Source organism: Archangium sp., assembly GCF_057119385.1.
In genome coordinates this window covers 1-57,671 of record NZ_DBNGVP010000117.1, presented here as the reverse complement: position 1 = coordinate 57,671, position 57,671 = coordinate 1, and the positions used below count along the sequence as shown (strand labels likewise).

Annotated in this window: 43 protein-coding genes (1 of these 43 running past the window's edge); 23 read left to right on the top strand and 20 right to left on the bottom strand. The window is 69.9% G+C overall.

Features of this window, described 5'->3' with window-relative positions; genetic code table 11:
• The 6 genes in view from AC16DP_RS28280 to AC16DP_RS28255 are tightly spaced (at most 1 nt apart) and all read right to left on the bottom strand, a layout consistent with a single transcriptional unit that may run on beyond the window.
• Window positions 1-786, bottom strand: partial view of an ABC transporter ATP-binding protein gene (locus AC16DP_RS28280; protein WP_329728282.1) — the 5' portion only. It extends 210 nt beyond the left edge of the window; 786 of the gene's 996 nt are visible here — the first part of the coding sequence; the start codon lies at window positions 784-786; its stop codon lies off the left edge, out of view.
• Window positions 783-2,543, bottom strand: a complete 1,761-nt coding sequence (locus tag AC16DP_RS28275) for a dipeptide/oligopeptide/nickel ABC transporter permease/ATP-binding protein (RefSeq protein WP_329728281.1) — start codon at window positions 2,541-2,543, stop codon at window positions 783-785. Before AC16DP_RS28275 ends, AC16DP_RS28280 begins: the two co-directional genes overlap by 4 nt.
• Entirely contained in the window at window positions 2,536-3,516 is a 981-nt protein-coding gene (locus tag AC16DP_RS28270; RefSeq protein WP_329728280.1) for an ABC transporter permease, read from the bottom strand. Before AC16DP_RS28270 ends, AC16DP_RS28275 begins: the two co-directional genes overlap by 8 nt.
• 1 nt (window position 3,517) lies before the next feature.
• Window positions 3,518-5,173 (bottom strand): ABC transporter substrate-binding protein, encoded by a 1,656-nt coding sequence (locus AC16DP_RS28265; RefSeq protein ID WP_329728279.1) that lies wholly within the window; start codon window positions 5,171-5,173, stop codon window positions 3,518-3,520.
• The gene (locus AC16DP_RS28260; protein ID WP_329728278.1) at window positions 5,170-6,021 is read right to left on the bottom strand and encodes a glycoside hydrolase family 16 protein; all 852 of its coding nucleotides are present in this window, start codon (window positions 6,019-6,021) and stop codon (window positions 5,170-5,172) included. The genes AC16DP_RS28265 and AC16DP_RS28260 overlap by 4 nt, the downstream gene beginning before the upstream one ends.
• Complete coding sequence (locus tag AC16DP_RS28255; RefSeq protein ID WP_329728277.1) at window positions 6,018-7,250, bottom strand: ROK family transcriptional regulator; 1,233 nt, start codon at window positions 7,248-7,250, stop codon at window positions 6,018-6,020. Before AC16DP_RS28255 ends, AC16DP_RS28260 begins: the two co-directional genes overlap by 4 nt.
• Window positions 7,251-7,997: 747 nt before the next feature.
• On the opposite strand from AC16DP_RS28255, the gene AC16DP_RS28250 reads away from it, so the two are divergent.
• The 3 genes from AC16DP_RS28250 (at window position 7,998) to AC16DP_RS28240 (ending at window position 11,893) form a co-directional block, all read left to right on the top strand.
• Window positions 7,998-10,235 carry a di-heme oxidoreductase family protein gene (locus AC16DP_RS28250; RefSeq protein WP_329728276.1) on the top strand — a complete coding sequence of 746 codons (2,238 nt, stop codon included), beginning with the start codon at window positions 7,998-8,000 and terminating at the stop codon, window positions 10,233-10,235.
• A gap of 85 nt (window positions 10,236-10,320) precedes the next feature.
• Window positions 10,321-11,628: a cytochrome P450 gene (locus tag AC16DP_RS28245; RefSeq protein WP_329728275.1), complete on the top strand. Its 1,308-nt coding sequence runs from the start codon at window positions 10,321-10,323 to the stop codon at window positions 11,626-11,628.
• Window positions 11,629-11,701: 73 nt separating this feature from the next.
• Window positions 11,702-11,893, top strand: coding sequence for a hypothetical protein (locus tag AC16DP_RS28240; RefSeq protein ID WP_329728274.1), 192 nt, complete (start codon window positions 11,702-11,704; stop codon window positions 11,891-11,893).
• 16 nt (window positions 11,894-11,909) lie between these two features.
• Here AC16DP_RS28240 and AC16DP_RS28235 read toward each other — a convergent pair whose 3' ends face one another.
• Window positions 11,910-13,634 (bottom strand): ELWxxDGT repeat protein, encoded by a 1,725-nt coding sequence (locus tag AC16DP_RS28235; RefSeq protein WP_329728273.1) that lies wholly within the window; start codon window positions 13,632-13,634, stop codon window positions 11,910-11,912.
• A gap of 257 nt (window positions 13,635-13,891) precedes the next feature.
• Between AC16DP_RS28235 and AC16DP_RS28230 the strand changes: the two genes are divergently transcribed.
• Entirely contained in the window at window positions 13,892-15,268 is a 1,377-nt protein-coding gene (locus AC16DP_RS28230) for a glycosyltransferase family 39 protein (RefSeq protein ID WP_329728272.1), read from the top strand.
• A gap of 48 nt (window positions 15,269-15,316) precedes the next feature.
• On the opposite strand, the gene AC16DP_RS28225 is transcribed toward AC16DP_RS28230, so the two are convergent.
• The gene (locus AC16DP_RS28225; RefSeq protein WP_329728271.1) at window positions 15,317-16,573 is read right to left on the bottom strand and encodes a peptidase C39 family protein; all 1,257 of its coding nucleotides are present in this window, start codon (window positions 16,571-16,573) and stop codon (window positions 15,317-15,319) included.
• Window positions 16,574-16,613: 40 nt separating this feature from the next.
• Window positions 16,614-18,023, bottom strand: coding sequence for a M20/M25/M40 family metallo-hydrolase (locus AC16DP_RS28220; RefSeq protein WP_329728270.1), 1,410 nt, complete (start codon window positions 18,021-18,023; stop codon window positions 16,614-16,616).
• A gap of 46 nt (window positions 18,024-18,069) precedes the next feature.
• Here AC16DP_RS28220 and AC16DP_RS28215 point away from each other — a divergent pair, with 46 nt between their 5' ends.
• Together AC16DP_RS28215 and AC16DP_RS28210 are read left to right on the top strand one after the other, a co-directional pair.
• Window positions 18,070-19,095: a dipeptide epimerase gene (locus AC16DP_RS28215; RefSeq protein ID WP_329728269.1), complete on the top strand. Its 1,026-nt coding sequence runs from the start codon at window positions 18,070-18,072 to the stop codon at window positions 19,093-19,095.
• A complete protein-coding gene (locus AC16DP_RS28210) occupies window positions 19,092-20,294 on the top strand; it encodes a DUF819 family protein (RefSeq protein ID WP_329728268.1) in 1,203 nt (400 codons plus the stop codon). Before AC16DP_RS28215 ends, AC16DP_RS28210 begins: the two co-directional genes overlap by 4 nt.
• A 42-nt stretch (window positions 20,295-20,336) precedes the next feature.
• On the opposite strand, the gene AC16DP_RS28205 is transcribed toward AC16DP_RS28210, so the two are convergent.
• The 5 genes from AC16DP_RS28205 to AC16DP_RS28185 all read right to left on the bottom strand — a co-directional run bounded on the left by AC16DP_RS28205 (window position 20,337) and on the right by AC16DP_RS28185 (window position 24,845).
• Window positions 20,337-21,062: a hypothetical protein gene (locus tag AC16DP_RS28205; protein WP_329728267.1), complete on the bottom strand. Its 726-nt coding sequence runs from the start codon at window positions 21,060-21,062 to the stop codon at window positions 20,337-20,339.
• Window positions 21,059-22,327, bottom strand: coding sequence for an AAA family ATPase (locus AC16DP_RS28200; protein WP_329728266.1), 1,269 nt, complete (start codon window positions 22,325-22,327; stop codon window positions 21,059-21,061). The genes AC16DP_RS28205 and AC16DP_RS28200 overlap by 4 nt, the downstream gene beginning before the upstream one ends.
• Window positions 22,328-22,474: 147 nt before the next feature.
• Complete coding sequence (locus tag AC16DP_RS28195) at window positions 22,475-23,455, bottom strand: hypothetical protein (protein WP_329728265.1); 981 nt, start codon at window positions 23,453-23,455, stop codon at window positions 22,475-22,477.
• Between the two features lie 3 nt (window positions 23,456-23,458).
• A complete protein-coding gene (locus AC16DP_RS28190; RefSeq protein WP_329728264.1) occupies window positions 23,459-23,869 on the bottom strand; it encodes a hypothetical protein in 411 nt (136 codons plus the stop codon).
• A 34-nt stretch (window positions 23,870-23,903) separates the two neighbouring features.
• Window positions 23,904-24,845: a hypothetical protein gene (locus AC16DP_RS28185; protein WP_329728263.1), complete on the bottom strand. Its 942-nt coding sequence runs from the start codon at window positions 24,843-24,845 to the stop codon at window positions 23,904-23,906.
• A 106-nt stretch (window positions 24,846-24,951) separates the two neighbouring features.
• Here AC16DP_RS28185 and AC16DP_RS28180 point away from each other — a divergent pair, with 106 nt between their 5' ends.
• A complete protein-coding gene (locus tag AC16DP_RS28180; RefSeq protein WP_329728262.1) occupies window positions 24,952-26,166 on the top strand; it encodes a glycosyltransferase family 4 protein in 1,215 nt (404 codons plus the stop codon).
• On the opposite strand, the gene AC16DP_RS28175 is transcribed toward AC16DP_RS28180, so the two are convergent.
• On the bottom strand, window positions 26,097-27,287 hold the full coding sequence (locus tag AC16DP_RS28175) for a glycosyltransferase (protein ID WP_329728261.1): 1,191 nt from the start codon (window positions 27,285-27,287) through the stop codon (window positions 26,097-26,099). The two genes, AC16DP_RS28180 and AC16DP_RS28175, sit on opposite strands and share 70 nt — an antisense overlap.
• A 19-nt stretch (window positions 27,288-27,306) precedes the next feature.
• Window positions 27,307-28,671 (bottom strand): alanine/glycine:cation symporter family protein, encoded by a 1,365-nt coding sequence (locus AC16DP_RS28170; protein ID WP_329728260.1) that lies wholly within the window; start codon window positions 28,669-28,671, stop codon window positions 27,307-27,309.
• A gap of 62 nt (window positions 28,672-28,733) precedes the next feature.
• Between AC16DP_RS28170 and AC16DP_RS28165 the strand changes: the two genes are divergently transcribed.
• Genes AC16DP_RS28165 through AC16DP_RS28155 form a run of 3 tightly spaced genes read left to right on the top strand, consistent with a single transcriptional unit; the run spans window position 28,734 to window position 34,156 of the window.
• On the top strand, window positions 28,734-30,020 hold the full coding sequence (locus AC16DP_RS28165) for a M14 family metallopeptidase (protein WP_329728259.1): 1,287 nt from the start codon (window positions 28,734-28,736) through the stop codon (window positions 30,018-30,020).
• A 60-nt stretch (window positions 30,021-30,080) separates the two neighbouring features.
• Window positions 30,081-33,362, top strand: a complete 3,282-nt coding sequence (locus AC16DP_RS28160; RefSeq protein WP_329728258.1) for a TonB-dependent receptor — start codon at window positions 30,081-30,083, stop codon at window positions 33,360-33,362.
• Between the two features lie 23 nt (window positions 33,363-33,385).
• Window positions 33,386-34,156 (top strand): hypothetical protein, encoded by a 771-nt coding sequence (locus AC16DP_RS28155; RefSeq protein WP_329728257.1) that lies wholly within the window; start codon window positions 33,386-33,388, stop codon window positions 34,154-34,156.
• 60 nt (window positions 34,157-34,216) lie between these two features.
• On the opposite strand, the gene AC16DP_RS28150 is transcribed toward AC16DP_RS28155, so the two are convergent.
• Window positions 34,217-35,626, bottom strand: coding sequence for a hypothetical protein (locus AC16DP_RS28150; RefSeq protein WP_329728256.1), 1,410 nt, complete (start codon window positions 35,624-35,626; stop codon window positions 34,217-34,219).
• A gap of 76 nt (window positions 35,627-35,702) precedes the next feature.
• Between AC16DP_RS28150 and AC16DP_RS28145 the strand changes: the two genes are divergently transcribed.
• From AC16DP_RS28145 to AC16DP_RS28125, 5 genes are all read left to right on the top strand, one after another.
• Window positions 35,703-38,021: a Tex family protein gene (locus AC16DP_RS28145; protein ID WP_329728255.1), complete on the top strand. Its 2,319-nt coding sequence runs from the start codon at window positions 35,703-35,705 to the stop codon at window positions 38,019-38,021.
• Between the two features lie 77 nt (window positions 38,022-38,098).
• Window positions 38,099-39,274, top strand: a complete 1,176-nt coding sequence (locus tag AC16DP_RS28140) for an ABC transporter substrate-binding protein (RefSeq protein WP_329728254.1) — start codon at window positions 38,099-38,101, stop codon at window positions 39,272-39,274.
• Window positions 39,275-39,286: 12 nt separating this feature from the next.
• A complete protein-coding gene (locus AC16DP_RS28135) occupies window positions 39,287-41,428 on the top strand; it encodes a sensor histidine kinase (protein WP_329728253.1) in 2,142 nt (713 codons plus the stop codon).
• Between the two features lie 8 nt (window positions 41,429-41,436).
• Window positions 41,437-43,041 carry a response regulator gene (locus tag AC16DP_RS28130; RefSeq protein WP_329728252.1) on the top strand — a complete coding sequence of 535 codons (1,605 nt, stop codon included), beginning with the start codon at window positions 41,437-41,439 and terminating at the stop codon, window positions 43,039-43,041.
• Between the two features lie 9 nt (window positions 43,042-43,050).
• Entirely contained in the window at window positions 43,051-44,055 is a 1,005-nt protein-coding gene (locus AC16DP_RS28125) for an aldo/keto reductase family protein (protein ID WP_329728251.1), read from the top strand.
• Window positions 44,056-44,181: 126 nt separating this feature from the next.
• Here AC16DP_RS28125 and AC16DP_RS28120 read toward each other — a convergent pair whose 3' ends face one another.
• Together AC16DP_RS28120 and AC16DP_RS28115 are read right to left on the bottom strand one after the other, a co-directional pair.
• Window positions 44,182-45,312, bottom strand: a complete 1,131-nt coding sequence (locus tag AC16DP_RS28120) for a hypothetical protein (RefSeq protein WP_329728250.1) — start codon at window positions 45,310-45,312, stop codon at window positions 44,182-44,184.
• A complete protein-coding gene (locus AC16DP_RS28115) occupies window positions 45,309-47,138 on the bottom strand; it encodes an HSP90 family protein (protein ID WP_329728249.1) in 1,830 nt (609 codons plus the stop codon). The genes AC16DP_RS28120 and AC16DP_RS28115 overlap by 4 nt, the downstream gene beginning before the upstream one ends.
• Before the next feature lie 187 nt (window positions 47,139-47,325).
• On the opposite strand from AC16DP_RS28115, the gene AC16DP_RS28110 reads away from it, so the two are divergent.
• The 4 genes from AC16DP_RS28110 to AC16DP_RS28095 all read left to right on the top strand — a co-directional run bounded on the left by AC16DP_RS28110 (window position 47,326) and on the right by AC16DP_RS28095 (window position 51,946).
• The gene (locus AC16DP_RS28110; RefSeq protein ID WP_329728248.1) at window positions 47,326-48,168 is read left to right on the top strand and encodes a metal-dependent hydrolase; all 843 of its coding nucleotides are present in this window, start codon (window positions 47,326-47,328) and stop codon (window positions 48,166-48,168) included.
• Between the two features lie 111 nt (window positions 48,169-48,279).
• Entirely contained in the window at window positions 48,280-49,683 is a 1,404-nt protein-coding gene (locus AC16DP_RS28105; RefSeq protein ID WP_329728247.1) for a hypothetical protein, read from the top strand.
• An 87-nt stretch (window positions 49,684-49,770) separates the two neighbouring features.
• Window positions 49,771-51,153, top strand: coding sequence for a SitA5 family polymorphic toxin (sitA5, locus tag AC16DP_RS28100; RefSeq protein ID WP_329728246.1), 1,383 nt, complete (start codon window positions 49,771-49,773; stop codon window positions 51,151-51,153).
• A gap of 1 nt (window position 51,154) precedes the next feature.
• The gene (locus tag AC16DP_RS28095; protein WP_329728245.1) at window positions 51,155-51,946 is read left to right on the top strand and encodes a ribonuclease E inhibitor RraB; all 792 of its coding nucleotides are present in this window, start codon (window positions 51,155-51,157) and stop codon (window positions 51,944-51,946) included.
• A gap of 9 nt (window positions 51,947-51,955) precedes the next feature.
• Here AC16DP_RS28095 and AC16DP_RS28090 read toward each other — a convergent pair whose 3' ends face one another.
• A complete protein-coding gene (locus tag AC16DP_RS28090; RefSeq protein WP_329728244.1) occupies window positions 51,956-53,551 on the bottom strand; it encodes a HEAT repeat domain-containing protein in 1,596 nt (531 codons plus the stop codon).
• Between the two features lie 180 nt (window positions 53,552-53,731).
• Between AC16DP_RS28090 and AC16DP_RS28085 the strand changes: the two genes are divergently transcribed.
• From AC16DP_RS28085 to AC16DP_RS28070, 4 genes are all read left to right on the top strand, one after another.
• Entirely contained in the window at window positions 53,732-54,247 is a 516-nt protein-coding gene (locus AC16DP_RS28085) for a signal protein (RefSeq protein WP_329728243.1), read from the top strand.
• Window positions 54,248-54,278: 31 nt separating this feature from the next.
• Complete coding sequence (fmt, locus tag AC16DP_RS28080) at window positions 54,279-55,214, top strand: methionyl-tRNA formyltransferase (protein WP_329728242.1); 936 nt, start codon at window positions 54,279-54,281, stop codon at window positions 55,212-55,214.
• A 19-nt stretch (window positions 55,215-55,233) separates the two neighbouring features.
• On the top strand, window positions 55,234-56,238 hold the full coding sequence (locus tag AC16DP_RS28075; protein WP_329728241.1) for a type II 3-dehydroquinate dehydratase: 1,005 nt from the start codon (window positions 55,234-55,236) through the stop codon (window positions 56,236-56,238).
• A gap of 251 nt (window positions 56,239-56,489) precedes the next feature.
• Complete coding sequence (locus tag AC16DP_RS28070) at window positions 56,490-57,362, top strand: hypothetical protein (RefSeq protein WP_329728240.1); 873 nt, start codon at window positions 56,490-56,492, stop codon at window positions 57,360-57,362.
• The last annotated feature ends 309 nt before the right edge of the window (window positions 57,363-57,671 follow it).

Sequence of the window (57,671 nt, the reverse complement as noted above, 5' to 3'; positions counted from 1 at the left end):
GCCCTCCGGCACGGCCGAGCGCAGCAGCCGCGTGTACGGGTGCCGGGGCGCCGCGAGCACCTGCGCGGTCGGCCCCGACTCGACGACGTTGCCCGCGTACAGCACCATGACGCGGTCCGCGAGGTGCCGCGCGCTCGCCAGGTCATGGGTGATGAAGAGGATGCCGATGCCGCGCGTCTTCGTCAGGCCGCGCAGCAGCTGGAGCACCTCCCGGCGGGTGGACACGTCCAGCATGGAGGTGGGCTCGTCCGCGATGATGACGTCCGGCTCCACCGCGAGGGCCCGCGCCACGGCCACGCGCTGGCGCTGGCCGCCGGACAGCTCATGCGGGAAGCGCCGGGCGAAGGACTCCGCGGGCGTCAGCCCCACCGACTCGAGCAGTGCGTGGACGCGCGCCTGGAGCTCCGCCCGCGTGGCCCGCCCGTGGCGCAGCAGGGGCCGCTCCAGGTGGTAGCCCACGGTGTGCACGGGGTTGAGCGAGGCGAACGGATCCTGGAACACCATCTGCACGCGGCCCCGGTAGTGGAGCGAGGCGCCCTGCTTCTCCGCGGCGAGCATGTCCTCACCGCCGAGCCGCAGACTCCCGCCGTCCGGCGCGTCCAGCCGCGCGAGCACCCGGGCCAGCGTGCTCTTGCCGCTGCCGGACTCGCCCACGAGCGCGACGATCTCCCCGCGCTCCAGGGTGAACGACACGCCATTGAGCAGCGTGCGCCGGGAGCGGGAGAGGAAGCCTCCCACGGGGACGCTGCGCGACAGCCCGGTGACCTCCAGCAGGGGAGGGCTCATTGATGACCTCCACGGAGCGCGGTCCGCACGGGAGCGGGCCCGTTGGCCGCGAGCGCGAGCTCCGGTGACGGCCCGGCCGCGTCGTCGGCGCTGAGATGGGGGAAGGACGACAGCAGCAGGCGCGTGTACGGGTGGCGGGCCCCGGCGCGCAGACGCTCCGAGGTGTCCACCTCCACCAGCTTGCCACCCTGGAGCACGCCCACGCGGTCGGAGATGGCCAGCAGCAGCGGCAGGTCATGGGTGATGAAGAGGACCGCGAAGCCCAGCCGCTCCTTCAGCTCGAGCATCCGCTGGAGCAGCTCCTTCTGCACCACCACGTCCAGCGCGGTGGTGGGCTCGTCCATGACCACCAGTTTGGGCTCCAGCGCGAGCGCGAGCGCGATGCCCACCCGCTGGCGCATGCCGCCCGAGAGCTGGTGCGGCCAGGCATTCACCAGCTCCGGCGACAGCCCCACCATGGCCAGCAGCTCTTGTGCCCGGGCGTAGGCGGCCGCCTTCGAGGTGCGCCCGTGCGCCGCCAGCGTGTCGTGGAACTGCTCGCCCAGGGTGAGCACGGGGTTGAGCGCGCTCATGGCGCTCTGGAACACCATGGACACCTGGGACCAGCGGAAGGCGCGCAGTGCTTCCGCGTCCAGGGCCGTGACGTCCGTGCCGTTGAACAGGATGCGCCCCTGGCTGATGCGCGCGGCGGGCGGCAGCAGGCGCAGCAGCCCGAAGCCGATGGTGGACTTGCCGCTGCCGGACTCGCCGGCCAGGCCGAGCACCTCGCCGGGCGCGATGTCGAACGACACCGTGTCCACCACGCGCGAGGGGCCACGCTCCGTCGCGTACTCGATGCACAGCTCGCGCACGCTCAGCAGCACCCCGGGCGCCTGGGGCTCGGTCTGCGCGGCCGTCACCACCGGGGCGATGGGGGCCACCGCGGGAGGGGCCTTGAGCGCCGGGTTGGTCAGCTCGTCGATGGCGGAGCTGAGCAGCGTGAGCGAGAAGCCGACCAGGGCGATGCACACGCCGGTGGGGACGAAGATCCACCACGAGCGCGTCAGCAGCGCCGCGTCGTTGGAGGCCCAGTAGAGGTTGGTGCCCCACGTCACCGAGCCCACGTCACCCAGGCCGAGGAACTCCAGGCCCACCTGGGCGCCCACGGCGTAGAGCGTGTTGCCGATGAACGAGGAGCCGAGCAGCGACGCCATGTTCGGCAGCAGCTCGCGGGAGATGATGCGGGCCCGGCTCTCGCCCGCCACCAGCGCGGCGGCCACGAAGTCCCGGTTGCGCAGGGACAGCGCCTCGGCGCGGAAGACGCGGGCGTTCCACGCCCAACCCGCCACCGTCAGCACGGCCACCATGCGCAGCGGCCCGGACGGCAGGTACGCGCCCAGGACGATGGCCAGCGGCAGTCCGGGGATGACGAGGAACACGTTGGTGGTGAGCGACAGCACGTCATCCACCCGGCGGCCCAGGTAGCCGGCCGTCACGCCGATGAGCGCGCCCACCAGCGTGACGAGCAGGCCCACCGCGAAGCCCACCGCGAGCGTCTCGCGCGCCCCCACCACCGTCTGCGCGAGCACGTCCTGTCCCTGGCCCGTGGTCCCGAAGAGGTGGGCGCTGGAGGGCGGCTGGTGGGGGCGGCCCACGAGGTCGCTCGGGTTCATCACCAGCCAGGGCCCCACCAGGGCCATGACGAGGAAGAACAGCAGGATGCTCCCGCCCACCGCGGCCTTCCGGTGGCGGAGCAGGCGTCGGATGGAATCAAGCATGGGCGCGGGTCCTCGGGTCCAGCCAGAGGCAGAGCAGGTCCACGGCGAAGTTGGCGGCGAGCACCGCCAGGGTGATGACCAGGAAGAGCCCCTGCATGAGCGGGTAGTCCTGGTTGCGCACCGCGAGGATGAGCAGGTACCCGGTGCCGGGGTACGAGAAGACGATCTCCGTCAGCAGCGAGCCGCTGAGCACGAAGCCCAGGGCCATGCCGAAGCTGGTGACGTTGGGCAGCAGCGCGTTGCGCGCGGCGTAGCGGAACATCACCTGGCGCGGGGGCAGCCCCTTGGCATGGGCCAGCCGGAGGGTGTCCGTGCCCAGCGTGGCCACCATGGTGTTGCGCATGCTCAGCATCCACCCGCCCAGCGTGGCCACCACGATGGAGGCGGCCGGCAGCACCGCGTGCCGGACCACGTCCGCCGCGAAGGTGAAGGACAGCCCCGGCTCCAGGTCATGCGAGTACGCGTGGCGCAGGGGGAACCAGCCGAGCCCGAAGCCGAAGAGGTACAGGGCCAGCATGGCCAGCCAGAAGTAGGGGAAGGCGCCGAGGAAGGCGAACGCGGGCGCCACCACCGAGTCCAGCCACCCGCCGCGGTTCCACGCCGCGAACACCCCGAGCAGGGAGCCCACCACGAAGCTGATGATGACCGCGCACCCGGCCAGTCCCAGCGTCCACACCAGCCCCGTGCCGATGACCTCCGACACGCGGGACGGGTAGTAGGCGTAGGACAGCCCCAGGTCCCCGGTGAGCAGGTGCTTCAGGTAGGTGAAGTACTGCATGTACAGCGGGGCATCCGTGAAGCCGAAGGCGGCGCGCAGGGCCTCCATGGCCTCGGGCTGCACCCGGCCCTCGAAGCGCGCGAACATCGCGGAGGCCGGGTCTCCCGGGGCGAGCCGGGGGATGACGAAGTTCAGCGTGAGCGAGGCCCACGCGGCGATGAGATAGAAGCCGAGCCGCCGCAGGAGGTAGTTCATCTCAGGGCTCCCTCGGGGCGAGCGTCGTCAGCACCAGCAGGCTGTCGGGCTCGGCATGGGGGGACAGGCGCGCGTAGGGATTTCGAGCGCTCGGAAAGCCGGTGAAGCGCTTGGTGCTGGCCTCGCCCCAGGACGGGTTGGGGAAGAGGGGAATGGCCGGCGCCAGCTCGGAGAAGCGCCGCTGCACCCCGGCCATCAGCTCCTTCTGCTTCTCGGGCGAGCTCTCCGTCTCGAAGCGCGTCAGCAGCGCGTCCGCCTCCCCGTCGCCGAAGCGGTGCCAGTTGGCCGCGGCCACCTCGCCCACCGGACGCACCGTGCGCGGCGACAGCAGCCACTTGTAGAAGGTGTACGGCGTGGGCCCGTCCAGCGACCAGGCGATGGCGAGTTGGAACTCCCCCTTCTGCAGGCGCGCGTACCAGGCGCCGAACTCGTACGTCTTCAGGTGCGCCTGGACGCCCAGCTTGCGCAAGTCGCGGGCCAGCACCTGCCCGGCGCGCACCCAGTCCGACCAGCCGCCCACCACCTCGAGCTCCAGCTCCAGCGGCTGACCATCCGGCATGCGCCGCAGGCCATCCGGGCCGCGCTTCAGGCCCGCCTCGTCCATGAGCCGGTTGGCGGCCGCCTCGTCATGGCGCACCCACGCGCCGCTGGCGGCCTCGGCGTCCCGCCAGCCCGTATACGAGTCATTGAGGGCCGTGGCATCCGCCGGGCGCGTGTAGCCGTACATGGCGATGTCCACCAGCCGCTCCCGGTCCAGCGCCATGCTCAACGCCTTGCGCACGCGCACGTCATCGAAGGGAGGCCGCGTGGTGTTGGGATAGAGGAAGACGGTGCTGCCGTAGAGCGGGAACCAGCGCGCGTGGTGCTCCGGATCTCTCGACACGAAGGTCCGGTCCACCGCGGGCACGAAGTTGCCGGCCCAGTCCACCTCGCCCTCCACCAGGGCCAGGTTGGCCTGGTCGTTGGTGGGGAAGGCCAGGAAGCGCAGCGCGGAGACGGCCGGCTTGCCGAGCTGCCAGTAGTTCGGGTTGCGCCCCAGCTCGTACACCTGGTTGCGGAAGACGTTCACCTGGGTGAAGGGCCCCGTGCCCACCGGCTCCGGGTTGGTGAACGTCACCGGATCCGCCACCTTCTCCCAGACGTGGCGCGGGACGATGGGCTGGTGCGCCAGCTCCGAGAAGCCGGGGATGTAGACGCGCGAGAACTGGAAGGCCACCGCGTGCGTCCCCTCCGCGCGCACGTCCTCCAGGAAGCGCCACGCGCCGCCCGAGTCCAGCGCGGGGTGCTTCTGGAGCAGCTGGAAGGTGAAGGCCACGTCCTCGGCCGTGAAGGGCCGCCCGTCGCTCCAGCGCACGCCCTCGCGCAGGGTGAAGCGCAGCGTCCGGTGGTCCTCGGACCAGGCGTGCGCCGTGGCCAGCCATGGCTTCCACTCGCCGGAGGAGGGGAGGAACACCTCCATGCACTCGTAGACGCCGGCCCGCGTGGGCCAGCGCGAGCCCGCCCCGGTGAAGAGCGGGTTGAAGTTGCGCACCCACGCGCTCTGCTGCTCCACGGAGACGAACAGCGTGCCCGGCTGCCGCGGGCGGGGCTCCGAGGAGGAGGTACAGCCCACCAGCAGCACCACCACCACGGGCACCAGCAGGAGCACGGGCTTCATTGCGCCCTCGAGTATACGCGGACGTAGTCCACCTTCATCTGCTGCGGGAACACGGTGGTGCTGTCCGGCGGCCCCACGTAGTTCCCTCCCACCGCCACGTTGAGGATGATGAAGTGCGGATGGTCATACACCCACCGCGTCCCGGCGGGCAGGCGCGCGGGCGTCGCCTCGAAGAAGGTGACACCGTCCAGCAGCCAGCGGATGCGGTTGGGCTCCCACTCCACGGCGTAGACGTGGAAGTCCTCGTGGAGCTTCCCTCCGCTGACGGCGTGCTCGGCGCCGATGTTGCCCCCGCCCGAGTAGCCCGGCCCGTGCAGCGAGCCGCGGGTGAGCGCCGGGAGCTGGCCCCGGTACTCCATGATGTCGATCTCCCCGCACTCCGGCCAGCCCACCTCGTCGATGTTCGCGCCCAGCAGCCAGAACGCCGGCCAGAGGCCGCGCCCCACCGGCTGCTGGATGCGCGCCTCGAAACGGCCGTAGGTCTGCTCGAACTTCCTGCGGGTGTTGATGCGCGCGGACGTGTAGCTCCGCCCGAGGTAGCTCTCCTTGCGCGCGGTGATGACGAGGTTGCCGGTGCCGTCCAGCGATGCGTTCTCCGGCCGCGCGGTGTCGTACTCCAGCTGTGCGTTGCCCCATCCTTCTCCTCCCACGTCGTGCACCCAGCGCTCGGGGGAGGGCGGGGTTCCCGCCGGTCCATCGAACTCGTCCTGCCACACCAGCTGCCATTCCGGGCCAGGCTGCGAGGGGGAGGAGGGCGTCACGTCGGGCTTGTTGGCCCGGTTGGCCGCCGGGTCACAGGCGAGTGTGCCCAGCGCGACGAGCCACGGGAGGAGACGGAGTCGGGTCATGCTGTCTTCCGGACGTGTTGGAGGGGAAAGAGGGAGCGGTCGCGCAGCGCCGCCTGGAGCACGAGGGTGGCCGCGCCGACCGCGATGGCCCGGTCTCCCAGCGCGGAGGTGACGATGCGCGTCTCCGCCATGGAGGTGGACAGCGCCCGCTTGCGCACCGATGCGCGCAACGGATCCAGCAGCAGGTCTCCCACCGAGGAGACTTCTCCGCCGAGCACGACGATGGCCGGGTTGAGCAGGTTGAGCAGGCCCGCCACGGCGATGCCCAGGTAGTGGCCCAGGCTGTCGATGACCTGCCGCGCGGCCGGGTCTCCCGCGCGCGCGCCTTCCACCAGCTCGCGCACCGTGGGCGTCCGGCGGCCCTTCAGTCCCATCAGCTCCTTGGCGCGCTCCATCAACGGCGCGGTGCCAATCAGGGTGACGAGGCACCCGCGCAGCCCGCACACGCACTGCTGGCCCGCCGGGTCCACGGCGATGTGGCTGATTTCTCCGGCGGTGCCGCCCGAGCCCCGGTAGACGTCGCCGTGGATGATGAAGCCGGCGCCAATACCCGTGCCCAGCTTGATGTACGTCAGATCCTCGCCCCCCAAGCCCGCGCCCCAGTAGCGCTCGGACAGCGCGCCCAGGTTGGCGTCGTTGTCCACGAACACCGGCATGTTGAAGGCGGACTTGAGCGACTCCTGCACGTCGTAGTCGCGCCATGCCGGCACGATGAGCGGGGACAGCTTGCCCGGGGTGGCGGGGTGGACGGGGCTCGGCACGGCCACGCCCATGCCCAGCACGGAGCGGCGCGGCACGCGCTCGGCGTCCAGGCACTCCTGCACCAGTTCCTTCACCTTCTGGAGTGTGCCCCTGGGGTCCTCGCGCACCGCATGGGGCGAGTGCCGGTGGGTGCGCACGCGCCCGCGCAGGTCCGTGAGGACCACCGTCACGTGCGTGGCGCCCATCTCCACGCCGATGATGCTGAAGGCGTCGTCACAGAAGCCGATGAGGGTAGGGCGGCGGCCTCCCCGCGATACCCCGGCGCCGATGTTGCGCACCAGGCCCGAGTGCTCCAGGTCCGCGACGATGGCGGACACCGTGGACGGGCTCAGCTGCGTGCGCCGGGCGATCTCCGCCCGCGACAGCTGCTGCTCGCGCCAGATCATGTTCAGCAACAGGCTGCTGTTCTGCGCGCGCATACCCGCCGCATCGACCGTCGTCGCCGTTTCCGCCGTTCCCACTTTCATCGTGCGCTCACGCTCCATTCGGCCGCGGGGAAGCAACCACCTTCCCGTCCTCGTCGCGGCCGGGGCCGATTGTGTACTGCTTCGGCCCCCTCGTGAGCGGCACTTCCTCCAATTTCAGCCCGAAGCCCCCGGTGCTCGGCCCCATGCCCTCCAGGAAGGTGACCTCCTCGTCACGCGGTGCACCCCGGGTGGAGAAAGACACCGGCCCCGTACCTTCCGGGGCCTCCCTACGGGCCCCCGCGGGCTTGCCCATGCCGACCAGACCCACCCCGCAGACCACTCCCGCCACCGCCCATGTCCATGCGAAACGCTCGTGCCGCCGCATATCGCCCCTCCGCGAGTGGATTCCTTCATCCGTACGACGAAGAAACCGGATGCCAGCGGAATCCTGTCTGCCCTTGCGCGGCGCGTTATTCCTGGACGCTCCGCGTCAGCGGAAGACCCCGCATCCCCTCCCCACGTCACCGCAACCGAGTTCGTTTGAGTAATGAAGAAAGTACCAGCGACTTGCTAGAGATTGCAAGCATCCGGTGGTCGCAGGTGGGGGGCGTGCGCGCATCCGCGCATGACGCGTTGCGCTGCGTCGTCCGCCCGGAAATGAAATGTCTGTTGCGAACCCAACAATACCAGGCGGTTTTACCGACCTCTATAGGAATCCGGTCCTCCGTGCCTAACATGGGGACTTCCTTCGGACGGTGGAGTTTCTCGTGTGCCCGTGCGGAGGACTCGACCGGAGAGAAAAACCATATGCGAAACAAAGCTGCAGGACTGGCAGTGGGGCTGGTGCTCGCCACGCTTCTGGCGGGAGGGGCCCTCGCCGCGGCGACGTACGGGGTGCAGCCCTCGGGCTCGTCGGCGATCTTCTATGTGAACACCACGTCGTGGGCGGACATCCACTACAAGGTCAACAACGGCGGCCAGCTCAACGTGCGGATGACGGTCATCAATGGCCGCAACGAGTTCACGCTGACGAACCTGGCCTCGGGCACCGTCGTCGACTACTCGTACACGTACTGGGACGTTGCCTGTAATTGCGCCTACGACACGACGTGGGCGCGCTACACGCACGGCACCACGGGCGGCACGGACGCGGGCACGGGCGGTGGCACGGACGCGGGCACGGGCGGTGGCGACACGGGCAGCATCGTGCCCCTGTACAACAACACCACGTCGCTGGAGCCGGCCACGGTGCAGGAGACGGCCACGGCCATCATCACCCGCGTGGGCGACCGCGTCCGCGACCGCCATGCGCGTGAGGACCAGTACCAGGCGTATGACCACTACCTCTCGCTGTACTTCGAGAACCGCACGCACTGGATCGAGATCGTGGACGAGGTGGCCAAGGGCGGCAGCCGCATCGTCGTCAACCTCTACACCCTCTACCCGTATGACAGCCCGGACTTCCGCGCGTTCTTCCGCGGCCTCAACACGGAGGCCGAGTACTTCCACAACGCGGACTTCACGACGGTGAACGACTACCAGTACACCGCCAGCGTCAACTTCAACGCCAAGGAGGGCCGCGCCATCCGCATCGGTGACCGGATGGAGCTCGAGGTCGGTGTCTTCCTGCGCCAGCCCGTGAACGGCCGCTTCAACTACTACTCCACCATCATGCTGTACATGGTGGGCACGGGCGGCATCGTACCGCTCGAGGTCTCCGGCGCCGTCCAGGACTCCTTCCCCATGCCGGCCATCGGCCAGAGCGGCGGCCGCACCACCGGCAACCAGCACCTGTCCAACGAGCCGGACAACCACTTCCTGCAGATGGCGCTGAACATGGCGCCGGTGAACGCGCAGCCCTTCGTCGAGGGCCGCCGCCTCCACCACACCGACTTCGGAGATGGCAGCCACTCCGAGCCGGGCAACCCCGTCCTCACGGCGCAGGCGAACAAGCTCGGGCCCAACTACATCGCGCGCTCCTGCATCGCCTGCCACGTGCGGAACGGCCGCGGCCTGCCGCCCGCCGTCAACACCTCGCTGAGCAACTACACGGTGAAGGTGGGCCGCGTCAGTGGCACCTCCGTGACCGCGGAGCCCTTCCTCGGCTACCGCATCCAGCCGCGCAGCACCAGCGGCACGCCCGAGGGTGACGTGCGCATCGCGAGCTGGACCACCACCAGCGGCACGTTCACCGACGGCACGGCCTACCAGCTGCGCAAGCCCACCTACAGCTTCCTGAACGTCACGCCCACGAACTACTCGGCGCGCATCACGCCGCAGTTGGTGGGCATCGGCCTGCTGGAGGCGGTGCCCGAGTCGGCCATCGCCGGCCTGGCGGACCCCAACGACAGCAACGCCGATGGCATCTCCGGCCGCATGCAGACCGTGACGGATCCCGAGACGGGCGCCACGCGCCTGGGCCGCTTCGGCTGGAAGGCGGGCGCCGCGAAGGTGCGCCACCAGATCGCCGACGCGTTCCGCAACGACATGGGCGTCACCAACCCCGTCTTCACGACGCTGGACTGCGGCACGTCGCAGACCGGTTGCTCGGGCACCAGCACGGAGCTGAACAACACGGACCTCGACAAGCTCACCCGCTACATCGCCCTGCTCGGCGTCCCGGCGCGCCGTGACTACCGCGACACGCAGGCCCTCCAGGGCGAGACGCTGTTCCGCAACGCGGGCTGCGCGAAGTGCCACACGGAGACGCTGACCACGAGCGCCTACCACCCGAACGCGGAGCTGCGGAGCCAGACCATCCACCCGTACACGGACCTGCTGCTGCACGACATGGGCACGGGCCTGGCGGACAACCTGCCGGAAGGCCAGGCCTCCGGCTCCGAGTGGCGCACGCCTCCGCTGTGGGGCATCGGCCTGACGGCGGGTGTCAGCGGCGGCGAGGCCTACCTGCACGACGGCCGCGCGCGCAACCTGACCGAGGCCATCCTCTGGCACGGCGGTGAGGCGCAGGCCGCGCAGCAGGCCTTCGTCCGGATGACCAGCACCGAGCGCGCCGCCCTGTTGCGCTTCCTGCAGTCGCTGTGACGCGGGACGGATAGCACTGTTCGGGGGACCGCTCCGCGGATGGGCGGTCCCCTCCGCTCTTCACTCCGGGTGTAGGCTGCGGGGCATGAACCGCCTGCCACCCGGTCCCAGGAACAATCTCCTCGTCTCGCTGAAGTATCTCCGCGAGCCCTACGCGACCCTGCTCGAGGCGGGGCGGCGGTACGGAGACCTCTTCTCGTGGCCGGGCTTCGCCGGGAAGATGGTGGTCACCGGACATCCCGAGGGCGTTCGGACGCTGTTCACGGCCGATCCCGACACCTACCTCGCGCTCGGCGCGGAGATGCTCGCGCCCATCCTCGGCGAGAGCAACCTCATCCTGCTCAGCGGTGAGCGCCACCGGGCCATGCGCAAGCTCCAACTGCCGCCCTTTCATGGCGCGCGCATGCGGGCCTACGGGCAGCTGATGCTCGACGTCGCACGGGAGCACGCCGCCCGGTGGACGCGCGGCCGGCCCATCCCGGTCCACCGGACCATGCAGGAGATCTCCCTCCAGGTCATCCTCGAGGCGGTGCTCGGCCTCCGGGAGCCGGCGGAGCGGGAGTCCTTCAAGACGACCGTGCTGGAGGTCATCGACGCCCTCAAGCCGTCCTTCATGTTCATCAAGCCGCTGCGCCGGCCGTTGCTGGGCCTGAGTGCCTGGGCGCGCTTCCAGCGGAAGCGGGAGGAGATCACCGCGCTGTTCGCGGACGTGCTGCGCGCGCGCCGGGCCTCGCCGGAGCCGCACGAGGACATCCTCAGCCTGTTGCTCTCCGCCCGGTTCGACGACGGCCGCGCGCTCACCGATGACGAGCTGCTGACGCAGATGCTGAACCTGATCGTCGCCGGTCACGAGACCACCGCGAGCTCCCTGGCCTGGGCCTTCCACTTCATCCACCGGGAGCCGGCGGTGAAGGCACGGCTCGTGGAGGAGCTGCGGGGCCAGCCGGAGCCGCTCGAGCCAGAGGCCATCTCGCACCTGCCCTACCTGGATGCGGTGTGCTCCGAGGCGCTGCGGCTCAACCCCGTGGCACCCATCATCGGCCGGACGCTGCGCCAGGGCCTCACGCTCCAGGGCTACGAGCTGCCGCCGGGAACCGACGTGGGGAGCTCCATCCTCCAGGTCCACCGGCGCCCCGAGCTCTACCCGGAGCCCGAGCGTTTCCGCCCCGAGCGCTTCCTCGAACGCAGCTACTCCCCGTTCGAGTATCTCCCCTTCGGTGGCGGTGCGCGCCGGTGTATCGGCGCGGCCTTCGCGCTCTACGAGATGAAGCTCGTGCTGGCGGCCATCCTGAGGACGTACGACCTGCTCCCCGCGAGTGATGCGCCCGTGGGCGTGTCGGTGCGGAACACGACCGTCGGGCCTCGCGGGGAGGTGGGCCTGCTGCTCGCGTGAGGCCGGGGACTACGGCTGGGTGAAGCCCGTCAGCCACTGCAGGTTGGGGTCCGCGGACCCGCCATGGGTGCCGTTGAGCCACTTCTGGTCCCGGGACGTGAACGCGGTGGGCGTGCCCTTCGTGGCCCCCGATGGGAGCGGAATCCTGGCCTTCAACTGTGGAGGGCCAGGATTCCTGGTGTCCCGCGAGCGGCTGCTGCGCGACCTGGGCCCCCGCCTGGTGGAGCTCGTGCGCCACGTGGAGGGAGCCCTGTCGCGCCGTTGAGCGGACCCTCACGCGCTCAGTGGCGGCGCTCCACCTTCACCTTGAAGGTGCACTCGCGGGAGTTGCCCGCCAGGTCCGTCGCGGTGACATGCACGCGGATGGTCCCCACCGGGAAGAAGGAGCCGGACCGGCGGCTGTAGTGCACCCGCGGGCAGAGGCCCGTGTCATCGTTCACGCTCGCCGGAGGGTAGGAGACCCAGGTGCCGCCCCGGCTCGTCGCCTTCACGCGAATGGAGTCCGGGCAGCGCAGGTCCGGACGCGTCTCGTCGTCCAGCACGCGCTCGGGAAGCGCCCACAGCTCCTCGCCGTGGGTGCCATCATCCGCCATGAAGAAGATCCGCCCGCCCGAGTGGGCGAACCGGGTGGGGACGGACGACGCGGGGCCGGGGTTGATGTCCTGGAGCAGCGAGGTGCCCTCCTCCGTTCCATCGCTCACCCACAGCTCCAGTCCGGAGACGCCATCGTCCGCGGCGAAGACGAACCGCTCCCCCACCCTCTGGAGGCCGCCTTCCGAGCCCGTGGCCCCGAGGCCGTCGATGCCACTGCTCGGGCCCGGCCAGATGTCCTTGACGCGCCGGGTGCCTCCCGGCGTGCCGTTGCTCCGCCACAGCTCGAAGCCCGTGGCCCCATCATCGGCGCTGAAGAACACCGTGCTGCCCACCGTCGTGAGCCCGTTGGGGAAGGACGAGCCGGGCCCCGGGACGATGTCCGCGGCCCGCCGGGTGCCCCGCGTCGTTCCGTCCGTCACCCACAGCTCCCAGCCGGTGGTGCCGTCATTGCCCGCGAAGTACACCACCGGCTTCCTGTCCTCGCGCCAGCCCTCCATCAACAGGGGCACGGCACCGGGGAACAGCTCCTTCAGCCGGTAGGTGCCCCCTCTCGTCCCATCGCTGCGCCACACGTCGAAGCCTCCGCCCTCGTTCGCCGCGAGGAAGACGAGCGTGTCGTCCAGCTCGTGGAACTGGAAGGGGCCGGAGGACTCGGGGCCCTCGAGGAGGTCCTCGACGAGCCGCGTGCCCGCCTCCGTTCCGTTGGTCACCCACAGCTCCGTGCCGTGGACGCCATCATTCGCGGTGAAGAAGACCTTCCTGCCCACCCTCCGCAGGTCCAGGGGCAGGGAGCCCTCGGGGCCCGGACGGATGTCCTTCAGCAACCGGGTGCCCTCCGGCGTTCCGTCGCTCACCCACGGCTCGAAGCCCGACACACCATCATTCGCCTCGAAGACGAGCCGGTGGCCCAGCGGGGTGAGGTAGCCGAACTCGGAACGGGCCGGGCCGGGCCGGATGTCCTTGACCAGCACCGTGCCCGCCTCGGTTCCGTCGCTCTTCCACAGCTCCAGGCCGGTGTCGGGCGTGCCGGCGGGAAAGTAGTACTCCCCCCGGAAGCTCGCGCTGCCGATTCCATTGATGTCGGGGTCCACGATGCTGGAGTCCGGCCCCGGGTTGATGTCCTTGACCAGCACCGTGCCCGCCTCGGTTCCATCGCTCTTCCACAGCTCCTGGCCGTGGACACCGTCATTGGCGCCGAAGAAGAGCCTGCCCTCCACGTCCCGAGGGAAGAGGACGAACCCGTTCGCCGGGCCCGGGTTGATGTCCCGCACCAGGTAGGCGGGCCCGCTCGACTCGATACAGGCGGGCCTGGGTTTCCAGGAGGCCTCGGTTTCTTGTTCCGCGCGGGCCGTTCCCACGGAGCCCATGACCAGACCGGGCAGCACCACGGCCGCCGTGTACCAGGATTTCATTGTCTACCCCTCCCCACGGGAGACCGGCTCCCGCGTCCGCCAAGGTGTGTCCGCCCAGGCCCCCGCCACCATCGCGCCCGGGTCGAGCGGACGCGTCGTGCGCCGCACGTTGGGTGAGCGCCTCTCTCCCCAGCGAGCAGGCGGGCGCCAACGGCGGCGGTTCGTGGCAATCTGCGCCGCCCGTGCCGACGCCTCCCGCACCGATGACTCCTCCCTCACCCCCCAAGCCCGTCGCGTGGGAGCGGAGACTCGCCGTCGTGGGCGCGCTGCTCGCCGTCGCGGTGGTGGCGCTCAAGCGGGGCCGCCAGCACCCGGACGAGGTCTTCCAGTTCCTGGAGCCGGCGCATGGGCTGGCCTTCGGGTATTGGCTCCCGGCCTGGGAGTGGGTGGTGGGGCTGCGCAACTGGGCCGTGCCCGGAGTGCTCGGAGGCGTGCTCGCGCTGTGCGGGCGGATGGGGCTCGAGCACCCGTGGGCGATGGCCTCGGTGGTGTGGGCCTGCTGTGCCGCCGCGCAGGCGTGGGGCACCGTGGCGCTGTTCCGGCTCGTCGAGGAGCGGGATGGGCGCGAGGCCGCGCTCCTGGCCTCGGCCGTCCACGTCACGTGGGGCGGGTGGCTGCTCTACGCCGCGAGGCCCCTGGCGGACTCGCTGAGCGTGGCCCCGTTGCTCGGCGCGCTCCTGTGGGCCTGGCGCGCCCGCGTCCGGGACGGCCTGCGCGAGGGCTTCTGGAGTGGTGTGCTGCTGGGCCTGGCCTTCGTGGTGCGCTACCCCTCGGCGGTGTTCGGCGTGCCCATCGCCGTGAGTCTGTTGGCGGCGCGGCGCTGGCGCTCGCTGGCGGGTGGCGCGCTGGGCGTGGGCGGAGTGCTGCTGGCGCTCGGCCTGCTCGACGGGCTCACATGGGGCGCGCCCTGGCACACGCTCTGGAAGTACTTCGAGTTCAACATCCTCAGTGGCGGCTCGGAGAAGTTCGGCACGCAGCCGGCGTGGTGGTACCTGCCCAAGCTGGTGGGCATGGTGCCGCTGCTGCTCGTCTGGCACTTCGGGCGCGGGCTGGCCCGGAGGGATCTGCTCGGGGGCTCCTTCGTCTTCTACCTCGGGGTGATGTCGCTGCTCGCGCACAAGGAGCTCCGCTTCCTGGTGCCACTGCTGCCGCTGTTCGTGGCCCTCGCCGCGGGACCGGCCTGGGCCACCGTCTCGCGGTGGGTCCGCTCCCCGCGGGCGATGGGCGGGCTCGTGGGGGCGTACGCGCTCTCCTCGCTGGCGGCGGCCACCGTGCAGATGCCGGGTGGGCTGGCCACGGAGCAGCTCGACGCGCTCGTCTTCGCCGGACGGGACGAGTCCCTCACCGGGCTCATCGTCGCGGGCCAGCAGGAGTGGAACATCAGCGGCCGCTTCTACCTGCACCGCGACGTGCCCCTGCTCGTGCGCCCCGATCATCAGGTGGGAGAGCTGGAGGGCCCGCTCACGGAGGCCCGGTTCTCCCACGTGCTCGTGAGCGGTGGGGCGCTCGGCGAGCGGCAGGTGGAGGCCGCCGGGTTCTGCGTCCAGAGGCGGTGGGGCAGGGTGGTGCTCTGGAAGCGCTGCCCCTCCGCGAGCGGCTCCGGGGAATTGCTCACGTCTCCTTCCGGGCCGTGAAGGTGACGCGGGCGCTCCGAGCAGGGGACCGGAACGCCTGAGCTTGTCTCACTGCACGAAGGTGAGCGAGCCCGCGGGCAGCGGGGTACCCGAGGGCCACAGCACGTAGGCCGAGCGGCGGGAGTGGTCCCACGCCTTCATCAGCTCCTCGCGCTTGTACGTCACGTTCACCCGCTCGTCGTTCGGGAAGGCGGGGTCGTTGCAGATGACGTCCCCCTCCGGCGTGAAGCCCTTCACCACGATCAGGTGCCCGTCCGAGCGCTGGATGGGCGAGCCGCTCAGCTCTCCCTTCTCGTAGGCGATGCTGATGCTGACGGGAATGCCCTCGGCGATGAGCCGCTCCACCTGCGCGAACGAGTCGAAGCGCGCCACCAGGCCGTGCAGCGCCCCGTCTCCAATCGCCGAGCCGTAGGCGGTGTTGAAGGGCCAGTTGCCCGTGCCGTCGTACACCGTGTCATACGTGTACTCGGCGGCCACGGGCACCGGCACCACGAGCTCGTTGCGGCCCAGCTTCTGGCCCCAGTACGCCAGGATCATCGACACCGAGGTGGGCGAGCACCACACGCCTCCCTTGGGCGGGTAGAGCATCTGCGAGCGGCCCGGCACCTCCAGCACCGTGCCCCAGGCGCGCTTGTCCGAGGGCTCGTCCGCGGCCTTGCGGGCCGAGTCCGTCATCGCCGCCGTCAGCGCACGCACGCGCGGGCTCACCCCGGGCTTGGAGGAGAAGAGCCACACCTTCATGCGCAGCCCGTCCGCCTTCTTCTTGAGCACCAGCGTGTCGGTGAAGACCTTGCCGCGCTCGTCCTCCTGCCGGTCCTTGCTGTGGCGCGCCACGGTGCCGTTGTCGAAGGCCCAGACGCCGAAGTCGTAGTCCTTCGTCCACTCGCCGTCGACGCGCGCGGCGAGCGTCAACCTCACCCACGTGCCCGGCGGCGTCAGCACGTCGAACGAGGGCACCACGTTGTCGAAGCCGCCCGTGATGGTGTGCTCCTCCGAGGCCGCGCTGCCGAAGACGTAGCTGCCCACGGGCACCGGCGTCTGCACGTTGGGCGGCGTGTGGCTGGGGAACGGGTCCGCCTCGGAGCGGGCCGTGGCCGCGTCGAGCTCCAGCGCCCCGTCCGGGGTGAGCGCGGTGCCCTCGCGGGTGAAGCGCTCGAAGTCACGCGTCTGCGCGCTCTTCCTCCAGATCTTCGCCACCGGGCCTTGCTCCTCGGGTGTGGGCCGGGCCTGCCACACGCAGGCCGTCAGCGTGGATGCCAATAGGACCAGAAACAGGGGATGCCGGGTCTTCGTCGGGGTCGTCATGAGGCTCGCTCGGGTGCTGCCGGGGAAGGAGGGCGGGGGCTTACTTCGCCAGCTCGGACAGGAGTTGGTGGACGAACTCGGCGCCGGGCTGGAGCGAGGCCGAGGGAATCCGCTCGTTGGGCGCGTGGGCCGTGCGCGCGTCGTCCGGCGTGAGGGCGAACAGGTCGATGCCGTAGGCGTGGATGCCCGCGCGGCGCAGGGCGGTGGACTCGGTGGTGCCGGTGGACATGCGCGGGAAGACGGGAGCGCCCGGCCACACCTTCTTCGCGGCGGCCGTGGCGGCGCGGAACATGGCGTTGTCTCCCACCGGCGAGGCGGGCGAGTCCGGCGGCGTCATGTTCAGCTCCACCTGGATGTCCTGGTCCGCCACCGCCTCGACGAGCCGGGCGCGGAACGCCTGGATGTCCTCGTCCGGGAGCAGCCGGCAGTTGATGGTGGCCTCGGCGGTGGCGGGGATGACGTTGGGCCGGGTGCCGGCGTTGAAGACGGTGGGCACGCAGGTGGTGCGCAGCACGGCGGCCAGGGCCGGCTCCAACCGTGCAATGGCATCCACCGCCTCCTGGGGCGGGTTGTCTGGTGAGGCCGCGAGCCGCTTCAAGGCCTCGCCCAGCTCGCCGCCCGTCACCTTCACGCGGCCCTCCACGTTCAGCCGGGTGACGGGGGTGAGCCGGGTGGGGAAGGTGAGCGCGCCAACGCGGGCCACCGCCGCCGCCAGACGCACCATCGGGTTGGGCGCGGCCGGCGGGACGGAGGAGTGGCCGCCGGGGCCGGTGGCCTTCAGCGTCACGTTGCGCGACACCCGCTCCGCGGCCTGGAGGTTGACGAAGCGCACCCGGCTCCGGTCCTCGGACAGCTCCGTGAGGCCGCCTTCGTTGATGGCGAGCTCCGCCTCGCGCAGCTCGGGGCGGGCCTCCAACAGCTTGTCGATGCCGGCCTGGCCGCCCGCCTCCTCGTCCGCGCTGAGCACCAGCACCACGTCGCGCTTCAGCTTCACCTTGTCACTCTTCAGCCTGCGCAGCGCGAGCACACTGGCCGCGGCCATGCCCTTGTTGTCCTGGACGCCGCGCCCGTAGAGGAAGCCATCGCGCTCGGTGAGCGTCCACGGGTCCGAGGCCCACTCCTCGCGCCGGGCGGGGACCGTGTCCAGGTGGGCGAGCACCAGCACGGGGCGCGCACCGCCACTGCCCTTCAGCCGGGCGATCAGGTGGGCGCGTCCGGGCACGGGCTCGAAGAGCTGGGACTCGATGCCGGCCTCGCGCAGCCAGCGCGCGGCCACCTGGGCGGCGGCGGTCTCGTTGCCCGGCGGGTTGGAGGTGTCCACGGCGATGAGCTCGGAGAGGAGCGTGCGCATCTCCTCGGCCGCTCGGGGCGGGGCGCTTCGAGACGGTGCGGCGGCGTGGCCGCAACCCGGCACGGCCAGGAGGGCGAGAGCGAAGAACAGGGGGCGCATATTGTCAGTCTATGGTAATGGCCGCTCTCCCTGGGAGGCTCATCGCATGTCACTTCCGATGGATGTCCGAGTCATCGAGCTACCCCTCCGCCACGCCTGGACGATCTCGCGGGGGACCAGCACCTCGAAGCGCAATGTCATCGTCGAGCTGCGTGAGGGCAACCTCGTAGGCCGCGGCGAGGCCGCCCCCAACGTGCGCTATGGCGAGTCCGCCGAGACGGTGACGGCGGCGCTCGAGAAGCTCGCCCCGGCGCTCGATGGCGACCCGCGTCATTTCCGCGTCCTGTCCGAGCGCATCGAGGAGGCCCTGCCGGGCAACCACGCGGCGAAGGCGGCGCTGGACATCGCGCTGCACGACCTGGCCGGCAAGCGCCTCGGGGTGCCGCTCTACCGGATGTTCGGGGTGGATCCGTCGCGGATGCCCATCACGTCGTTCTCCATTGGCATCGACGATCCGGCGGCCATGGCCCAGAAGGTGCGTGAAGCCGAGCCGTACCCGGTGTTGAAGATCAAACTCGGCGCGCAGTCGGTGCGCGAGATGTTCGGCGCGGTGCGGGCCGCCACGCCCAAGACGGTGCGGGTGGACGCCAACGAGGCGTGGACGCCGGACGAGGCGTTGAAGCACATCGAGTGGCTGGCGACGCAGGGCGTGGAACTGGTGGAGCAACCGCTCCCGGCGGCGGATGTCGAGGGCGCGAAGTGGCTGCGCCAGCGCTCGCCGCTGCCGCTGGTGGCGGACGAGGCGTTGATGATGGCCTCGGACGTGCCGAAGCTGGCCGAGGGCTACCACGGCATCAACGTGAAGCTGCAGAAGTGCGGCGGCATCCGCGAGGCGCTGCGCATCATCGAGACGGCGCGCTCCTGCGGGTTGAAGATCATGCTGGGGTGCATGGTGGAGACGTCGGTGGGCATCGCCGCGGGCGCGCACTTGGGGCCCTTGGTGGACTGGCTGGACCTGGACGGCAACCTGCTCCTCGCGTCGGAGCCCTTCCAGGGGCACCCGGTGGTGGACGGGCGCATCCGCCTGGGTGAGGGACCCGGACTCGGCGTGGAGCCGCGGTCCACTCCATGACGGAGCCGCTCGTCCAGAATCCGATGGCGGTGCTCGCGGTGCTGCTGACCGTGCTGGCGCTGCTCTTCGCCGCCGAGCGGCACCCGGTGGTGGGGCGCGTCTTCAAGGTCGTGCCCATCGTGGTGCTCGTCTATTTCGTGCCCACGCTGCTGTCGAACACGGGCCTCATCCCCACGAAGTCGGAGCTCTACGGCTTCGTGTCGGCGTACCTGTTGCCCACGAGCCTGGTGCTCCAGGTGCTGTCGATGGATCTGCCGGCCATCTCCCGGCTGGGGCGCAGCGCGGTGTGGCTCTTCCTGGCGGGGACGGCGGGCATCATCGTCGGAGGGCCGCTCGCGTACCTGCTGCTGGGCTGGCTGGTGCCGGCGGACCTCGGAGAGCAGGCCTGGAAGGGCCTGGCGGCGCTGAGTGGCTCGTGGATCGGCGGCAGCGCGAACTTCGTGGCCATCGGGCAGAGCATCGGCACGCACGACAACACCTTGAGCATGATGGTGGTCGTGGACGTGGGCGTGTCGAACATGTGGACGGCTGTGCTGCTCTACTTCGCGGGCCGCGAGCTGGCCATGGACACGCGCATGGGCGCGGACCGGCGGGCCATCGACGTGGTGCGCGAGCAGGTGGAGCGCTTCCAGGCCTCGGTGTTGCGGCCCGCGAGCCTGACGGATCTGGTGTGGATCCTCACCCTGGGGTTCGGCACCACGGTGGCGTGCACGGCGGTGGCGAAGTTCCTGCCGGACATCGGCACCATCATCACGGGCTTCACCTGGGTGGTGCTGCTGGTGACGACGGTGGGTGTCGCGCTGTCCTTCACCCCGCTGCGCAAGCTGGAGGGTGCAGGGGCCAGCCGGGTGGGCATGTTGTTCCTCTACGTGCTGGTGATGACCATTGGCGCCCGGGCCGACTTCCGGCGGCTGCTGGACGCGCCCGCGCTGGTGGCGGTGGGCATGGTGTGGATGGCGATTCACGCGGCCTTCATCCTGGGGACGCGGCGGCTGCTGCGGGCGCCCATCTTCTTCGCGGCCGTGGGCTCGCAGGCCAACGTGGGCGGAGCCGCCTCGGCGTCGGTGGTGGCGGCGGCCTTCCACCCGGCGCTCGCGCCCGTGGGCGTCATGCTGGCGGTGGCGGGCTACGTGCTGGGCACCTACGGCGGACTGGTGTGCGCGGTGCTGCTGGAGCAGGTGCACCGGATCATCCACTGAGGCGGGCGGGTCCCCTGGGGGCTCACCGGGGCTGCGCCCGCCTCATGCCTCGCCCGCGCGTGGAGCGGGAACTGGTCCCTGGTCCTCGGGACGAACGCGGCCTTGCCGGCGCATCTCTCGCGCCAGGAAGGGGGCATTTTCCTCGAAGAACCATAGGGGAACCGGCTGGGATGGCACCCGAGGTGCCCAATACATGTTGAACCACCGGCGGCGCATGTTCTTGCACTCGGTGGAGTTGAGCTTCAGGCGGCCGCACGTGTGCTCCACGCGCTGTTTCAACTCCGCATCGAGGTTCTTCGCGGGCTCGACCTCGAAAGTATCCAGGTTGAGCACGAACCAGCCGTCCTGCACCTCGAAAGGGTCCAGGACGTCTGGAAATGCGTTCTTGCTCGCATTCATCAGCGAGCATGCGAGCCGATAGTTGTTCCACTCGTAGGCTTCCTGGGGAGCCGTACGGGTGATGGCGACGAAGTGATCAACCGTCGGGCCGGTGATGGGCTCGATGTAGAAGCACGAATAGGCGCAGATGCCGCCGTAGGCCTCGTGAAGCGCGCCGAGGGCTCGGGTCCAATAGTCATACTTCCGGAGCACTGCGGGGCCCAGGTCTTCGGGCCGGTCCGCTTGTTGCTGGATGCGAGGGCCTGGGCGGCGAATCGTTGGCGCTTGTCCCGTCAGTTCGGCCAGGGCACTCAGCCCGGGTTGCCGGACTTCCCCGTCGAAGTCGAAGTCGGGTGGACGTGGTTCGGGCTGCTGCTCGACATGGATCATGGCTCGAATCCCGATTGCCTCGCCCAGAACCGCCACTGCACCCAGAAGGGGTCCACATCCGGAAGGCTCTCCCGCAGCTTCCCCAGAACCTCATCGAACTCCGCGCGCTGAACATGCTCGCGGCGCATCAATCCCTCCGCCTGCTGGAGCGCCTGCTCCGCTTCGAGGGAGCGGGGCTCCTTCAGGTCGAACAGGTCGGAGATGAGCCAGGAGTTGGCATCACCCCGCCGCCGCCAGGTTTCCCGCTCCAGGTTCACCGTCCCATTGACCAGTTCCATGTGCCAGAGTGCGTCCTGGCTGGGATCGAACAGCGGCTCCAGGGAGGCGAGCAGAAGCGGTGAGTGGGTGACCGCGATGACCTGGACCTTGACGTCATCCGCTCCTGAGAGCGCTGAGATCGCGCTCAGCAAGGAGCGTAGGATGGTCCTCTGCCAACGAGGATGCAGGTGTGCCTCGACCTCATCGACCAGGAAGATGATCTGCCGGGTGGCCTCCTGGTTGAGCAGACGGCTTGCCTGGATGTGCTCATGCCAGGCCCAGACGAGCAGGTAGGCCAGGGAGATGATGCGCTTGAACCCCGCCGAGGCATGCACCACCGGTACTTCCTGGTTGTACTGCGTCCGGAGGGTCGGCATGTCACGGACGTCTTCCAGGCTGATGCGGGTGAGCTCTCCTGGAACGATGCGCTCCTCATCAGAGGGGGAGAGCACTTCCAGTACCTTCAAGAGCTGCTGGTAGGGCTCGTTGTTACGGCCTTGCCAGGATGCCCAGTCACGAATCAAGCCATTGCAGAGGACTCTGCCATCCGGCTCCAGTCCATCCCAGACCTGAGAGGGCGCGAAGTGGTACGCGCGAGGACGGCGGTCTGATGCCTCCACCCCGAGGGGGACATCCTTCCAGGAATTACGTGCTGGATCCCAAACCGAGAATGAGCCGTCCACACGAGCATAGAGGACCAGCCCTGGGTTCCCAGGCTGCCGTGGTTTGGGTGTCCAGGCCTGAGCCTGGAAGTCGTAGGTGCTGGAGTATTCGAGGGAGGTGAGCCTGCTCGTGTATCGGAACGCGATGGCGGGCTCTATGTCCTGGCCCCGGTGAGGGCTTGCGGGATACCCGGCCCAGGAACGGGTCAACGCCCACCAGGCAACGTCCAGGATGAACGTCTTTCCGAGCCCGTTGTCTCCCGTGAGGAGATTCAGCCGGGAGGCGAAGTCGAATTCCAGCTGCGGTGCCGGTCCGACGTGATGGAGCTCCAGCCGTTCGAGCATCGTCTCTCCGAGCGCAGGTTGCTCGTCCTGGAAGGGGTATAGGCCAAGCGACGGGAGGGGACAAATGCCAGAATGCACCGGCGTGCACCAGGGTGAACCGGCGCTGGTGGCCGATGGAGTGGCCGTCTTCGAGTGCTGAGCCAGGCCTCATTCCTCGATGAGCCGCACCGCCTCGTGGGTCCCGTTGACGTAGGCGGGCACGGGCCGCTCGGGGCAGGAAGTGGCCCCGCTTCGCAGCAGCTCCCTCACACGCTCGAGGGCTTCGTCGAGCGTGGAGATGCGCTCCGAGTCCCGGAGCCGCAGCGCCTGCCGGTCATAGAGCCGGGGCCGGGCGATGGCCACCAGCGGTGTCCCCGTGGCGCGCGCCTCCTGGACGGTGTTGTAGCCGCCCGCGCCCACCAGGACGTCGATGCCTCGCATGACCGACAGCGCGGGCCAGAGCCTCGGTGGAGCGCTGGGAGACAGCAGCCGGACGAAGGCGCGCATTCCGTGCGTGCGCTGGAGCCTCTCCGCGAGCACGGCGGACTCGTCCACCTCCTCGGGCCGGCCACAGGCCAGCACGGCCACCACGGGCACCGTGTCCTGTCCGGCCGGTACGCCCAGCTTCATCCGCGCGGTGGGAACATCCAGCAACTCCCCGGCATCGAGCAGCAGCCACGGCGGCGTGCTCACGGCGCGCGGGTGGTGGGCGAAGGGCGCGGGCTCGCCGGGGACGAGCAGCCGATCGAAGGTGTCGACGAACCGCGCCAGTCCGAAGCGCTCCACGTAGTCCGGGTGCAGGTCCCGGTGCACGAGCACCTTCCGCGCCTTCATCCCGGGCAGCAGCGGCGCGAGCTCACCGCCGAGTCCCCGCGGGAAGGTGTCCACGACGAGCACCTCGGGGCGGACACGGTCGAGCAGCCGCTCGATGGACTCGCGCACGGCGTGCTTGTCGAGCTCCGCGCCGAGCCGGTGGACGTTGCCCTCGCCCAGCTCGTTCTCCAGGGCCAGCCCGGGAGCGAAGGGGCTGTTCGTGACGAGCTCCACCCGGTGTCCCCGCCGCCGGGCCGCGCGCCCGAGCGCCACGGCGCGCGTCAGGTGCCCCATGCCTCCGCCGAGCGCGTAGAGGAGCCAGCGTTGCCCGCTCATGGCTCAACTTCCGCCCATGTCCTCCTCGAACTCGCGCCGGTCCCGGGCGCGCTGGCGCAGGGGCAGGCCATCGGCTTCGGTGAAGTCGTTGGGATCGTTGAGGATGTCATGGCCCCAGTATCCGTGGTCGTAGTAGCCGTAACCCCGGTAGTAGTAGCTGGAGTAGAGATAGGGATCGTCGTCCACGCCCTCGGGGGCGCGGCGGAACTTCGAGGCCTGGGCCTCCTCCTGGCGGGTGGCCTTGAAGCACCCGGTGCAGATCTGCTGCCCGTTCCACGGATGGCCATGCTCGGCGCAGATGGGCTTGTCGCACTGCGCGCACCGCTGGGTGGCGGGCCGGGGGCAGTCATGCGCGAAGAGGAACCCGGCTTTCTCCTGACAGGGACCGAGCATCTCGCGAGGGGGAGGGGACATGGGTGCGTGCGATTTCCTGGCGGCGCCGCGTGGCTCAGCCCGCGCGCGAGTGCACGGCCTTCTTGTCGAGGGCTCGTGACAGGTTGAGGATCTGGTAGAGGCTCAGCAACGCCGTCGCCACCACCCGTTGGCCGTTCAGGGGCGTGGGTCCGGTGCTCCGGGTCTCGGGGTTCGGGCGGGGCTCGTTGCCGGCACTCCACGGGTTGCCCAGGTAGAGCGTCATGTCGACGCGGTCCGCCTCCACGGTGAGGTCCTCGAGCTGGGTGCCCGTCATCACCTGCACGGCGCCCTGGGCCCGGGAGCCGATCCGTCCGAGGTGCTGGTAGCGCTCGGGCTTCACCCGGAGCCGCACGCGCAGGAACGCATCCGACAGACGCTTGTTCTGGTACTTCGTCTTTCCGCGAGCGTTGGTCTTCGTCCGGCTGCGCAGCTGGAGGCGCTCGGTCATCTCCAGGCGCAAGTGCGTCCCATCCAGCAGCCGCGCCTGCAGGGAGAGCCACGGATCCAGGTAGTGCCTCACCTTCCAGCCGCTCGGCGTCCTGCTCTCGTTCTGGTACTTGTCCGGGTGCGAGTCCTCGCGCAGGTCGAGCTCGAGCGTCACCGGCTCTTCGGGAGCCATGTCGGCCCGGAGCAGCCCCACCACACGGGAGGCCAGCTCGTAGCGCCGGTTCTCCAGGTTCAGCCGCTTGTAGCGCTTGCTCATGAGGAAGGAGACGAGGCCCCCGAAGAACATGAGCACCCCCATCCAGAGCAGGAGGGAGGGGCCGGATTCCTCGTCCGACATGGCGAGCCCGATGAACCCCACGGGCAGGCTGCCAATCATCGAGAGGACTCCAACGCTGTGCGTTCGGAGTTCCTTCTTCTCATGGACGCGATCGAGGTCGCCCAGGTGCTGGAGCTCCTCGGACACCTGGGTGCAGGGGGCCTGGGCGCGGTAGATGCGCTCTTTTCTGAACTGCTCGACGTCGACGGCCAAGGTCCGCTCTCGGAGTGAAAGGAAGGAGGATCGTAGGAGTCCCTCATCCCACCGGTCAATCAGGGGGTTGGTGCCGGGCGCCCCCAGGCGGGATACTGCGAGGGCCGTGTCCTCCTCCGGAATCATCTACGCGTCCTTCGATCGCTTTCCCGCGCCCAAGGGAGCGGCGGTCCACATCCGCGCCTTCGTCGAGGCGCTCGGCCGGGCCTTTGGCGGGGTGGAATTGCTGGCCATCGGAGGCGAGGCGGGCGAGCCGCCACCCGAGGGCGTCCGCTTCCATCCGATGCGGGCCCAGGGGCCGGATCTCATCCAGCAGGCCATGTGCTTCCGGGGAGAGCTCGCGGCGTGGTGGCGGGGACGGGAGCGGGCGTCCGTGGTGCACGTGCGCTCCATCTTCGAGGGCTATCCCATCGCCCGGCGCAAGGAGCAGCTCACCGAGCACCTGGTGTTCGAGGTGAATGGCCTGCCCTCCATCGAGCTGAAGTACCACGCGCCCGCGGTGGCGGAGGACGACGAGCTGCTGCGCAAGCTGGTGGCGCAGGAGGACGTGTGTCTGGAGAAGGCGGACCTGCTCCTCACGCCGAGCGCGGTGACGGCGCGCCACCTGGAGTCGCGTGGCGTGGCACCGGGCCGCATCCGCGTCATCCCCAACGGGGTGGACACCGGGCTCTTCACCTACCAGCCGCCGAGGCCCTGGGCGGAGCGGCCCGTGCGCCTGCTCTACAGCGGGACGATGACGTCATGGCAGGGCGTGCACCACGCCATCGAGGCGTGCCGTCTGCTGCGCCGTGACGTTCCGGTGCTGCTCACGCTGGTGGGCCCCACGCGCCGGGAGCAGCGTCGCGAGCTGCTGGACATGTGTGGCGAGCTGGTGGGCGAGGGCGCGGTGGAGCTGCTCGACGCGTTGCCGCAGGCGGAGCTGGCGCGGCTCCACCATGCCTGTGACGTGGTGCTGGTGCCGCTGCCGCCCAATGACCGGAACCTCGTGCAGGGGTGCTGTCCGCTGAAGCTGCTGGAGGCGATGGCCTCGGGCACGCCAGTGGTGGCGAGCGACCTGCCCGTGGTGCGCGCGGTGGCGGAGCACGGCGTGCACGCGTTCCTCGTGCGCCCGGGTTCGCCCAAGGCCATCGCCGAGGCGGTGCGCGACTTGAGGGCGGATCCGGCGCTGGGCCTCCGGATGAGCCAGCAGGGGAGGGCCCACGTCGAGCGGGACTTCACCTGGGCGCGGGCGCAGGAGTCCCTGGTGGCGGCCTACGAGGAGGCCTTCGGGATGGTGCGGTCCAGCACGCGCTGGAGCGCCGTGGCCTCGGCCTGTGCCTGAAAGCGCTCCTCGATGCGGGCGCGGGCCGCGGTGCCGATGGCGGCCCTGCGCTCCTCGGACAGGCTCAGCACGTCGACCACCGCCTGTCCCAGGTGGTTGAGCAGCGCCTTGGGCACGAGGAAGCCGTTGTGCCCGGAGTCGATGGCCTCGGGGATGCCGCCCGCGTCGCTGGCGACGACCACGCGGGCACAGGCCATGGCCTCGAGCATCGCGTTGGGCATGCCATCCCAGAGCGAGGGCTGGAGGTAGACGTCGCACAGGCGCAGGTGGGCGGCCACGTCCTCGGGCGCATCGAGCCGGCCGGTGACGAGGATGCGCGCGGCGGCCTCGGGGTGCTCGGTGCGGAAGGCGGTGAGGTGCTCCTGCTCGCGGGAGCGCACCTCGCCGATGACGAGCAGACACGCGGGCCGCACCTTGCGCACCTCGGAGAGGGCGGACAGGAGGAAGGGGACGCCCTTCTTGTGGCGCAGCTCTCCGGAGAAGCCGAGCACGAGCTCACCGGGCTGGATGCCGAGGCGCTCGCGCAGCGCGGGGTCCGCCGGGCCGGTGTGGAAGAGGGTGGTGTCCACGGCGTTGGGGATGACCTCGACGCCCGGGTCCCGTCCGAGCAGCATGGCCATCTTGCGTCCGAGGTCTCCCGAGGCGGCGGTGAGGACGGTGGCGCGCTGGAGCGTCCAGAGGAGGCGGGCGAAGTCACCCGGGGGGAACATGGCCTGGTCCACGTCATTGCCGCGGGCGCTGACGGTGGAGGGAATGCCGGCGAGCCCGGCGAAGGTGACGGCCATGAATCCCGGGGGCGAGAGGTAGTGCCCCCAGACGAGCTGGTAGCGGTGGCGCGAGTGCAGGTAGTCGAGCACGTCGAGCGTGTGCTGCATGGACGTGTCCGTCTGGCCGAAGAGGCCGAGCCGGTGCAGCGTGGCGCCACGAGCGGAGGCGGCGACCTCGCCCGCGTCGAGCGTCTGGAGGGCGCCGGGAGGCAGGGTCCGGGTCCAGGTGAGCACGTCCACCTGGGCGTCCAACCGGGCGAGGGAGCCCGCGGTGCGTGCGCCGCTGCGCGCGAGTCCTCCCAGGTCAGGAGGGAAGCGTTCCGCGATGAGGAGGATGCGTGGGCCGCTCGGCATGAGTCCGCTTCCTGCTTCCTCAGGCGAGAGGAGGCGCGGTGGTCCCCACCTGTGGCTCCTGGGCCTTGGGCCGGCGCAGCACCGAGGCCGCCACGCCGCTCAAGCCAATCAATCCCACGAGGTTGGGGAACACCTGCAAGCCATTCATCAAGTCTCCCCAGGCCCAGATGGTCTCCACCTTGCCCATGGCGCCGAAGACGACCAGGCCGCAGTAGATCCACCGGTAGGGTTTGGTGATGCGCAGGCCAAAGGCGTACTCGAGGAACTGCTCGCCGTAATACGCCCAGCCGATCAGCGTGGTGTAGCCGAACAGGAAGGCACAGAAGGCCACCACCCATCCGCCCACCGTGGGAATCGCCGTGTTGAAGGCCTGAGCCACCACCGCCGTGCTCGTGAGCCCGGACGTCCACGCGCCGCTCGCCAGAATCACCAGCGCGCTGATGGTCGACGTCACGCACGAGACGATGAACACCTCCATCACCGCCTGCAGTCCCTGCTTCACCGGTGCATCCGTCTGTGCCGTGCCATACGCCACCGCCGCCGTGCCGTACCCCGCCTCGTTGGCGTAGATGCCTCGGGCGATTCCGTAGCGCATCGCCGTCATCATCCCCACTCCGAGCGCACCGCCTCCGGCCGCCTCCATGGAGAACGCCTCGCGCAGGATGAGCGCGAACACCGACGGCAGCTGCGCCGCGTGCGTGAGGATGACGATGAGCCCTCCCGCCAGGTACAGCCCCACCTTCAGCGGCGCGAGCTTCTCGGCCGCGCGGCCGATGCTCTTCACGCCGCCAATCACCACCAGCCACGTGAGCACCGCGAGCCCCAGGCCCGAGTACAGCGGGGGAATATTGAACTGGCTCTGCCACACCACGGCGATGGAGTTGGGCTGCGTGAAGGGCGTCGTCGTGAGCGCGGCCACGCCCGCGATGACCGCGTAGAGCCACGCCAGCTTCGGCGAGCCGAGACCGTCCTTCAGGTAGTGCATGGGCCCCGCCGACAACCGGTCCCCGTGCACCTTGCGGTACTGGATGCCCAGCACGGCCTCGCAGAACTTGATGCTCGTGGCGAAGAAGCCGTACACCCAGATCCAGAACAGCGCGCCCGGCCCACCGCTCACGATGGCCGTGGCCACGCCCGCGATGTTGCCCGTACCAATCGACGCGCCGAGCGCCGTCATGAAGGCCTGGAAGGGGCTCAGCGTCCCAGCGCCGCTCGCCTGGGCTGGCACCATGGCCCTCAACCCCTCCCGGAAGCGCGCCACCTGGACGAACCGCAGCCGGATCGTCAGGAACACACCAGTTCCGAGCAGGAGGGCCATCGTCCAGGGGCCCCAGACGGCATTACTGGCTACGTCGATCGCGTTGCGGATGGGTTCGGGCAGCATGGAGTCCCGTCATAATCCCATCCGCGCCTCCGGGGCACCCACCGGATAAAGAGAGGATCATCGTGACCGCCCCCGCCACTCCCCAGGAGCTCTTCGCCCTCTGGGCCGACGTCCGCCTCCAGGGCCTCCCGCCCCCCGCGCTCGTCCGCCACCCCCACGTGCAGTCTCAGCTCCGCCGCCTCGCCGAGTCGGTGCCGGAGCTCTTCCGTGTGGAAGAGGTAGGACGCTCCGTGGAAGGACGCCCGCTCCACCTCGTCCGCGTGGGCTCCGGCCCCCGCCACATCCTCCTCTGGTCCCAGATGCACGGGGACGAGCCCACCGCCACCACGGCCCTGTTGGACCTCTTCGAGTACCTCCGTCTCCACCGCGCCCACCCGCGCGTGGCCCGGATGCTCTCCGCGCTTACCCTGCACGCCGTGCCCATGCTCAACCCCGATGGCGCCGAGCGTTTCCAGCGGCGCAACGCCCAGGGCATCGACGTCAACCGCGACGCGCTCGCGCTCCAGACGCCCGAGGGCCGTACCCTCAAGGCGCTCCGCGACAGGCTCCAGCCGTCGCTCGGCTTCAACCTCCACAACCAGAGCTGGCGCACCGCGGTGGGCGATGGCTCGCGCAGGCCCGCCTCCATCTCCCTGCTCGCGCCTCCGTTCGACGCAACGCGTGGCGACAACCCGGGCCGGGTGCTCGCCAAGAGGGTCTGCGCCGTCATCCGCGACGCCCTCGAGCCGCTCGCCCCCGGGCAGATCGGCCGCTACGACGACTCCTTCGAGGTCCGCGCCTTCGGCGACAACCTCGTGCGCTGGGGCACGCCCACCGTGCTCATCGAGACCGGACCGTGGCCCTCGGCCGAGCCCGACGAGCCGTTGCTCCGGCTCAACTTCGTGGCCCTCGTCTCCGCCCTGGAATCCCTCTCCACCGGCGCGGTGGAGCACGCGGACCTCGAGCGCTACGAGTCCATTCCCCTCAATGACAGCAAGGGCATGCTGCACCTCGTCATCCGCGGTGCCCACGTCTTCGGCGAGGCGGGAGACGCCTTCCTCGCGGACGTGGGCGTGGCCGCGGCCCAGGCGGTGCGCACCCGCGAGGGCTCGGCCTCCGTCGTGCTCTCGGGCTCCATCGAGGAGCTGGGAGACTTGCGCGTCTACGGCGCCGTGGAGGAGGTGGATGGCACCGGGCTCATCGCCGTGCCGCTGCCCTCGCGGGACGTGAGGGTGGGGGACTCGCTGCCCCTGCCGCCCCGGAGCGAGCTCTCACTCCGGGTGGGTCTGCCCGCGGAGCTGATGCTGCTGCGACAAATGGCGCTGCCCGGCAATTACCGCGTGGAGCGAATCATTCGCTACGCGCGCTGAATTCCCAACTTTCGAAAATGTGACTAAGGTGTGACCCACTTCCCAGGAGGGGTCAGCATCTTGTCTTCGCACGTTCGACTTGCTCGCGCGTGGTGTGTCCTGCTGTTGCTGCTCGGGTCCAGCGCATGGGCCCAGGGCACGGCGGTCATCACCGGCAAAATCATCAACTCGGCCGACAAGAAGCCACTGCAGGACGCGGTGGTGACGGTCACGTCTCCGAGCCTTCAGGGCGAGCAGACGGTGGTGTCCGACGTCAGCGGCCAGTACCGGATTCCGCAGCTGCCGTCGGGCAACTACACCCTCCGGGTGGATGCCGACGGCTTCCGTCCCTTCTCGCGCGGTGACATCCAGCTGCGCATCGACCGCACCATCCGCTTCAACGTGGAGATGCTGCCCGAGGGCGGTCTGAGCGAGGAGATCACCGTCACGGCCGCTCCGCCCACGGTGGACGTGGCCTCGAGCGCGTCGGGCCTGAACATCGACGCCGCCATCCTGAAGAACCTCGCGGTGAGCCGGCCGGGCTCGAAGGGCTCGGCCTCGCGCTCCTTCGAGTCGCTGGCCGAGATGGCGCCGGGCGCGCAGGAGGACACCTACGGCGTGAGCATCAACGGTGGCACCTCGCCGGAGAACCAGTTCGTGGTGGATGGCCTGTCGGTGAACGACCCGGCCGTGGGCACCATCGGCACGCCGCTGTCGGTGGAGTTCGTCAAGGAGGTCAACGTCATCACCGGTGGCTACATGCCCGAGTACGGCCGCGCCACGGGCGGCGTGATGAACGTGGTCACCAAGTCCGGCTCCAACGAGTTCCACGGCTCCGTGTTCGGCAACATGGCTCCGGGCTTCCTGCAGATGGCCGGCCCGGTCATCCAGCAGGCCGGCAGCGTCATCTCCACCCAGGGCACGCCGTGGAACCAGGGGGACTTCGGCTTCGAGGTGGGTGGCCCCATCCTCAAGGACAAGCTGTGGTTCTACGCGGGCCTGGCGCCCTCCTTCAATCGCATCCAGGTGTCGCGGCAGATCAGCGCCCTGGACATCTGCACGGCGGTGGACAAGGCGAACGGTTGCGACGCCGTGGGCGCCGCCCGTGTCGACCCGGAGACGCGCTTCCAGATCGCCACGCCCATCGAGGGCGGCCGGACGGATCGCTTCGCGGACGAGCGGACCGTGCAGTACATCGGCAAGCTGACCTACCTCTTCAACGCGGACCACAACCTGTCGCTGTCGGTGTACGGCACGCCCAACTGGTCGGGTGGCGCGGGCCGGTACGCCTTCAGCCGCGATGGCGCGGCCGAGGTGTGCAGCGGGCTGTCCTGCTCCGTCCAGGGCGCCTATGAGGCCATCGCCACCCGCCGCACGGGCGGCGCGATGGACATCGTCGCCAAGCAGACCTCCTCCTTCTTCGACAAGAAGCTGCTGGTGGACGCGACGCTTGGCTGGCACCACCAGAATGCCTCCACCCTTCCGTCGGATGGCTCGGGGCTCGGCACCGGCCAGGGGCTCTCCGCGCAGTCCAACATCGCCTGGCGGCGCACGCGCAGCGTGGGCTCGACAGTAGACCCCGTTACGGGCAACCGGGTGCCGGTGACGTTGCGCGACTACCACAGCATCACCGAGTTCGAGCAGCTCGAGGACCCCTCCGTCTGTGACTCGCCCGCGGGCATGCCCGATGGGATGTACGCGACCCGCTGCCCTGTCGCCACGTACGCCAGCGGTGGGCCCGGCACCATCAGCGTCTCGGCGCTGGACCGCTACCAGGGCAAGGTGGTGGGCACGTACCTGCTCGAGGCGCTCGGCCACCACGTCGTCAAGGCCGGCATCGATGCCGAGGGCGCGAGCTTCTACAACAAGCGCGCGCGCACCGGCGGCACGCCCTGGCAGGAGTGCACCAGCGGCGCGTGCTTCTTCACGCTCAACCAGTACGGCTACCTGAGCGGCCCGGACACCATCGTGCCGCTGCCCTTCAAGGAGGGCACCTCCACCTCGGCGACGGTGGGCGGCTTCGTGCAGGACAGCTGGTCCATCATGGACAAGGTGACGGTCAACGTGGGCGTGCGCTACGACACGCAGACCATCTGGGGCCTGGACGGCAAGATGGGCCTGAACCTGCCCCACCAGTGGTCGCCCCGCGTCGGCGTCATCTACGACTTCACCCAGCAGGGCCGCTCGAAGCTCTACGCCAACTACGCGCGCTTCTACGAGAACGTCCCGCTGGACATGGCGGACCTGTCCTTCCCCCAGCAGCAGCTGCTGACGGCCACGTACAACGCGCCCAGGTGCGATCCGCGCGACCCCGCGGACCTCGTCGAGGGGGGCGACTGCAACGTGAACTCCAACCGCCAGTCCATCGGCAATCCGGAGAACCCCAACCAGTTCTGGGGCGGCGAGGGCGGTGACCGGGTGCCGGTGGATCCGAACATCCGCGCCCAGTCCAGCGACGAGTTCGTCCTGGGCGCCGAGTACGAGGTGCTGCTCGGGCGCGTGGGCCTCCAGTACACCCGGCGCTACCTCAATGACGTCATCGAGGACATGAGCCGCGACGACGGCACCACCTTCTTCCTGGGCAACCCGGGCAAGGGCTTCTCCACGGACTTCCCGGAGGCCCGCCGCGACTACGACGCGGTGAACGCCTACTACACCAAGAGCTTCTCGGACGGGTGGCTGGCGCAGGTCAGCTACACGTGGTCCTCGCTGCGCGGCAACTACTCGGGCCTCTTCCGCGCGGACACCGGGCAGATCTCCCCCAACCTGACGCGCGACTTCGATCTGCTGTCGCTCACCGTCAACCGCGACGGCCCGCTGCCGGGTGACCGCACGCACGCCTTCAAGGCCTTCGGCGCCAAGGAGTTCCGGCTGGCCAAGGACCTGAGCCTCGACATCGGCGGTGGCTGGCGCAGCCGCTCGGGCGCGCCGCTCAACTACCTGGGCTTCCACCCCCGCCGCAGTGGCGCGGAGACGTTCATCCTGCCGCGTGGCAGCGCGGGCCGGCTGCCCTGGGTGCACAACATGGACGGCCACCTGGGCATCACCAAGAAGCTCGCGGGCAACTACGCGCTCAGCCTCTCCCTGGACGTCTTCAACATCTTCAACTTCCAGGAGGTGACGGCGAGGGATCAGGTCTTCACCACCACCCGCGTGCACCCCATCGAGCAGAACGGCAAGCCGGCGGACCTGGAGGCCTGCCGCACGGAAACGCCCAGCCCCGACTGCCGCGTCTACGTCACCACCGCGCCGCTGGACAAGCCGGTGGCCATCACCAACGCGGACATCAACCCCAACTTCAAGAAGCCCACCGCGTATCAGCCGCCCCGCTCCATCCGCTTCGGCATGAAGCTGAGCTTCTGAGAAACGCTCCTGGGAGAAACATCATGACTCTTCGACTGATTGGATTGGGCACGGGAGCGGTGCTGCTCGTCTCCACCCTGGGCGCCTGTGATGCCCAGCAGCAGGACCCGCAGTGCGTGGTGGCGCGCGCCGTGTCGGACGGCTCCACCGGCTCGTTCGCCACCAGCTATACCCTGGCTCCGGGCGAGGACGCGGCGGCCTCGTGCGCGCACCTCAAGCCCGAGGCGGTGGGTCTGCAGAAGTACTTCAGCCAGAACCCGGCCTCGACGGACAGGGACCCGAACGTGAAGGACCGGGTGGGCATCCGCTCCCAGCCCTGGTGGGTGGTGAGCAAGAAGTACACGGTGGATCCGGACGCGACGGTCGCGCGCCAGGCCGTGGGCGATCTCACGACGGACGCCCCGGGCCCGGACAACTACTGCGAGGTCCCCCGCTTCGACGGCCCGACCCGCGTGGAACTGCGCTCGGCCACCGTGGGCGAGCCGGGCCTGAGCCTCACCTACGCCTGGTCCAACGTGCGCATCTACAACACGCCGGACATCCCGGGCACGTTGTTCGTCGCGGACCTGAGCTACACGGAGAACGACTGCACGGCCAGATACAAGGTGAAGGGCATCTGGCCGGTCGTGTCCTGCGCCACCAGCGGCAAGCCGGATGAGGCGAAGTGCGACCCGAAGGCGGATCCCTCCGTGGGCCGCCTGCGCGGCTCGGGCATCAACCCGAGCTTCGCCGTGAAGTGCGATCCGGACGCGCTCATCTGCGTGCTGAAGGATCCCTCCGCCGCGTTCCCGTAGCCGTCCGCCGGAGCCTCCGCGTCCTCCCCTCGGCAGGTGGGGACGCGGAGTGCCCGCGTGCTAGTCGCAGGCCCCCCATTGGTACCGGAGGGGACTCACCCGCTTCATGCCGTCCGCCTGGGCCTCCCACAGCTCGAAACCGCCCGGGCCGAAGCGGGTGGAGAGCACCCAGTAGGGATGCCCCTCCAGCATCATCGCTCCCAACGGCTCGCGGACGTTGTCCTCCCGCTCCATCTCCTCCGAGATGACGAGGCACTCGCGCGAGGACTCGATGATGCGCATCGCCGACTCGTTCCCGCGCAGCCAGAAGAGGGACCTGCACAGGTGGGAGAGCGGCTCGGCGCCATTCGTGGCGCGCAGCTCGCGCTCCTGCCGCGCGTAGCAGATCCACTCGGTGCCGGCGACCGGCGAGCACTGCGCGCGCTCGTCCGCGGGGCGCCGGGTCTGGGTCCAGGCGGTGGAGGGCTGCTCGGCACTCGCCGCCTGGTGGCGAAGCTGTTCCTTCAGCAGCTTGAGCTCCGCGGCACTCCGCACCTTCAGGGCGTCCTTCACGGCGGCCTGGAGCTTGTCGGGCCCCTGTTGGAGGGACTGGAACTCCAGCTTCCGGGAGGCCGCGAGGCCCTCGAACACGCCCTCCGTCTCGCCCTTCACCCGCAGGGCCCAGAAGCGCGTATCGCAACCCGAGGGGAGCAGGACGGACGTCTTCTCCGTCTGGAGCGTCCGCGCCTTGGGGGTGAGGACGAACCACTGGGAGGGGGCCGTCAACGGCCCGGCGAGCGGCTCCCAGCGCCCCTTCCGGTACACCAGCTTGGGCTCGACCACCTTCTGCTCATCGCCCGAGGAATCCAGGGTCGCGAGCACCAGCTCCTTCGTCACATCCTCTTCCTGTGCGTTCTGGCCGAACAGCGGCTGGAGGTTTTCCCGGCATTGGATGAGTCCCCACTTCAGCTCACGCTGGATGTCCCCCCCGCGCTGGCCCGCCGCCGTGAGGATCGCCGCCGAGAGCTGCCGGACGACAGGCGTGGGGTGCCCGAGCAGCCGCCGCGCCTCCTCCACGGTGGCCGGGGTCTTCGCGGCGCGTTCCAGGTAGATGGCATTGCCGTCGTTGCAGGTGAGCAGGGTGGCCGCCAGGTCCGCCGCGGCCTTGTTCTTCGAGCCCAGCGCACGGAACAGCCAGCTCAGGCGATTCTCGGGGGAGCCGATCTCGGAGAGCATCTGCTCCCGCCTGGACGCGGTGATGTCCGGGCCGGGCGTGCCCAGGATGGTGATGGCGGCGTCCGGACCGAGCGCGGAGAGGGCCTGCCGCGCCGGCTCGTCCTTGTCCGACGCGTACCGGCGGAAGAGCCCGGCGGCGTCTGGCCTGGGCGGCTCCGGTTCGGCGGCCACGGCGGGGAGGCTCAGCCCGAGTGCGAGCAGCAGCGCCCGCCAGGACGGCCCGGCGGTGAATCCTCGAGGGGAAGGGGAGTGCATGAGGGATTCTTATCCCCCTCCCAACCCCCCGGGGGACTCGCCATTTTGTGTGGGATGGTGTAGGGTATTTGGTGCCATGCACGCCTACGCCGTCGAGCTGTCGAAGGAACTGGGCCTCAAGCCCGAGCAGGTGGACCGGACCCTGGCGCTGAGCGAGGAGGGGGCGACCGTGCCCTTCATCGCCCGCTACCGCAAGGAGGCCACGGGGGGCCTGGACGAGGTGCAGATCCAGGCCATCCTGGACCGGGCCGCCGAGCGCGCCGAGCTGGATGCGCGCCGGGAGACCATCCTGCGCACCATCGAGGGGCAGGGGAAGCTGACCCCGGAGCTGGCCCAGGCGATCCAGCGCGCGAAGACGCGCACGGAGCTGGAGGACCTGTACCTCCCCTACAAGCCCAAGCGCCGCACGCGCGCGGCCATCGCCCGGGAGCGGGGCCTGGAGCCGCTCGCGGACCTGCTCTGGAAGCAGGAGGCGGGGAAGAAGGACGACGTGGCCGCCCGTGCGCGCGCCTTCGTCGACGCGGGCAAGGAGGTGCCGGACCTGGAGACGGCGCTCGCCGGGGCGCGGGACATCTGCGCCGAGCGCGTGGCGGATGACGCCGGCCTGCGCCGCACCGCGCGCGAGATGTGCGTGCAGAAGGGCCGCCTGCGCTCGGCCGTCGTGGCCAAGAAGAAGGGCGAGGCCACCAAGTTCGACAACTACGCGGACCACGAGGAGGACCTGTCCAAGGCACCCTCGCACCGCATTCTCGCGCTGCTGCGCGGCGAGGCCGAGGAGGTGCTGCGCATCCAGCTGGCCCTCCCGGATGACGAGGTGAAGGGCACGCTGTCCTCGCGCGTGGTGACGAAGCCCCAGTCCCCGTTCGCCCCCGAGCTGCGCGCGGCGGTGGAGGACTCGTGGGACCGGCTCATGGGCCCCTCGCTGGAGTCCGAGCTGCGCAACGAGCTGAAGGAGCGCGCGGACCGCGAGGCCATCACCGTCTTCGGGCAGAACCTGCGCCACCTGCTGCTCACCGCGCCCGCGGGCAGCCGGCCCGTGCTCGCGCTGGACCCGGGCCTGCGCACCGGCATCAAGGCGGCCATGATGGATGGCACCGGCAAGGTGGTGGACACCGCCACGCTCTACACGGAGAAGAGCGGCAGTGAGCGCGCCGCCGCGGCGAAGCAGTGCGGGGCCATCATCCTCAAGCACAAGCCCGAGCTCATCGCCGTGGGCAACGGCACCGGCAGCCGCGAGGCGGAGACGTTCGTGCGCGAGGTGCTCAAGGCGCTCGGCTCGCAGGTGCCCGTGGTGTCCGTGAGCGAGCAGGGCGCCTCCATCTACTCGGCCTCCGAGGTGGCGCGCGAGGAGTTCCCCGACCTGGACGTGTCGCTGCGCGGCGCGGTGTCCATCGGCCGCCGGCTGCAGGATCCGCTCGCCGAGCTGGTGAAGATCGACCCCAAGAGCATCGGCGTGGGCCAGTACCAGCACGACGTGGACCAGGGCCTGCTCAAGAAGAAGCTGGGCGAGGTGGTGGACTCGTGCGTCAACGCGGTGGGCGTGGACGTGAACACCGCGTCCCCGCAGCTGCTGGAGCACGTGTCCGGCATCGGCCCCACGCTGGCCAGGAAGATCGTCTCGCACCGCGCCGCCAAGGGCCGCTTCACCACGCGCCGGGAGATCCTCAAGGTGAGCGGGCTGGGCCCGAAGACGTTCGAGCAGGCCGCCGGCTTCCTGCGCGTCCACGGCCCCGAGCCGCTCGACGCGAGCGCCGTGCACCCCGAGCGCTACGGCGTCGTGGAGCGCATGGCCAAGGACCTGGGCGTGGACGTGAAGCAGCTGGTGGGCAACGCCGCGCTGGTGCGGAAGATCGACCCCAAGCGCTACCTGGGGCCGGACCTGGGCGAGCTGACGCTCAAGGACATCCTCGCCGAGCTGGAGAAGCCCAGCAGGGATCCACGCGGCGACTTCACCGCGCCCTCCTACCGCGAGGACCTGCAGAAGCTGGAGGACGTGAAGGAGGGGATGGTGCTGCAGGGCGTCGTCACCAACGTCACCGCCTTCGGGGCCTTCGTGGACGTGGGCGTGCACCAGGACGGGCTCGTCCACGTGTCCCAGCTCTCCACCCGCTTCATCAAGGACCCCAGCGAGGCGGTGAAGGTGGGCGACCGGGTGACCGTGAAGGTGTTGAGCGTGGACCTCACCCGCAAGCGCCTCGCCCTGTCCGTGCGCGCCGTCACCGAGGGCACCTCGGGCGCGTCCGTTGGGGCTCCACGCTCCTCGCGTCCCGAGCCCGCTCCGGCGGCCAGCAAGCAGGGGGGCGTGAAGCAGGGGGGCGGCAAGGCCCCCGCTGCGGCGGCTCAGAAGCCCTCGGCCGAGCCCTTCAACAACCCCTTCCGCAATCTCAAGCGCTGAGACGAGGGCCCCGCCGCCGGGCCCCCCAATCGCGCCGGGCTCGTATATCCTGGCCTCCCCGAATTCGCGGGAGTGCCATGAAACGACTGCTGCCAGGAGTGATCGGCCTCGCGCTGCTGTGTTGCGGCGTGGCCGCGGCGCGGGACAAGGACCCCATCGTCCTGGGTCTGCACGCGGACATGAGCTCCGGCTCGGCCCTGGCGGGCGAGGCCCTCCGCCGGGGGGCGCTGCTCGCCATCTCGGAGATCAACGAGCAGGGGGGCCTGCTGGGAGGGCGGAAGTTGGAGCTGGTGGTGAGGGATCACCACGGCGTGCCCGCGCGGGCCACGGAGCAGCTGCCGGAGCTCGCGAGCACGCCCCACCTGGTGGCCCTCCTGACGGGGCTGCACGGCCCGCCCGTCGTCCAGAACCTGCGCTACATCCACGAGCACCAGCTCATCGTCGTGAGCCCCTGGGCGGCCACCACCGGCGTGGTCCACCACGACTGGTCGCCCAGCTACACCTTCCGCGTCTCCGTGAATGACTCGCAGATGGCCGAGTACCTGGTCGCGCAGGCGCTCGCGCGGGGCCACAAGCGGCTCGGGCTCATCGCGGAGAAGACCGGGTGGGGCCGCAGCAACGACAAGGCCATCACCGAGGCCCTCGCCCGGCGGCACCTGGCGCCCGTGTCCGTGCAGTGGATCAACTGGGCGGACGCGGATGGGGAGGAGCAGCTGGCCGCGGTGGAGCGGTCGGGGGCGGAGGCCCTGCTGCTGGCGGCCAACGCGCCCGAGAGCGCCGCCGTCGTGAAGGCCCTGATGCGCAGGCCCGCGGACAAGCGGCTCCCCATCTACGCGCATGGCGGCATCAGCGGACCGGACTTCGTGCGCCAGTCGGGAGCGCTGCTCGCCCAGGTGGACCTGCGCGTGGTGCAGACCTTCTCCTTCATCGGCAACCCGGGCGCGCGGGCGAAGGCGGTGGCCGCGAAGTACCACGCGCTGTTCGGCACCCGCTCCGAGGAGGAGATCTTCGGCCCGGCGGGCACGGCGCAGGCCTATGACGCCGTCTGGCTGATCGCGCTCGCCATCCAGAAGGCGAAGTCCACCGAGCGGGCCCGGGTGCGCGAGGCGTTGGAGCGCCTGGGCCCCTACGAAGGCCTGGTGCGCACCTACCAGCCCGCCTTCACCCCCGCCCGCCACGAGGCGCTGAGCCCGTCGGACTACAAGCTGGCCACCTTCAACCCCCGCGGCGTGCTGGTGCTCGCCCATCCGTAGGAACCCCCCACCGTGAATCTGCTCCGGAGCTTCCAGGGCAAGCTCCTCCTCTTCTTCCTGCTCATCGACGTGGTCATGGTGGGCTTCCTCGTCGCCACCGTGTCGCGCGGCGCGCGCCAGGCGCTCGAGACCGCGAGCCGGGAGCACCTGCTCGAGCTGGCCCGCTTCGCCTCGGACGGCATCGACGAGCAGCTCCAGTTGCGGTGGAACGCGGCGCATTCGCTCGCCTCCAACCCCTTCATGACCAACAGCGTCATCGATACGCTGGGCCGCAGCGACTACCTCGAGCCCCTCATGCAGCGGCTGAGCCTGCCGGGCAAGGGCGGGGAGGAGAGCGATCTCTGGCTGCTGGACTTCATGGGCCGTGTCATCGCCCGCAACGGCCGCAGTGAGAGCGTGGGCTCCTTCGCGCAGGAGCCCTGGTGGCCGAAGGTCCGCGAGGGCGAGCCCCAGGCCCTGGTCACCTCCGAGGCGGGGGTGCCGCACGTGCTCTTCGCCTTTCCCGTCATCTACCAGCGGCACACCGAGGGGGCCCTGGTGGCCCGGTTCGATCTGTCCTTCGTGGGAGGAGGCGCCGCGCGCCAGGGGCTCGAGGTGGTGCTGATGGACGGGGAGCGGCTGCTGGATGGCCACCTGCCACCCCAGGTGATGGCGGCGCTGAAGCCGCTGTCCTCCGGGTCCGGCGGGAGCAACACCGCCCTCATCGACGACACGTTCTACCTGGTGGTCCCGGTGGAGGGCTTCGCGCGGGCGCATGGCTTCGGCTGGTCCCTGGTCCTCTCCGTGCCGGCCGAGCGCATCTCCGGTCCGGTGGAGGTGTTGCGCCAGCGGATGATCCAGGGCGGCGTGGTGACGGCGGTCTTCCTCATCCTGCTGATTTTCTGGCGCACCCGGCTGCTGATGCGGCCGCTGCAGCAGCTCCAGGTGTCCATGCGGCGCATCATCGACGGGGGAGACCTGAACGAGCGCATCCAGGTGCGCACCGGGGACGAGCTGGGCGCCATCGCGGGCACCTTCAACCTGATGCTCGAGCGGCTGGCCCACCGGGGCGCGGAGCTGGAGCGCTCGCGGGAGCACCTGTCGCTGCTGGCGCAGATCACCTCCTCCTCGCCCAACGCCATCCTCATGGTGGGCGCGGAGGGCTGGGTGCTGGTGTGCAACGAGGCGGCGGAGAAGCTCTTCGGGTGGCCCCGGCTGGAGATGCTGGGGGCGTCCTTCCTGGAGCGGATGGTGCCCGAGGAGTCGCGCGAGCTCGTCCTCGGCCTGATGGAGCGCGCCAGGGCGGGCGAGTCCGTGGAGGCGGAGCTCTCGCTCGTCACGCATCAGGCGGGAGCCATCCCCGTGCAGCTGGCGATGTCGCGGGTGCTCGACGCGGCGGGGGAGGTGCTGGGGCACGTGTGCATCGCGAGGGACATCCGCGAGGTGAAGCGGCTGCGCGAGTCGCTGGTGCAGTCGGAGAAGATGGCGGCGGTGGGCACGCTCGTGGCCGGCCTGTCGCACGAGCTGAACAATCCGCTCGGCATCATCCTCGGCTTCGCGCAGGCGCAGTTGATGCGGCCCACGCTGGACAATGGGGCGCGCACGGCGTTCGAGTGCATCGAGACGCACACCCAGCGCTGTGCCCGGCTGGTGCGCACGCTGCTGGACTTCTCGCGCAGGAGCGGCCCGGCCCGGGAGCGCATCGAGGTGGGGCGCATGCTCGAGCACGTGTACGAGCTGGCCAGCGGCCAGGCCGAGCGGGGGCAGGTGCGGTTGAGAATCATCGAAGCCCCGGCGGACCTTCCCGGGTTGGAGGCCAACGTGCCGGAGATGGAGTCGGCGTTGCTGAATCTGGTGGGCAACGCGTTGGATGCGACACCGCCGGGGGGGACGGTGTCCATCGGGGCGCACGTCTCTCCGGCGCGCGATGGCATGGAGTTGTTCGTGACGGACACCGGGAGCGGCATGGCGCCGGACGTGCGCCAGCGCATCTTCGATCCCTTCTTCACCACCAAGCCGGTGGGACAGGGGACGGGCCTGGGTCTGTCCATCACCCGCAGCATCGTCGAGTCGTACGGTGGCCGCATCGACGTGGAGACGGCCCCCGGTGCCGGCACCACGATGAGGTTGTGGTTCCCGGTGGCGCCGGTGCACCCCACGGAGGTGTCCGCGTGAGCTCCCCCATGCCTGAGCAGATCCTCGTCGTGGACGATGAGCGGGACATGCGCCTGCTGCTGCGCTACCAGCTGGAGCAGGAGGGCTACGCCGTCACCGAGGCGTCCGACGGCAAGGCCGCGCTGAAGCTCCTGCGAGAGTGCGCGCCCGGGTTGATCATCACCGACGTGCGCATGCCCTTCATGAGCGGGCTGGAGCTGCTGCGCGAGGTGAAGCAGGTGCTGCCCGCCACCGAGGTCATCGTCGCCACGGGTTACGCCGAGGTGGAGACGGCCATCGAGTGCATGCGGGCCGGGGCGTTCGATCTCATCCGCAAGCCGTTCAACATCCACGAGATGTATGCGTGCGTCACGCGCGCGCTGGAGCGGTACCGGCTCAACGCCTCGGCGGACCTGGTGCGGGCCAGCCAGTCCTTCTTCGAGACGAACGAGTTCGACCGGATTCCCCAGGCCATCGTGGAGGGGAGCCGGACGCTGATGGTGGCGGACGCGGTGGTGCTGATGATGCAGGAGACGCAAGGGCGGCTCCACGTGGCGCACGCGTGCGGCCTGTCCTCGGAGGAGGAGAGCGGGCTGCTGTGCGAGCTGGGCGAGCGGGTGGTGCGGGCGCTGCCCTCGGACAGGACTCCGGCGCTGGCGGCGCCCGGCCTGGAGGATCGGCGGCTCGGCTCCATCCAGGCGTTGGGGAGGGGGGCCTCGGTCATCCTCCATCCCCTGTTGGTGGGGGAGCGGGTGCTGGGGGTGCTGGCCATGATGCGCAGGGATGGGCTGCGCATGTTCGGCAGGAAGGAGATGGATCGCGCGGCGATGCTGGCGAGCCACGTGGTGCTGGCGCTGGAGAACGGGCGCCTGGCGTTCCAGCTCGCGTCCTCCGAGCGGCTGGCGACACTGGGGCAGGTGGCGGCCGGCATCGGGCATGAGATCAACAACCCGGCGGCCTACGTGCTCAGCAACCTGGGCTACATCCACGAGCAGGTGGTGGCGTTGCGCCAGGGCGAGCCAGTGGACCTGCGGGAGCTGGAGCAGGCCGTGCTGGACGCGCGGGAGGGCGCGCACCGCATCAGCGACATCGTCCGGGACATGCGCTCGCTGGGGAAGACGGATGCGGAGGCGGGGGGGTGGTTCGAGCTCAACGAGGCCATCCGCTCGGCGCTGCGCATCGCCCGGCTCGAGACGATGCGGCAGGCGAGCGTCGAGACGGAGCTGCCGGGAGGGATCGAGGTGAAGGGGAGCCCGGGCCCGGTGTCGCAGGTGTTCGTGAACCTGCTCGTCAACGCGGCGCAGGCGCTGGAGGCGGGGGAGGGGCCGCGCAAGGAGATCCGCGTCACCGCCCGGCGCGAGGCGGACATGGCCGTCATCGAGGTCAGTGACACGGGGCCTGGCATTCCGGCCGAGGTGCTGTCGCGGCTCTTCCAGCCCTTCTTCACCACGAAGGGCTCGACGGGGACGGGACTGGGGCTGTCCATCAGCCGGAACATCGTGCGCCGGCTCGGGGGAGACCTCTCCGTGCGCAGCGTGCCGGGGCATGGGACGGTGTTCACCGTCTCATTGCCGGCGCGTCCGGTGGAGGGGGAGGCGCAGGTTCCGGTGGTGCCAGCGCGCTCAGCGGGTTAAGGCTGGCGCATGAACTTCCGACATCTCGGTAGCAGCGGTCTGATGGTCAGTGAGATCTCCTACGGGAACTGGCTGACCCATGGCTCCCAGGTCGAAGAGGTGGCGGCGCTCGCCTGCGTCCGCGCCGCGCTCGACGAGGGCATCACCACTTTCGACACCGCGGACGTCTACGCGGCCACGCGCGCGGAGGAGGTGCTCGGCCGCGCGCTCCAGGGCCAGCGCCGCGAGGGCCTGGAGATCTTCACCAAGGTGTACTGGCCGACCGGGCCGGGGCCCAACGACCGGGGCCTGTCGCGCAAGCACATCCTGGAGTCCATCAACGGCTCGCTGCGGCGGCTGAAGACGGACTACGTGGACCTGTACCAGGCGCACCGTTACGACACCGAGACGCCGTTCGAGGAGACGATGCAGGCGTTCGCGGACGTGGTGCGCCAGGGCAAGGCGCTCTACATCGGCGTGTCCGAGTGGACGGCGGAGCAGATCCGCGCGGGTGTGGCGATGGCGAAGCAGCTGGGGTTCCAGCTCATCTCCAGCCAGCCGCAGTATTCGATGCTGTGGCGGGTGATCGAGGGCGAGGTGATTCCGGCGTCGAGGGAGCTGGGGGTGGGGCAGATCGTCTGGTCGCCGATTGCCCAGGGCGTGCTGACGGGCAAGTACAAGCCGGGGCAGAAGCCGCCGGAGGGGAGCCGGGCGACGGACGAGAAGGGCGGCTCGCGGTTCATCCAGCGCTTCATGACGGATGACGTGCTGACGCGGGTGCAGCAGTTGAAGCCGGTGGCGGACGGGGTGGGGCTGTCGCTGGCGCAGCTGGCGGTGGCGTGGGTGCTGCAGAACTCGAACGTCGCGTCGGCGATCATCGGCGCGTCGAGGCCGGATCAGGTGAAGGAGAACGTGAAGGCGGCGGGGGTGAAGCTGAGCGCGGACGTGATGAAGAAGATCGACGAGATCCTCGGCCCCGTGGTGGAGCGGGATCCGGCGAAGACGCGCCAGAACGCCCCGGAAAAGCGTCCGTAAAACCCGGCCCAAGGGGACACCATGAGCCCACGGTGCCCCCACTCCCTCGCCCTCCGGGAGAGGGTCGGGGTGAGGGTGCCCGGACCCGTCCTCCCACCCGTGGCCCGGAAGAGGGCCACGGGTTGCTCATGCCGGGAGTGAGTCGTCGATGGGGAAGGGGACCCCCTCGCCCCCGAGCCGCTTCGTGCGCGCGAGCAGTTGGTGGAAGCGGTCCGTGCCATTGCGCGCGTCGAACTTCGCCGCGATGCCCTCGGCCTGGGAGGCGAGCCAGCCGCGCAGCGTGCGGGTCTCGTAGGTATCCCCGGGCGAGTACAGCGCGAAGGCGCGCGGCAGGGAGAGCACCACCCGCTCCCGGCCCTCCACCACGGCCCGCTCCAGGAGGGCGAGCGCGGCGGAGTGGAAGGTGAAGCGGTCCCGGTGGCTGGCGTGCTCCAGGGCCCAGCCCACATGGCGCTCGAAGAGCTTCAGTCCGCGCTCCACGTTGCCGGTGAGCGCGAGGAACTCCAGGTGCTCGCCCACGGTGGCGAGGAACTCGCGGTTGCGCTGCACCAGGGCATAGCCGCGCAGGTGGCTGTCCCTCGCCTGCTCCAGCCGTCCCAGCTTGAAGAGCGGGTAGAGCACGCTGCCCAGCGTCAGGTGCGGCACCTCCGCGCACCCGTTGCGCCCCTCGAGCAGCGGCCGGGCCTTCTCCAGCACCACGGCGTACTCGCCCCGGTCGATGTGGTGGTCCAGCTCGTCATCGAGCTCGCAGGCGCGGCAGTCCGTGAGGTGGTCGCGCGGCTCGCGTACCCACTGGGCCCAGAAGTCCTCCGCCACCTCCGCGTCGCCCATGTCCCGGGCGGCCTGGTAGCGCAGCTTCAGCACCGCCCGCCGTCCCGCGCCCGCCTTCGCGAAGCACTGCTCCACGTCGTCCAGCGCACCCGCTATCTGCTTGCGGCTGATGTGGGGGAACTCGTCGAGCCGGCCCACCACCCACTTCTGCTTCCAGAGCAGCGGCTCCGGCGGGTAGCGCACGGGGTCTCGCTGCTGCTGGCCCCGGCACCAGGCGAAGGCGACCAGGGCCCTGTCGGGGAAACCCCCGAAGGTGGCCGCGTCGATGAGCGCGTCCCGTACCTCGTAGGCGAGCGGCCCGTCCGCGTGTGCGTCCGCGAGCCGGGCGGCCTCCTCGAGCGCCATCACCTTCGCCTCGCCCGGCTCCAGCCTCTCCGCGCGCCCGAGCAGATTCTTCACCTGCTCGCGCCAGTCCTGCTCCCTCAATGCATGCCCCCAGTGCCTTCGTCGTCATCCAGCCGCGCGGCGATGAGGCCGAGCAGCCCGCGGTTCAACAGCGCCATCTCCCGCGCGTTGAGCGGGCGGTGTCCCAGCAGCAGCGCCTGCACGTACAGCATCTCCACCGACAGCGTGAGCTGCGCGGTGTCCCGCACCCGCGCGAGCCGGCGCACCACGGGGTTGCGGAGGTTGAAGCACAGCTGCGGCCGCTCCTCCTCGGGGGACCCGGCCAGCGCGCCCTCCAGCACGGAGGCGTACAGCTCGTCCGTCTCCTCGCGGGCGCGCTCCACGTCGCGCCGGAAGGCCCCGTCGTCCACGTCCCCGTAGAGCGTGGGCACCTCGGGCGGGAGGAACTTCTTGATGGTGACCTCGCAGCGGAATGGCTCCAGCGCCTCGGTGGCCACCTGCCGCAGCCGCGCCACCGTCTGGCGCTCCTCGGCCGTCAGCTCCTCGAAGTCCTGGGGGAGCTGCGCGGCGGAGAAGAGCTCCACCCGGGCGCCGGGCATGACGCGCGGCAGCTTCTCCAGCAGCGCGGTGTCATGCGTGTAGGCCCCGTTGAGGATGCACAGGCCCTGCGCCGCCGCCACGCGCGCCACCTGCCGGAAGGCGTCCAGCGTGTTGACGTAGCGCACCGAGGGGTAGGACTGGCGGTATTGCCCCAGCGTCATCATCCCCAGCGTCGTCTCGAAGGGAAGCCAGTGGATGACGAGCCGGAAGAAGTCGTCGTCGTCCAGCGCGAGCGCCTTCACCGACAGGCCGTGCAGGGCGATGAGCCGCTGCAGGGTGCGCGGGTCGCTGTGGGCCAGGTCCACGAGGTACTGGCGCAGGGACTGGCCGAGCGACTCGCGGGCGCGCGCCAGCGTGGCGTCCTCGTAGAAGGCCTCGCGGCTGGCGGTGGGGCGCAGGCCCTGGGCATTCACCACGCACTTGACGAAGAAGGCCCACTCCGGGAGCAGGTTCTCCGCGCTCTCGGACAGCAGCATGTCCTTGAGGTAGACGCGGTGCTTCTGGCGCGCGTTGAAGTGGGGCGAGAAGGGCAGCACGAAGGCCACCCCCTCCACCTGGCCCGCCTCGGCGCGCAGGGGGATGCAGTCCACGAAGTCCTGGCCGAACACCTCGCGTCCGTAGGCCAGCAGTACCGTCCGGCGCTCTCCGGCGCTCTCGTACTCGCGGCGCCAGGGGGGCGGGGCCGGGTTGAGGTGCTCGGCGCGGCCGTCCACGGTGAGGTGGATGGGGAAGGGCAGCAGGCCGCCGTAGTGCACCGCGAGCTGCCGCACCCGATCCGCGGTGAAGTACTCGGCCGCGTCCTCCCGGGCGACGAGGAAGACCTGGGTGCCCGGGTGCTCCAGCGGGTGCTCGGAGGGCCGCACGGTGTAGGTGCCGTCATGCCGGCCCCGCCACTCCATGGTGCGCCCGTCCCCCTTCGCCGAGCGCGTCACCACCAGCAGCTCGTCGCACACCATGAAGCAGGACAGCAGGCCGATGCCGAACTGGCCGATGAAGTCGTCGCGGCGCGCCTCCAGCGTCTCGCGCTTGGAGCTCTCGCCGATGGTGGCGAGGAAGCGGTGCAGCTCCTCCTCCGTGAGCCCCACGCCGTCGTCGGTGAAGAGCAGGGTGGGCAGCCCGCCGTCCTGCTTCTGGATGAGCTCCATCCGCACCGTGCCCGGGTGGGAGGGCTCCAGGTGCCGCCGGGCGCGGATGGCGTCGGTGGCGTTCTGCAGCAGCTCCCGCACGAACACGCCGGGCGTGCTGTAGAGGTGGTGGGAGAGGAGGTCGATGACCCCTCGGAGGTTGACCTGGAAGCGATGGTCCACGGGCGGCGCAGCCTATAGCGGGTATGCCGCGAGCCGTACGCCCTCATGGGTCATGCTGTCCACCGGCGCATGAGCCGCCAGATTTGCCGCTGGACGATTGCCCGCCCGCCGAATATGCGGCCCCTCGACCGCGGGGTGCCCGGGTGGCACCGCGGGAGTCCTGACTCGTTTCGAGGAGGCGTACGCAATGCGCAACAAGTTCATGGCAGTGACGGTGGGAGCGCTCCTGGGGCTGTCCGGTATGGCGGCCGCGCAGCCGCCCGAGGGCAAGGGTCCGCCCGCCGGGAAGGGGCCGGCGAAGAAGGAGGCCGCGGCCACGGCGGGCAAGACGGAGCTCACCTGGTGGGGCCACGCGGCCTTCGTGCTGCGCACCCCCGGTGGTGCCACGCTGGCCATCGACCCGTGGTTCTCCAACCCCAAGGCCCCGCAGGGCGCCCAGTGGCCGGAGCAGGTGGACGCCATCCTCGTGTCCCACGGGCACTTCGACCACGTGGGCGAGACCAAGGCGCTGCAGCAGAAGACCGGGGCCCAGGTGTTCGGCTGCTACGAGCTCATCAGCCTCCTGGGGATTCCCCAGGACAAGGCGGTGGGTGGCAACGTCGGCGGCACCTTCAAGGTGAAGGACGCCACCATCCACTTCGTGGAGGCGGTGCACTCCAGCAGCTACGCCGCGGACGAGAAGAGCCCCTCGCAGTACGCGGGCGCGCCCATGGGCTTCGTCATCCAGATCGACAACGGCCCCACCCTGTACCACGGCGGTGACACCGGCCTGTTCGGCGGGATGAGCCAGATCGCCGAGCGCTTCAAGCCCACGTACGCCCTGCTGCCCATCGGCGGCCACTTCACGCTGGACCCGACGGGCGCCGCCCAGGCCGCCCGGCTGCTCGGCAACCCCACGGTGGTGCCCATGCACTACGGCACGTTCCCCCTGCTGGCTGGCACGCCCGACAAGCTGGAGGCGGACCTGAAGAAGGCGAAGAGCAACGCGAAGGTGAAGCCGCTCGAGCCCGGCAAGGCCACCGCGCTGTAGTCCGACGTTCCGGCCCCGCCTCCTCTGGGGGTGGGGCCGTTGGCGCCGGGACGCCAAGTGGGGTATTTCCTGGCTGTCTGTCTGGTGCGCGGCACCTGGGGTGGACTTCCAATGGATCTAGGCAAGGCGGGTTGGCTCTCCTCGATGCTCGAGGAGTCGGTCGCGGCCCACGTACGTGCGCCCGCTCCGGTGGTGCCCCCGGGCCTCTCCGACTCCAGCTCCGGCCGCGCCCGTGCCCGCTCGTACCTGCGCCGGATGCTGCGCGCCAGTGGACTGCTCTATGGCACGCCCGCCGATGGTGGGGTTCCCGCGGAAGGTGTGTCCTCCGAGCCCTCCGGGCCGGCGGCTCCCGAGGAGGTGCTCTTCCGCGCGGTGGTGAGGACCTTCGCGCGCATGGCCCTGGACATCGCGGCCCTCGCCGGAACGCCTTTGGGGCCTCGCCGTGAGCAACTGTTGCTGCTCTTCGCCGTCCTCACCGGCCAGCTCGACGAGGCGCAGGCCATCGAGGAGAAGCTGCGCCAGGGGCACGAGGCGCCGAAGCGGCTGTGGGGCAGGGTGGAGGACGCGCTGGAGCGGCGTGCGCTCTCGCTGTCGGGGGATCCGGCGTATGGGCTCGTGCTGCACAACGGGGCGCTCTACGCGGATGGGCACATGTTCGGGCGGCAGGCGCTCGACTATTTCTCCCGCGGAGGGTTCAACCGCGAGATGGCCCGGCGGCGCATCGACTTCGCGGCGCGGCAGAAGGCGTTGCTCGTGGAGGTGCTCACGGGCCTGGCCTGTGTGGACCGGCAGCCCTCGTTCTCCGCGCGCCGCGCCATCCTCCGGCAGGTGGAGGACCTGGGGCTGCCGGACGCGCTGGAGGGGGAACTGCGGACGGCGGTGAGACAGTCCTTCGAGCGCCGGGGCTCCTTGAGCACGGCGGTGAAGGACGTGCGCAGCGTGGACCTGCGGCGGTTCATCCTGGAGCAGACGCTGCTGGCCTCGCTGGTGGATGGACGGCGGACGCGGGGCGAGCGGGCCTTCATCGATCAGCTCGCGCATGCGCTCCGGGTGCCGGAGAGCACGGTGCACCAGCTGGAGCTGGAGGTGGCCGAGTTCTACGCGAAGAACCGCTCGGTGGTGGATGTGTTCACGGTGTCCTCGGCGGCGAATCTGATGGGCGAGGACATGGTGTCCCGCATGCAGAACACGCTGGAGCGGAACTTCCACCGGCTGATGCAGGAGGTCCGCGAGACGGGTGAGCTGTATCACCTGCTCACGAAGGTCGCGCGAGGACAGACGCTGACGGCCGAGGAGCGCCAGCGGATGCGGGCGCAATTGATTGACGTGGCGAAGGCGATTCCAGCGCTCGCCATCTTCGCGGCGCCGGGAGGGATGTTGTTGCTGGTGGCGCTGGCGAAGGTGCTGCCCTTCAACCTCCTGCCGAGCTCCTTCCAGGACGAGCCCGAGCCCGTGAGTCCCGAGGGGGAGGGCACGGGCGGTGGAGACGAGCCCCCGGTCCGCGAGGTGGGCTGACTCCGGCTCGGAGTGGGTGTCTCCCTTCCTCCCTGATAGAATCACGGGCCCGCGTTCAGTGCGCGCGGCTCGATGGGGAGGTGCGGCTTGACCGTTCGTCTCGTTGGCGCTTGTCTGAGACGTGCGTGGCTGTTGTCTCGCGCCACCATGTTGGCGCTGGTGGCCCTGTGGTTGGTTCCGCTCGTGGGATGCGGCTCCGCTGTTCGCACTGTGCGCCTGGACACGGGGCAGGACAGGTTGCTCGTCTTTACTCCGCGCGGCGCCGAGCAGCCCGTGGAATTGCGGACGGGCGAGTTCAAGGCATCACTGGCTGCATTGGTGCGGGATGTGCGGCCTGCCTCCCATCCGCTGCAACACGCCCGGCGGTTGATGCTCGATTCGCTGTGGCACGAAGACATCTACCTGAGGTGGACGGAGGGGCGCCTGGAACTGGACTCCGGGGGAGAAGCGGCTCGGCGAACGGCCCAGGAGTGCCTGGCGCTGACGCACGCCTACGGGCGCTGGTGCGAGCGTCAGGGCCGAGTCCGGGACTGTCTCTCGCTCCTGACAGAGGGGCCTGTCCTCACCGCGGATGGACGGTACGCGCTGGCCATGGAACTGGCCCTCGGCTCGGTGTGGAACGAGACGATGGACGCCTTCAAGGGCATGGCCAGCCCCGAGGCGGTGCGAGCCACTCTTGTCTCCGCGATGGCCATGTATATGTCGCTCTGGCTGCTGCCCGAGCCCGTCTCGAAAAGCGTTGCGGCGACGTTGACCGCCGGGCTCATCGTCTACCTGGGCGTGGACACCGTCTGGAGTCTCATCCAGGGCTGGAGGCTGCTGGTGGCGGAGGTGGATCGGGCCACCACCTTCACCGAGCTGCGCGAGGCGGGCGAGCGTTTCGGCCGGGTGATGGGGAAGAACTCCGCGCGTGTCTTCCTCCTGCTGACGACGGCGGCAATTGGGAATACAGCGGGGCTCGCGGTGAAGGGGCCGGGGTTGCCCGGGGCCGCGCGGGCGACGGTCCTGGCGGAGTCACAGGCGGGCTTCCGGTGGGCCGCGGTGGGCGAGGTACGCTCCGTGGCCGTGTCCGCCGAGGGCGCATTTACCATTGCCCTCGCTCCAGGCGCGGTCGCCATGTCGGCGCAGGGCCCGGGTGGTGGCACTTCCTCCGGAGAGACGACCGTCTATATCTCCAGGGACAAGGTTACCCAAGAGGTGGACTATGTGGGCATTACCGATAAGATGGCGAGGCGCTCCGCGGAGCAATTCAGACAAAGAGGCCTCCACATTGATGCGCTCATGGAACGGCTGCCGAGGGAGGATGCGCGGGCTGTCGAGCAGGCGTTGATTGAGATTCATGGCCTCAGCAAGAACGGAGGGACGCTGATGAATCGCATCAACAGCATCGCTCATTCCAACCCGAAGTACGCCGCCGCGCTGCGCCGGGGGCTGGAGCTTCTCGAGTCCATCGGCTACACAGGAAGGTGACATGACGAAACGGCGCAGGCGGGCACGGCTCGGAGATGTCCTGGAGGTCAGCACGCCTCGTGGATTGGCTTATATCCACTACACCTATTTCACCGAGGAACCGTATCGGGAGGTCATCCGCATCCTGCCCGGCTTCTTCGCCACGCGTCCGACAGAATTCACGGAGTTGGTCAATCACCCGAAGGCGTTCTTCGCCTTCTACCCGGCGCGAGCGGCAGTCTCCCAGGGCGCTGTCGAGGTTGTTGCCCACCATCCGCTGTCACCCGGCCAGGCGTTCCCGGCCGTGTATCGGTGGGCGGGAGCAAGGAGTCGGGAAGGCAGGGTCCTGGCCTGGCGGATTTGCGAGGGCACGAAGGAAACGCTGGTTCGGGACCTCAGCGACGAGCAGCGTTATCTGCCCATCTTCTCCATCTTCCTTCACGACTCCCTGGTGTCCGCTTTGACGGATGAATGGCGGCCCGAGCATGACATCGGCATCCCCCCGGCGCTGAGTGAATCGTCCCCCAAACCGGAGGTACCCAAGCCTCCGGACGATTCGGTCCCGCATCGCGTCCAGCACTTCCTCTATTTCCCGAAGGCGAAGGACGGCAAGGCCGTGGCGGACCATCTCTCCGCGCAAGGCTTCACGGTGGAGCGCCGCAAGAGCGCCGAGGGGAAGAACTGGCTCGTCCTGGTCACGCACACGGTGGGTCCAGAGTCGCGGGACCTGGACTCGGTACGTGAGTCCCTGGAGCGCCTCGCCCAGGCGCACTCCGGGGAGTACGATGGTCACGAGAGCGCCGCTCCAGGGTGACAATCCCTCTCACGCCTTCTGCCGCTGAAGCCTCGCCACCAGCCGCCGCAGGTCCTCGTTCGACCTCACGTACTCCGTGCTGCTCTTCTCCTCGGTGAGCTGCTTCTCCAGCGTGGGCAGTGCGCTGCGCGCCAGGGCCGCCGCGTCCTTCGCGTCCTCCACCAGCCACTCCGTCCCGAGGATGAGCGCCATCCGCGTGTCCGGGTCCTTCTCCGTCATCCGCGCCAGCAGTGCCCCCACGTGCACCGCCGTCCTGCCACGCCCCACCTCCAGCGCCGCGCGCGCCACCACGCCCTTGTCCGCGTCCTCCAGCTTCTTCACCCAGCAGCCCGTGTCCGTCCCGCACGCCTTCGCCGCCTCCAGCCGCTTGCCGTGCCGTGCAATCATCTCCACCCGCTTCTTTCCCAGCGCCCCCGGGTCTCCGCACCCCTCGCCTCCCAACGCCTCGCACTCGGCCGCCGTCCTCGCCGGCTCCGCCGCCGCCAGCTTCTCCAGCACCGGCAGCTCCCGCGCGTCTCCCAGCATCGTCAGCGCCTCGAGCGCCGCCTCGCGTGCGTACCAGTCCCCCTGGCCCGCCGCCTTCTCCAGCGCCGGCAGCGCGTCGCGTCCGCCCAGCCGCGCCAGCGCGTACGTGTACTCCCCGCGCACTCCCGCATCCGGCTCGGACACCAGCGCCGCCAATGGCTTCACCGCCGCCGTCGAGCGCATCCTCGCCAGCGCATCCGCCGCCCGCGTCCGCACGATGGCCTGGATTCGCGGATCCTCGTGCTTGAACTCGAGCTGCTTCACCAGCGACGCCTCCGCCCGGTGCTCCCGCAGGTCTCCCAGCAGCTGCGCCGCCTTGAAGGAGTAGCTCGCCGGGTTGATGCCGTTGCGCTGCGCCCAGCTCGACAGCTCCGGGTTCTTGCCCTCCAGCACCGCGAGCAGCGCGTCCGACGCGGGCTGGCCCAGCTGGAAGAGCGAGAACGAACTCTCCACGTAGAAGGACACCCCCCGGCGCTCCTTCGTCAGCATCCGCACCAGCGTGGGCACCGCCCGCGCGTCCCCGATACGGCCCAGCGCTTCAATCGCCTTCTTGTTCAGGAAGAGCTCCGCCCCCTCATCCGTGGCCAGCGCCATGAGGGGCTCCACCGCCTCCTTCACGCGCATCTGCCCCAGGGCCTGCACTGCCTCGATCTGCGTGTAGTTGTCCCGCGCCTTCAGCAGCCTCAACAGCACGGGCACGGCCTTGGGGTCTCCAATCTCTCCCAGCGCCGAGGCCAGCTCCTTGTTCAACTGATTGCCGGCCGAGTCCGTCGCGCTCAGGTCCACCGCGTTGCCCAGCGGCTCCACCGAGGCGGGGCTCTTCACGTCGGCGAGTGCCCGCGCCACCGCGGCCTTCACCTCGGGCTTCTCGTCCGAGGCGAGCTGCCCGTGCAGGAAGGGCAGGAAGCTCGCGCTGAGCTTGCCCGAGCTGCGCAGTGTCTCGAGCACCCGGACCTTGTCCTGGGTCCGCCGCGCCTTGCCCAGCGTCTTTTCCCAATACTCCGGGGATGTCGGGTCCACCTTGCACCCGGAGAGAAGGAGCACGAGCGCGAGGCTCGTTGCGGCAAGCAGGCGAGACATGGGACCCCCCAGTGGGTTGTAGGTGCTTTCCCTGTAAACCCATCCTGTCGGAAGGGGCAAACCGACCCGGGAGATTGGAGTACGCTGCTCAACGCCATGTCCGTTGATACCCAACCTTCCACCCGTCCTCATGTCGTGCGCCGGAAATACCTGGTCGATCCCGGGTTCCAGCTCCGGTACATGCTCCGGCTCGCCGCGCTCGGCGGAGGCGGGGTGTTGCTCGTGGGCGTGCTGGCGTACCGGGCGCACCGGGCCGCGGTGGACAGTGGCGCCTCGCCCCTGGACCTGGCCGCCGGTGGAGAGACGATTCTCTGGCTCACCGGGCTCGGCGCGCTGTGCATGGTGGGGCTGATGGTCCTCATGGGCCTGGTGCTCACCCACCGCGTGGCCGGCCCCGTGTATGTGATGAGCCTCTACATCGCGACGCTCGCCGCCGGCCGCTATCCGCGCATGCGCCCGCTGCGCGAGAAGGACGAGCTGCGCGGCTTCTTCGACCGCTTCAGCGAGGCCGTGGACCGCATCCGCGAGCGCGAGGCCGAGGAGGCCCGGCTCCTCTCCGAGGCCATCGAGACCCTGCGGCCCCTGGCCACCACCCAGGAGACCCAGGCCGCGCTCAGCATCCTCGGCTCCCTGCGCGCCCGGAAACGTCAGGCCACCGAAGGTCCCACCTCGGGTGCGCTGAAGACCGTTGCCTGAAGTCCTCCGGTACAGCAGAAGGCTCTCCCCTATGACCCGCCCCCGCATCGTCTTCATGGGCACGCCCGAGTTCGCCGTGTCCTCCCTGGCCGCCCTCTTCGACATCGGAGACGTGGTGGCCGTCGTCACCCAGCCGGACAAGCCCAAGGGCCGTGGCCAGGCGCTCGCCATTTCCCCGGTGAAGGCCTACGCGCTCGAGCGCGGCGTGCCCGTGCTCCAGCCCCAGAAGCTGCGCACCCCTCCCTTCTCCGAGGAGCTGCGCAAGCTCGCCCCGGACGTCGCCGTGGTGACGGCCTACGGAAAGATTCTGCCCAAGGACGTGCTGGAGACGCCGGCCCGGGGGTGTCTCAACGTGCACGCCTCGCTGCTGCCGCGCTTCCGGGGGGCCGCTCCCATCCAGTGGGCCATCGCCCATGGGGACCCGGAGACGGGCGTGGCGTTGATGGTGATGGACGAGGGCCTGGACACCGGCCCGGTGCTGGCCGAGAAGCGTCTGCCCATCGCCCCGGACGAGACGAGCGCGACGCTGCACGACAAGCTCTCCAAGCTGGGCGGAGAGCTGCTGCGCGAGTCCCTCCCCGCGTACCTGCGCGGCGAGCTGAAGCCGAAGCCGCAGCCCTCGGAGGGTGTGGTGCTCGCCCCCATCATCGAGAAGGAGGAGGGGAAGCTCGACTTCACGCGGCCGGCGGTGGAGCTGGAGCGGCGGCTGCGGGCCTTCACCCCGTGGCCCGGGGCCTTCACCACGCTGGAGGGCAAGCTGTTCAAGGTGCACCGGGCGAAGGTGGGGCAGGGCAGTGGGGCGCCGGGCACGGTGGTGTCCGCGGGGCCGCAGGGGCTGGAGGTGGCGTGTGGCGAGGGCTCCCTGGTGCTGCTGGAGGTGCAGCCCGAGGGCAAGCGGGTGATGACGGCGGGCGAGTTCCTCGCGGGCCGCAAACTGGCGCCGGGCAGCCGGCCCTTCGAGAGCTAGGAAGAAGAGGACACGCGACATGGGCAAGAGGCTGCTGGTCCTGCACGGGCCGAACCTGAACCTGTTGGGCGAGCGGGAGGGGAAGCAGGGCGGACGGCTCGCGGACCTCGATGCCGCGCTGTTGGCCCGGGCCACGGAGCTGGGGCTGGAGTTGAAGGTGGTGCAGTCCAACCACGAGGGCGTGCTCATCGACACCCTGCATGCCGAGCGCTCCCGGCTGGACGGCGTGGTGGTGAGCCCGGCGGGACTCTTCGGCTCCTACCCGCTCATGGAGGCGCTCGAGTGGGTGGGCGTGCCCGCCATCGAGGTGTACCTGGAGCGGCTCGGCGAGCGCGAGTCCGTGGTGGCCGAGGCCTGTGCCGCCACCATCGAGGGCCAGGGCTTCCACTCGTACCTCGAGGCGCTCGAGCGCTTCGCCAGCGGCGACCTCACCGGGGAGCTGACGGAGGAGGAGTCAGAGGACGAGAAGGAGTCGGAGGACGAGGACGTCGAGGACCTCGAGGAGGCGGAGGATGAGGAGGCGGAGGACGAGGCCGGGGAGCCGGAGGGGAAGGGCAAGACGCTCGGCCGCCGCAAGAAGGACATTCCCCGGGAGAAGTCCCTGGCGCTGAGGCCCTCGGGGCCGCTGGCGCGTGCCGCCGATGCACCGGCGAAGGCGCTGGTCGTTTCGAGCGGGAGCCGCAAGACGCTGGGCCGCAAGGTGGTGGAGGCACCGGCCGCGCCTGCCGCGCCCTCGAAGACGCTGGGCCGCAAGGAGAAGGGCGCGCAGGGGACGCCCGCGGCGGACTTCCTCTCCCGGGCCCTGGTGCGGCAGAAGATCGCCGACCGTCTGGGGGGCAGGCTGACGTCGGCGGAGCTGGCGGCGTGGGCGCGCTCGAAGTGGATGGAGGTGCAGCGCGGGGCTGCGGCGGAGAGCGGCTACGAGGACATGCTGGAGGACCTGCTGCTCACGCTCTCCTCCGTGCCCGCCAGCAAGCTGTCGGATTCGGAGCTCGTGAACATGATGACCCGGCTGGACAGGTGAGCTGTGTCCTCGAACTCAATCCTTGACGGCCAGATGCACGTGAACTCAGATGAGATGACCTGAGCGCAAACAGGCCCCCGTTTCTTCGTTGGCTGGAAAGGATTGAATCCATGACCATGACGAGCAGAAGGAGTGGCAATTCCGTAGGCGGGTGGGTGGTTGGGTGGGGAGCCATCGTGGTGGGGCTCCTGGGGGGATGTGGTCCATCCACCTCGGAGTTGGATTCGTCTCAGTCTCCTGGCGGGGGCCCGTTGCTGGCCATGGAGGGCGCGCGGTTGGTGGTGGATGGGAATCCCTGGGACAAACCCGTCGGGCTCAGCCTCAACGGGCTGTCGTACAGTGGATTGAGCAAGAACGGGTTGAATCACAACGGGTTGCTCAACACAGGGCTGAGCGAGAATGGGTTCGCCGCCTCCTCCTTCAGGGAGTGGTTCAATGACGGCTCCACCGCGCTTTCCGACGAGGTGATGCGTTATGTGGTGCGGTGCGCGCTTGCCAAGAACAAGGTTCTGACGTGGCTCAACCCGGTCACTCAGGAGAAACACTCCTGGTCCGGTGGGCTGGGATTGGCCCCGGACTGGGCCAGCGGGAACCCAGCCACCGAGAAAGAGCAGCAGATCATCACCGCTTGCCTGGCGGCGCACGTGAACAAATACGGAGCGCAGATACCCATCTCCATTCTCGGGGAGACGGCACAGGGGATTCCGCTCGGGCTCCAAGAGGGTGAACGGGAGGTGTTCTCCCTGCGGGAGGGGGCCTTCTTCGGCAATCTCTTCCAGGAGGAGGGCGCTTTCGCCTGCCAGGATTCCACCTTCAACATCCCGCCTCAGGAGAGCTCGCTGCGTACCTGCGCGGACTTCCAACCGGGCAAGAAGGGGGAGTCACAATGCACGCCGCTCCAGGTCGTGGGTTTCTGCAATGGGGCGTTGCGGTGTGAGTTGGACGCCACCCGAACCTACTTTCACACCTGCCAATATCAGGGCAAGACATACCGGGCACTCACCACGCATCTGCGTCCGCTGGACTTCGCCCGGTGCGGCGATGGGGTGTGCCAGCTCTCCGAGTCATGTGGAGCGGGCCATCTCTCCAATTCCTGCGCGGCGGACTGCGGGCCCTGTCCTTGAGAGGGTCTTGAGCTGGGGCAGGCGGGCTCGTGGTACAGGGAGGGCAGGGTGAACGCATGCGCCATCGCCATCCAGGTTCTGAGCCGTGTCCGGGCCACGGACGCGTACCTCACGGTGTTCTCGTTCCCGTAGGGGATGGCTTGCCGGCACATCCCCTCCCCGCGCCGCGCTCCTGTCGGGTTGTGCCCAGACATGTTCTTCCGGGGGGCCGGGCCCTGGTTTTCAGGAGCCATGCCTTGGTTGGATGTGTGCCATGTCCACTCGTCCAGGCCATGAGTGCTCGTCGCGCACGGCGGGGCCTCGGCCCTT

What these genes read in the sequence shown, in the direction of transcription:
- AC16DP_RS28090 (WP_329728244.1), bottom strand. Translation starts at nt 53,551, where the DNA reads ATGTCTCGCCTGCTTGCCGCAACGAGCCTCGCGCTCGTGCTCCTTCTC.
- AC16DP_RS28190 (WP_329728264.1), bottom strand. Translation starts at nt 23,869, where the DNA reads ATGTCCCCTCCCCCTCGCGAGATGCTCGGTCCCTGTCAGGAGAAAGCC.
- AC16DP_RS28170 (WP_329728260.1), bottom strand. Translation starts at nt 28,671, where the DNA reads ATGCTGCCCGAACCCATCCGCAACGCGATCGACGTAGCCAGTAATGCC.
- AC16DP_RS28215 (WP_329728269.1), top strand. Translation starts at nt 18,070, where the DNA reads ATGTCACTTCCGATGGATGTCCGAGTCATCGAGCTACCCCTCCGCCAC.
- AC16DP_RS28220 (WP_329728270.1), bottom strand. Translation starts at nt 18,023, where the DNA reads ATGCGCCCCCTGTTCTTCGCTCTCGCCCTCCTGGCCGTGCCGGGTTGC.
- AC16DP_RS28265 (WP_329728279.1), bottom strand. Translation starts at nt 5,173, where the DNA reads ATGAAGCCCGTGCTCCTGCTGGTGCCCGTGGTGGTGGTGCTGCTGGTG.
- AC16DP_RS28175 (WP_329728261.1), bottom strand. Translation starts at nt 27,287, where the DNA reads ATGCCGAGCGGCCCACGCATCCTCCTCATCGCGGAACGCTTCCCTCCT.
- AC16DP_RS28245 (WP_329728275.1), top strand. Translation starts at nt 10,321, where the DNA reads ATGAACCGCCTGCCACCCGGTCCCAGGAACAATCTCCTCGTCTCGCTG.
- AC16DP_RS28075 (WP_329728241.1), top strand. Translation starts at nt 55,234, where the DNA reads ATGGGCAAGAGGCTGCTGGTCCTGCACGGGCCGAACCTGAACCTGTTG.
- AC16DP_RS28130 (WP_329728252.1), top strand. Translation starts at nt 41,437, where the DNA reads ATGCCTGAGCAGATCCTCGTCGTGGACGATGAGCGGGACATGCGCCTG.
- AC16DP_RS28200 (WP_329728266.1), bottom strand. Translation starts at nt 22,327, where the DNA reads ATGCTCGAACGGCTGGAGCTCCATCACGTCGGACCGGCACCGCAGCTG.
- AC16DP_RS28110 (WP_329728248.1), top strand. Translation starts at nt 47,326, where the DNA reads ATGCGCAACAAGTTCATGGCAGTGACGGTGGGAGCGCTCCTGGGGCTG.
- AC16DP_RS28205 (WP_329728267.1), bottom strand. Translation starts at nt 21,062, where the DNA reads ATGATCCATGTCGAGCAGCAGCCCGAACCACGTCCACCCGACTTCGAC.
- AC16DP_RS28225 (WP_329728271.1), bottom strand. Translation starts at nt 16,573, where the DNA reads ATGACGACCCCGACGAAGACCCGGCATCCCCTGTTTCTGGTCCTATTG.
- AC16DP_RS28140 (WP_329728254.1), top strand. Translation starts at nt 38,099, where the DNA reads ATGAAACGACTGCTGCCAGGAGTGATCGGCCTCGCGCTGCTGTGTTGC.
- AC16DP_RS28250 (WP_329728276.1), top strand. Translation starts at nt 7,998, where the DNA reads ATGCGAAACAAAGCTGCAGGACTGGCAGTGGGGCTGGTGCTCGCCACG.
- AC16DP_RS28095 (WP_329728245.1), top strand. Translation starts at nt 51,155, where the DNA reads ATGACGAAACGGCGCAGGCGGGCACGGCTCGGAGATGTCCTGGAGGTC.
- AC16DP_RS28150 (WP_329728256.1), bottom strand. Translation starts at nt 35,626, where the DNA reads ATGCACTCCCCTTCCCCTCGAGGATTCACCGCCGGGCCGTCCTGGCGG.
- AC16DP_RS28085 (WP_329728243.1), top strand. Translation starts at nt 53,732, where the DNA reads ATGCTCCGGCTCGCCGCGCTCGGCGGAGGCGGGGTGTTGCTCGTGGGC.
- AC16DP_RS28270 (WP_329728280.1), bottom strand. Translation starts at nt 3,516, where the DNA reads ATGAACTACCTCCTGCGGCGGCTCGGCTTCTATCTCATCGCCGCGTGG.
- AC16DP_RS28260 (WP_329728278.1), bottom strand. Translation starts at nt 6,021, where the DNA reads ATGACCCGACTCCGTCTCCTCCCGTGGCTCGTCGCGCTGGGCACACTC.
- AC16DP_RS28255 (WP_329728277.1), bottom strand. Translation starts at nt 7,250, where the DNA reads ATGAAAGTGGGAACGGCGGAAACGGCGACGACGGTCGATGCGGCGGGT.
- AC16DP_RS28105 (WP_329728247.1), top strand. Translation starts at nt 48,280, where the DNA reads ATGGATCTAGGCAAGGCGGGTTGGCTCTCCTCGATGCTCGAGGAGTCG.
- AC16DP_RS28210 (WP_329728268.1), top strand. Translation starts at nt 19,092, where the DNA reads ATGACGGAGCCGCTCGTCCAGAATCCGATGGCGGTGCTCGCGGTGCTG.
- AC16DP_RS28275 (WP_329728281.1), bottom strand. Translation starts at nt 2,543, where the DNA reads ATGCTTGATTCCATCCGACGCCTGCTCCGCCACCGGAAGGCCGCGGTG.
- AC16DP_RS28195 (WP_329728265.1), bottom strand. Translation starts at nt 23,455, where the DNA reads ATGAGCGGGCAACGCTGGCTCCTCTACGCGCTCGGCGGAGGCATGGGG.
- AC16DP_RS28145 (WP_329728255.1), top strand. Translation starts at nt 35,703, where the DNA reads ATGCACGCCTACGCCGTCGAGCTGTCGAAGGAACTGGGCCTCAAGCCC.
- AC16DP_RS28125 (WP_329728251.1), top strand. Translation starts at nt 43,051, where the DNA reads ATGAACTTCCGACATCTCGGTAGCAGCGGTCTGATGGTCAGTGAGATC.
- AC16DP_RS28155 (WP_329728257.1), top strand. Translation starts at nt 33,386, where the DNA reads ATGACTCTTCGACTGATTGGATTGGGCACGGGAGCGGTGCTGCTCGTC.
- AC16DP_RS28235 (WP_329728273.1), bottom strand. Translation starts at nt 13,634, where the DNA reads ATGAAATCCTGGTACACGGCGGCCGTGGTGCTGCCCGGTCTGGTCATG.
- fmt (WP_329728242.1), top strand. Translation starts at nt 54,279, where the DNA reads ATGACCCGCCCCCGCATCGTCTTCATGGGCACGCCCGAGTTCGCCGTG.